The 57,671-nt window shown below is 31.6% G+C and carries 48 protein-coding genes and 1 pseudogene (2 of these 49 running past the window's edge); 12 read left to right on the top strand and 37 right to left on the bottom strand.

Going from position 1 to position 57,671, the window contains the following annotated elements; all coding sequences use genetic code 11:
- From msrB to C1I91_RS04055, 11 genes are all read right to left on the bottom strand, one after another.
- Position 1, bottom strand: a 1-nt sliver of a protein-coding gene (gene msrB / locus C1I91_RS04105; RefSeq protein ID WP_128215911.1) for a peptide-methionine (R)-S-oxide reductase MsrB. 455 nt of this gene lie to the left of the window's left edge; just 1 of its 456 coding nucleotides falls inside the window; its start codon straddles the left edge of the window (only 1 of its three bases is visible, at position 1); the stop codon falls past the left edge of the window.
- Positions 2-98: 97 nt separating this feature from the next.
- Complete coding sequence (locus C1I91_RS04100) at positions 99-1,553, bottom strand: DUF5050 domain-containing protein (protein WP_128211380.1); 1,455 nt, start codon at positions 1,551-1,553, stop codon at positions 99-101.
- Between the two features lie 327 nt (positions 1,554-1,880).
- Positions 1,881-3,230, bottom strand: coding sequence for a phosphoglucosamine mutase (glmM, locus tag C1I91_RS04095; RefSeq protein WP_128211378.1), 1,350 nt, complete (start codon positions 3,228-3,230; stop codon positions 1,881-1,883).
- Positions 3,231-3,553: 323 nt separating this feature from the next.
- Positions 3,554-3,808, bottom strand: a complete 255-nt coding sequence (locus C1I91_RS04090; protein WP_128211377.1) for a hypothetical protein — start codon at positions 3,806-3,808, stop codon at positions 3,554-3,556.
- 188 nt (positions 3,809-3,996) lie between these two features.
- Positions 3,997-5,295 (bottom strand): MFS transporter, encoded by a 1,299-nt coding sequence (locus C1I91_RS04085; RefSeq protein WP_164880431.1) that lies wholly within the window; start codon positions 5,293-5,295, stop codon positions 3,997-3,999.
- A gap of 11 nt (positions 5,296-5,306) precedes the next feature.
- Positions 5,307-5,753, bottom strand: coding sequence for an SHOCT-like domain-containing protein (locus C1I91_RS04080; protein WP_128211373.1), 447 nt, complete (start codon positions 5,751-5,753; stop codon positions 5,307-5,309).
- A gap of 28 nt (positions 5,754-5,781) precedes the next feature.
- Complete coding sequence (locus C1I91_RS04075) at positions 5,782-6,144, bottom strand: DUF2089 domain-containing protein (RefSeq protein WP_128211371.1); 363 nt, start codon at positions 6,142-6,144, stop codon at positions 5,782-5,784.
- Positions 6,145-6,327: 183 nt separating this feature from the next.
- Positions 6,328-7,119, bottom strand: coding sequence for a polymer-forming cytoskeletal protein (locus C1I91_RS04070; protein ID WP_238475919.1), 792 nt, complete (start codon positions 7,117-7,119; stop codon positions 6,328-6,330).
- Between the two features lie 20 nt (positions 7,120-7,139).
- Entirely contained in the window at positions 7,140-7,886 is a 747-nt protein-coding gene (locus tag C1I91_RS04065; RefSeq protein WP_128211370.1) for a polymer-forming cytoskeletal protein, read from the bottom strand.
- A gap of 9 nt (positions 7,887-7,895) precedes the next feature.
- Positions 7,896-8,513 (bottom strand): DUF4004 family protein, encoded by a 618-nt coding sequence (locus C1I91_RS04060; protein WP_128211368.1) that lies wholly within the window; start codon positions 8,511-8,513, stop codon positions 7,896-7,898.
- Between the two features lie 152 nt (positions 8,514-8,665).
- Complete coding sequence (locus C1I91_RS04055) at positions 8,666-8,971, bottom strand: YerC/YecD family TrpR-related protein (protein ID WP_128211366.1); 306 nt, start codon at positions 8,969-8,971, stop codon at positions 8,666-8,668.
- 149 nt (positions 8,972-9,120) lie between these two features.
- On the opposite strand from C1I91_RS04055, the gene C1I91_RS04050 reads away from it, so the two are divergent.
- Together C1I91_RS04050 and C1I91_RS04045 are read left to right on the top strand one after the other, a co-directional pair.
- On the top strand, positions 9,121-9,909 hold the full coding sequence (locus C1I91_RS04050) for an amino acid ABC transporter substrate-binding protein (protein WP_164880430.1): 789 nt from the start codon (positions 9,121-9,123) through the stop codon (positions 9,907-9,909).
- Positions 9,910-9,938: 29 nt separating this feature from the next.
- Complete coding sequence (locus C1I91_RS04045; protein ID WP_128211362.1) at positions 9,939-10,592, top strand: amino acid ABC transporter permease; 654 nt, start codon at positions 9,939-9,941, stop codon at positions 10,590-10,592.
- Positions 10,593-10,673: 81 nt separating this feature from the next.
- Here C1I91_RS04045 and C1I91_RS04040 read toward each other — a convergent pair.
- Positions 10,674-10,961: pseudogene (locus tag C1I91_RS04040) on the bottom strand (phenylpyruvate tautomerase MIF-related protein); the annotation flags it as partial.
- Positions 10,962-11,023: 62 nt separating this feature from the next.
- Here C1I91_RS04040 and C1I91_RS04035 point away from each other — a divergent pair.
- The 4 genes from C1I91_RS04035 to C1I91_RS04020 all read left to right on the top strand — a co-directional run bounded on the left by C1I91_RS04035 (position 11,024) and on the right by C1I91_RS04020 (position 13,294).
- Positions 11,024-11,563 (top strand): helix-turn-helix domain-containing protein, encoded by a 540-nt coding sequence (locus tag C1I91_RS04035; protein WP_128211358.1) that lies wholly within the window; start codon positions 11,024-11,026, stop codon positions 11,561-11,563.
- Positions 11,526-12,101 carry a transposase gene (locus C1I91_RS04030; RefSeq protein WP_128211354.1) on the top strand — a complete coding sequence of 192 codons (576 nt, stop codon included), beginning with the start codon at positions 11,526-11,528 and terminating at the stop codon, positions 12,099-12,101. The genes C1I91_RS04035 and C1I91_RS04030 overlap by 38 nt, the downstream gene beginning before the upstream one ends.
- A gap of 114 nt (positions 12,102-12,215) precedes the next feature.
- The gene (locus C1I91_RS04025) at positions 12,216-12,734 is read left to right on the top strand and encodes a helix-turn-helix domain-containing protein (protein WP_128211356.1); all 519 of its coding nucleotides are present in this window, start codon (positions 12,216-12,218) and stop codon (positions 12,732-12,734) included.
- On the top strand, positions 12,719-13,294 hold the full coding sequence (locus C1I91_RS04020) for a transposase (RefSeq protein WP_128211354.1): 576 nt from the start codon (positions 12,719-12,721) through the stop codon (positions 13,292-13,294). Before C1I91_RS04025 ends, C1I91_RS04020 begins: the two co-directional genes overlap by 16 nt.
- Positions 13,295-13,898: 604 nt before the next feature.
- Here the strand turns inward: C1I91_RS04020 and C1I91_RS04015 are convergent.
- The 7 genes from C1I91_RS04015 to cdaA all read right to left on the bottom strand — a co-directional run bounded on the left by C1I91_RS04015 (position 13,899) and on the right by cdaA (position 22,299).
- The gene (locus C1I91_RS04015) at positions 13,899-14,732 is read right to left on the bottom strand and encodes an AIM24 family protein (protein WP_128211353.1); all 834 of its coding nucleotides are present in this window, start codon (positions 14,730-14,732) and stop codon (positions 13,899-13,901) included.
- Positions 14,733-15,044: 312 nt separating this feature from the next.
- Positions 15,045-16,115, bottom strand: coding sequence for a butyrate kinase (buk, locus tag C1I91_RS04010; protein ID WP_128211351.1), 1,071 nt, complete (start codon positions 16,113-16,115; stop codon positions 15,045-15,047).
- Between the two features lie 75 nt (positions 16,116-16,190).
- Positions 16,191-17,096 (bottom strand): phosphate butyryltransferase, encoded by a 906-nt coding sequence (ptb, locus tag C1I91_RS04005; RefSeq protein WP_128211349.1) that lies wholly within the window; start codon positions 17,094-17,096, stop codon positions 16,191-16,193.
- 545 nt (positions 17,097-17,641) lie between these two features.
- A complete protein-coding gene (locus C1I91_RS04000; protein ID WP_128211347.1) occupies positions 17,642-18,313 on the bottom strand; it encodes a nitrite/sulfite reductase domain-containing protein in 672 nt (223 codons plus the stop codon).
- Positions 18,314-18,332: 19 nt separating this feature from the next.
- Complete coding sequence (locus tag C1I91_RS03995) at positions 18,333-19,937, bottom strand: NAD(P)/FAD-dependent oxidoreductase (RefSeq protein ID WP_128211345.1); 1,605 nt, start codon at positions 19,935-19,937, stop codon at positions 18,333-18,335.
- Positions 19,938-20,272: 335 nt separating this feature from the next.
- A complete protein-coding gene (locus C1I91_RS03990) occupies positions 20,273-21,493 on the bottom strand; it encodes a CdaR family protein (protein WP_128211343.1) in 1,221 nt (406 codons plus the stop codon).
- Complete coding sequence (gene cdaA, locus C1I91_RS03985) at positions 21,463-22,299, bottom strand: diadenylate cyclase CdaA (RefSeq protein WP_420808464.1); 837 nt, start codon at positions 22,297-22,299, stop codon at positions 21,463-21,465. Before cdaA ends, C1I91_RS03990 begins: the two co-directional genes overlap by 31 nt.
- Positions 22,300-22,534: 235 nt before the next feature.
- Between cdaA and C1I91_RS03980 the strand changes: the two genes are divergently transcribed.
- Positions 22,535-23,494, top strand: coding sequence for a hypothetical protein (locus tag C1I91_RS03980; RefSeq protein WP_128211340.1), 960 nt, complete (start codon positions 22,535-22,537; stop codon positions 23,492-23,494).
- A 66-nt stretch (positions 23,495-23,560) separates the two neighbouring features.
- Positions 23,561-24,181 carry a cell wall hydrolase gene (locus C1I91_RS03975; RefSeq protein WP_238475918.1) on the top strand — a complete coding sequence of 207 codons (621 nt, stop codon included), beginning with the start codon at positions 23,561-23,563 and terminating at the stop codon, positions 24,179-24,181.
- 18 nt (positions 24,182-24,199) lie between these two features.
- On the opposite strand, the gene C1I91_RS03970 is transcribed toward C1I91_RS03975, so the two are convergent.
- The 8 genes from C1I91_RS03970 to ptsP form a co-directional block, all read right to left on the bottom strand.
- The gene (locus tag C1I91_RS03970) at positions 24,200-25,057 is read right to left on the bottom strand and encodes an NAD(P)/FAD-dependent oxidoreductase (RefSeq protein WP_128211338.1); all 858 of its coding nucleotides are present in this window, start codon (positions 25,055-25,057) and stop codon (positions 24,200-24,202) included.
- A gap of 20 nt (positions 25,058-25,077) precedes the next feature.
- Entirely contained in the window at positions 25,078-25,398 is a 321-nt protein-coding gene (gene trxA / locus C1I91_RS03965) for a thioredoxin (RefSeq protein ID WP_128211336.1), read from the bottom strand.
- An 84-nt stretch (positions 25,399-25,482) separates the two neighbouring features.
- Positions 25,483-26,658, bottom strand: a complete 1,176-nt coding sequence (gene iadA, locus C1I91_RS03960) for a beta-aspartyl-peptidase (RefSeq protein ID WP_128211334.1) — start codon at positions 26,656-26,658, stop codon at positions 25,483-25,485.
- A gap of 15 nt (positions 26,659-26,673) precedes the next feature.
- Positions 26,674-28,005: a tetratricopeptide repeat protein gene (locus tag C1I91_RS03955; protein ID WP_128211333.1), complete on the bottom strand. Its 1,332-nt coding sequence runs from the start codon at positions 28,003-28,005 to the stop codon at positions 26,674-26,676.
- Positions 28,006-28,266: 261 nt separating this feature from the next.
- Positions 28,267-29,706 carry a DUF4652 domain-containing protein gene (locus C1I91_RS03950; protein ID WP_128211332.1) on the bottom strand — a complete coding sequence of 480 codons (1,440 nt, stop codon included), beginning with the start codon at positions 29,704-29,706 and terminating at the stop codon, positions 28,267-28,269.
- Positions 29,693-30,277 carry an RNA polymerase sigma factor gene (locus tag C1I91_RS03945; protein ID WP_164880429.1) on the bottom strand — a complete coding sequence of 195 codons (585 nt, stop codon included), beginning with the start codon at positions 30,275-30,277 and terminating at the stop codon, positions 29,693-29,695. The genes C1I91_RS03950 and C1I91_RS03945 overlap by 14 nt, the downstream gene beginning before the upstream one ends.
- 320 nt (positions 30,278-30,597) lie before the next feature.
- Positions 30,598-31,758, bottom strand: a complete 1,161-nt coding sequence (locus C1I91_RS03940) for an MFS transporter (RefSeq protein ID WP_128211330.1) — start codon at positions 31,756-31,758, stop codon at positions 30,598-30,600.
- Positions 31,759-32,190: 432 nt separating this feature from the next.
- Positions 32,191-33,804, bottom strand: a complete 1,614-nt coding sequence (gene ptsP, locus C1I91_RS03935) for a phosphoenolpyruvate--protein phosphotransferase (RefSeq protein ID WP_128211329.1) — start codon at positions 33,802-33,804, stop codon at positions 32,191-32,193.
- Positions 33,805-34,235: 431 nt separating this feature from the next.
- On the opposite strand from ptsP, the gene C1I91_RS03930 reads away from it, so the two are divergent.
- Positions 34,236-36,242, top strand: a complete 2,007-nt coding sequence (locus tag C1I91_RS03930; protein ID WP_128211328.1) for a sigma 54-interacting transcriptional regulator — start codon at positions 34,236-34,238, stop codon at positions 36,240-36,242.
- An 87-nt stretch (positions 36,243-36,329) separates the two neighbouring features.
- Here C1I91_RS03930 and C1I91_RS03925 read toward each other — a convergent pair whose 3' ends face one another.
- The 8 genes from C1I91_RS03925 to ribD all read right to left on the bottom strand — a co-directional run bounded on the left by C1I91_RS03925 (position 36,330) and on the right by ribD (position 49,503).
- Entirely contained in the window at positions 36,330-37,775 is a 1,446-nt protein-coding gene (locus C1I91_RS03925) for a DEAD/DEAH box helicase (protein WP_128211327.1), read from the bottom strand.
- Between the two features lie 208 nt (positions 37,776-37,983).
- The gene (locus C1I91_RS03920) at positions 37,984-41,367 is read right to left on the bottom strand and encodes an ATP-binding protein (protein ID WP_128211326.1); all 3,384 of its coding nucleotides are present in this window, start codon (positions 41,365-41,367) and stop codon (positions 37,984-37,986) included.
- A 334-nt stretch (positions 41,368-41,701) separates the two neighbouring features.
- Positions 41,702-41,869: a zinc-ribbon domain-containing protein gene (locus C1I91_RS03915; protein WP_128211325.1), complete on the bottom strand. Its 168-nt coding sequence runs from the start codon at positions 41,867-41,869 to the stop codon at positions 41,702-41,704.
- A gap of 205 nt (positions 41,870-42,074) precedes the next feature.
- Positions 42,075-43,838, bottom strand: coding sequence for a cellulose biosynthesis cyclic di-GMP-binding regulatory protein BcsB (locus C1I91_RS03910; protein WP_128211324.1), 1,764 nt, complete (start codon positions 43,836-43,838; stop codon positions 42,075-42,077).
- A gap of 2 nt (positions 43,839-43,840) precedes the next feature.
- Positions 43,841-46,483 (bottom strand): glycan biosynthesis hexose transferase WsfD, encoded by a 2,643-nt coding sequence (gene wsfD, locus C1I91_RS03905; protein ID WP_128211323.1) that lies wholly within the window; start codon positions 46,481-46,483, stop codon positions 43,841-43,843.
- A gap of 359 nt (positions 46,484-46,842) precedes the next feature.
- Complete coding sequence (locus C1I91_RS27995; protein WP_160679153.1) at positions 46,843-46,992, bottom strand: hypothetical protein; 150 nt, start codon at positions 46,990-46,992, stop codon at positions 46,843-46,845.
- A 122-nt stretch (positions 46,993-47,114) separates the two neighbouring features.
- A complete protein-coding gene (ribA, locus tag C1I91_RS03900) occupies positions 47,115-48,302 on the bottom strand; it encodes a GTP cyclohydrolase II (protein WP_128211322.1) in 1,188 nt (395 codons plus the stop codon).
- A 109-nt stretch (positions 48,303-48,411) separates the two neighbouring features.
- Positions 48,412-49,503, bottom strand: a complete 1,092-nt coding sequence (ribD, locus tag C1I91_RS03895) for a bifunctional diaminohydroxyphosphoribosylaminopyrimidine deaminase/5-amino-6-(5-phosphoribosylamino)uracil reductase RibD (RefSeq protein WP_128211321.1) — start codon at positions 49,501-49,503, stop codon at positions 48,412-48,414.
- A 917-nt stretch (positions 49,504-50,420) separates the two neighbouring features.
- Between ribD and C1I91_RS03890 the strand changes: the two genes are divergently transcribed.
- The 3 genes from C1I91_RS03890 (at position 50,421) to C1I91_RS03880 (ending at position 55,216) form a co-directional block, all read left to right on the top strand.
- On the top strand, positions 50,421-52,079 hold the full coding sequence (locus C1I91_RS03890) for a BclA C-terminal domain-containing protein (protein ID WP_128211320.1): 1,659 nt from the start codon (positions 50,421-50,423) through the stop codon (positions 52,077-52,079).
- A gap of 217 nt (positions 52,080-52,296) precedes the next feature.
- Positions 52,297-53,352: a glycosyltransferase gene (locus tag C1I91_RS03885; protein ID WP_128215908.1), complete on the top strand. Its 1,056-nt coding sequence runs from the start codon at positions 52,297-52,299 to the stop codon at positions 53,350-53,352.
- A 448-nt stretch (positions 53,353-53,800) separates the two neighbouring features.
- Complete coding sequence (locus tag C1I91_RS03880) at positions 53,801-55,216, top strand: aspartate ammonia-lyase (RefSeq protein ID WP_128211319.1); 1,416 nt, start codon at positions 53,801-53,803, stop codon at positions 55,214-55,216.
- Positions 55,217-55,316: 100 nt separating this feature from the next.
- Here C1I91_RS03880 and C1I91_RS03875 read toward each other — a convergent pair whose 3' ends face one another.
- Both C1I91_RS03875 and C1I91_RS03870 read right to left on the bottom strand, forming a co-directional pair.
- Positions 55,317-56,351 (bottom strand): ribonucleotide-diphosphate reductase subunit beta, encoded by a 1,035-nt coding sequence (locus C1I91_RS03875; protein WP_128211318.1) that lies wholly within the window; start codon positions 56,349-56,351, stop codon positions 55,317-55,319.
- Between the two features lie 41 nt (positions 56,352-56,392).
- Positions 56,393-57,671: the 3' portion of a ribonucleoside-diphosphate reductase subunit alpha gene (locus tag C1I91_RS03870; protein WP_128211317.1), read on the bottom strand. 953 nt of this gene lie beyond the right edge of the window; 1,279 of the gene's 2,232 nt are visible here — the last part of the coding sequence; its start codon lies off the right edge, out of view; the stop codon is at positions 56,393-56,395.

Genomic DNA, 57,671 nt, shown 5'->3' with positions numbered 1-57,671 from the left:
TTGGCAAAGCTCATCCCTCCAATTAATTAAGTGAGTTTCGTAGTGTCTAAATTGATAGCAAGTATAATCTACATCCTAACCATACCTTCACTAACAGTTTATTTAGTTTTCAAATCTAGAAGCTTGATGTAATTTGTACTTGTATCTCTGTAGGTTAGATAACCATCGCATAAGTTTATGTCTGTTGCATCTTTTATGTCTAATAACTTCTTCTTAGAAGAACTTACTTCATCAATCACATATATTCCATCATTATTTGAAAAATATATCTTATTATTTAATATATTAGCACATAAAATATTTTTCTCAATAAGCTTATCTTCCTTAGTACTGATATCCTTCTTATGAAGTTCACCACTGTGATTGCTAAAGTAATTATAGTTTATATCTTTGTCATTTAACATAAAACTATACTCATATTTTTCAGTAGTTTGTATATACTTGGCCAACATCTTATCTCGAGGATTAGTAATTGATATTTCTCCAGTATTTAAATTTCTAGATTTCAAATACTCATGGTCTATATCTGCACTCTTATCATTAGCTATATCATATTCAAAATATTTATCCGTTGAGCTATCTGGATAGTATTCCTTGTAGAATACCTTCTTGTTATTTACATCTAATATATCTGAATATTTTCCCTGAGATATAACTTTATATCCCGCTCCATTAGTATCCATTCTAAATACTTCAGTGTTATAATCGGAATTTATATAACCAGTTAGCTTAGTTCCTAGCAAACCGTCATCAATTAACCTCAGATTATAAAAAGTTGTAATTAAATTATTTTCATTCTTTATATCTGTAAGCTTTTTCTTTTCCGTTCCATCTATATTCATCTTATAAATGTTATTATTGTCTTCACCATTTACAAAATAAATTGAACTATCTTTTCGAACCATATTTGACTTATTATTTATATTACCTTCAGTATTGCCAGTAAATTTTATTATATCTAGCTTACACTCTACAGGTTTATTTATAAGTTCTAGATTTCCTCCTAATATATAAGTCCCTGCAATATCTGTAGATAGAGGTTTAGCAAACCACTTTACATCTAACTCAACTTCCTTATTATCAGATGTATGAGCTTTTATTTTGCTCGGCATAACCAAACTTTGGCCTTCGTAAATATTAATACTCTCTTGATTAAACTTTAAAGAATTTATTACATCATCTAATTGTAATTTTAAGGACTCTTCACCTTTAAACTTAGAAATACTATCATTAAGTAATTTAATTGCTCCTATGATGTCATTCTTGCCTTCCAAAGCTTTAGCCTTTAAAACTATAGCTTTGCTATCCTTATCAGATGTTTTTAGAATTTTATCACAATAATTTATTGCAGCATCATAGTTTTTTGAGTTAACAGTAATCTCTGCCCTTTTTATGTAGTAAAAAGTTGTTATTTTACTTAAGTTTATAAGTATTGAAGCAGCCAATACCAATAATAAAAGTGCAGTGACTAACAAAAACTTAGAGTTTTTAAGAATTGTTTTTCTTTTTGTTTTTTCCGTTTCAGCCTCATTTATTGATTCTTTTCTCTTCATTAAGCACCCTCCAAAAAAGCTTTCATTTTATTATACTTTTATTATGTGGTTTATATTACTAAATAAAAGATCTCACTGAGGCAGCCTTCTTCATTAGACTTTTTTTGCGCATCTTTCTGTCCTAATGTATATGAGGAAAATCTGTCAGACGACAAAAAAGATGCCCATCCCTATGAACATCTTTCTATAACCTTATATTTACTTACTGGCTATGTTTAATAATATTGCTAAAATTACGTGATCATGAAGGAGATGCTATATCAGCGAGCTATTAGCGTAAGCATCGGATGACTGACCACTTAATTTCAACTAGGTACTTTAACGAGCCTACTTATTTGCTTTTTGCTCTATTAGCTTAGCTAAATCATGAGCTAACTTATCTATTTCCTCTTGATTTTCTCCTTCAAGCATAACTCTTACTAAAGGTTCTGTACCAGAAGGTCTTATAAGAACTCTTCCTACTCCATGAAGAGCTTCTTCAATTTTTCTGATTTCATTTCTTATCTCTTCATCTTCTTCATGTATGTTCTTCATTTCATTTGGAACTTCAGCATTTGCAAGTACTTGTGGTAATTCATGCATTATAGATGCTAATTCACTTAATGATTTTCCACTCTTTTTAATTATTGACGCCATTTGAAGTGCAGTAACTAAGCCGTCACCTGTAGTATTGAAATCTAAGAATATTATATGTCCTGATTGTTCTCCACCAAGTACATATCCGTCCTTAACCATCTCTTCAAGTACGTATCTGTCTCCAACCTTAGTCTCTATGATTTTTATACCTTCCTTTTCACAAGCAATCTTTAGTCCTAAGTTACTCATAACTGTCACAACTAGTGTATCGTCTTTTAATCTTCCTATTTCTTTAAGATGCTTTGCACAAAGGGTCATGGCATAGTCTCCATTGATAAGCTTACCCTTTTCATCAACTGCAAGACATCTATCTGCATCTCCATCAAAGGCAAAACCTACATCACAACCCTTTTTAACAACATAATCCATAAGTTCCTCAGGATGAGTTGATCCACAATTTTCATTTATATTAGTTCCATCTGGATTGTCATTTATGATAAAAACGTCTGCGCCAAGATCTCTAAAGGCTTGAACTGCTGCAGAGTAACAAGCTCCATTTGCACAGTCTAATGCAACTTTCAATCCATCTAAATCAAAGGCAATTGTATTTTTAGCAAACTCTATATAATCTTCTAAAGCTCCAACTTCTCTTCTCTTTCTTCCAACAGCTTCTCCAGTAGGACTTGGAACACCTTCAAAGTTACTTTCTATTATTCTTTGTATTTCATCCTCAAGTTCATCCTGAAGCTTATATCCTCTATTATCAAAAAACTTAATTCCATTGTACTCTACTGGATTATGGGATGCTGATATCATTATTCCAGCATCAGCTCCATACTCTCTTGTTAGATAAGCTATTGCTGGAGTTGGTACTACGCCTACTGCTACTGCTTCTGCTCCAACTGACAATATACCTGCAACTAAAGCTGATTCAAGCATATCACAGGATATTCTTGTATCTTTGCCTACTAAGATCTTTGGCTTATGTGTTCCTTCTGTTAATACATAAGCGCCAGCTCTTCCTAGATTATAAGCTGTAAGTGCAGTAAGCTCAGTATTCGCTATACCTCTAACTCCATCAGTTCCAAACATTCTTCCCATATAATATATACCTCACTTTTGCATTTTTACTTTTTGTATATATGACTAACTATAAACAAAACCTCATAAAATCCTTAAAGTTTATATTATAGTAAATAGCCTCTAGTGTATATTATATGAAGGTTAATCTAATTAAGCAACAACGAAGAAATTACGATACTATTAAAATTCACACAAATTTCGTCACATTACTTACATTTATCCCTTTAATATCCAGATAAGCCTCTTTCTCTACATTTTCCTTCAACCTTCATAAATATAAAGTATCCTAAAGAGATAAAAATAATCATAAAAAAATAGGCACCTTAAGGCACCTATGCATGTTAGATCGTTATCTTAACATGGTCTCCATCACTATCCTGAACGTCCACTATTGTCAGTCCCTTATAGTTTTTATTTAATTCCTTTAATGCCATATCCATTAGCTTTGGATTACAATACTTTAAAGCCTCTTCATCTATATAGTCTTTCGAGTGCCTTAATCCAAACATTCCAGTTTTAATAAAAAATCTGCAAACTCCCATGGGAACTCTTATATTTAATCCCTTGCCGTTTTTTTCTCTTACACTTATTTTCATTACCCTTCCCCCAATCTGAATTTTTCTAGCTATTTAAGCATTGAAAAGAACATAAGCCTAATATTTATTCCGAAAATTCTTCTATATTATAAAAAGATATAAAAAATACGAATTTTCTATGAAGTTATATATACACATATCATTTATTAGCTAGTAAATGCATACTCATTAATCAGTAATTACGATTATTACATTATATCTTCTAAGGTTTCATGCTCAGGATCATAATTAATAACCTTTTTTGCAGATTTCATAAAGGCGAAAAATGCTATAAATATAATAGTTGCACTAAAGCTTCCAACTATAACTTGTTTTGAACCTAATATTCCTCCTAGAACCCCTCCGACTATCATGCCTATAGGTGAAAGTGCTTGAGTACAAGTTCCCATCAATGCAAAAACCTTTCCTCTCATCTCTTGAGGAACTATTAACTGAGTAGTTGTATTCAGTAAAGTATTTAATATAGCATTCAATAAACCAGCTATATATAACAATATACAAATAGCATATATATTCTCAGTTATAGGTGCAGCAACCATAGCACCCATACTAACAATTCCACTTAATACGAATATATTAAACTTTTTCTTTGGAGCAATTTTTACTACAGACAGAAACATCATTCCGCATATCATGCCTAGAGTAAATATCCCCATAGCAATACCGTACTTTTTTGCATCTAAGCCTGGAGTAGAATTAAAATAAGGCATGATTAGTACTATTCCTACCTGGGAAAAAAAATTGATAACACAAGCCAGGACAATTATATTTCTTAATCCAGAAAACTTTACTGAAAAGCTTAGTCCATCTATAAAATCTTCTTTAAAATTAGCTTTTTCTTTTTTGTGAATAACCTTAGGAACTTTTAAGAATAACTCCATAAATCCGGAGAAAAGATATGAAAATCCATTTAATATGAACATAATAGGAGCTCCAAGAATTGCAAATATAGCCCCCCCTGACATAGTACCTACGAGGTTTGCTCCTGTTGTAGACATTTGATAACTAGAATTTGCTTGTAGTAGTCTTGATTTTGGAACTATATCAGGCATCACAGAGCTTATACTTGGGCCAAAGAAAGCTGAACATATACCAAGTAGTATACCTGCCAACATTACCATCCATACTGCGCCAGCTCCCTTATATATAGCAACTCCAACTAATATAATTGCTGCACCTCTTATAAAATCCGAAAGTAAAATTATAACCTTTCTATTTGCTCTATCGATTAATACTCCAGCAAAGGGTGATATTATAATCCTCGGAATCATTGTAATGGCCATTATGGTTCCCATAAGTGCTGAAGATCCTGTAACTGCTAAAACCCAAAAGCCTAAAGCTATTTCGTATATTGCATCTCCAAAGCAAGAAACGAGCTGTCCTTGCCAAAGTAGAAAGAAGTTTTTATTCCATAGTTTTTCTACTCTATCTAAAGAGTTTTCTTCTGTAGTTTCGGAACTTTGTATTTCTCTTACTTCTTCGCTCATCATTACTTCCCCTATTCAATTATTACTAGAACTTTATCTCCATCATGACTTTCTATATCTACTAATTTACCCGATATATCGTTCATTATGGCACTCTTAAGCATTTCCATATCTATCTTAGTGTCAATTCCTTCAGCCCTTATTGGAATGCTACCTGTTGCCTCTATCACCTTTTTCACAAAACTCATCGGTAACTGCACATTTACTCTATCGCCATCATGCGAATCCACTTTTACATACAGCATCTTCTCATCAAAAGATTTACATTGGTTGTTAACATAAGGATTCAATTCTTCAGAATTAATAACTTTACTTTCAGCTGTTACTTCTTCCACATCAAATTTCTCTTCACTATCTAAGCTGTTATTTTTTAAAGCGTCGATTAGCATAGCCCCTTTTTCAGCATCAATCTTTCCATCTTCTATCATTTTCAAGACTCTTAGAACTTCCTCTTGCATAAATAATCTTCCCCTTTTATTTATTATTTTAGTTATTTCTTCTTAAAAGACTTGCCGCTTCTTCTGCAGATATTTCTCCTCTTTCAAGTTTATCTAAAATCTCATCATTCTTTTGTTTTTCATTATCTTCTTTTAACCCAAGTTCGTTAATCACTTCATCTAGCTTAGCTCTTACTGTTGGGTAAGATATCCCAAGCTCCTTTTCAACATCCTTAATGTTCCCTCTGCATTTTAGAAATACTTCAACAAATGCAAGCTGCTCCTTTGATAAAGATTCAAACTTTGAAAAACTAAATTCATTTTCTATAGTTGTATTACATTTTGCACATTTAAGCTTAGTTACTCTTAGCAATCCTCCGCATATAGGGCACTTACTTATAGCTTTATACATATAAGGCAACTCCTTCCAATGCTTATTATAGCAAGTAGATTATCTTTTGTAAATGATTATCCTTACTTTTTTTAATAAATAAATTAATTATTTTAATTTAATCATTATATTTTATTAATATAGTTAATTTCCATATTTAATATATTAACTATTTCATTAACTACAATCATTGATTAGAATAAACTATATCTTAATTTGATTCTTAACAACAGCACCATCCAATATATTTATTTCTCCACTATACTCTACGGTATCGATCTCGCATCTTTCCCCAATAGTTATGTTATTTCCTCTTACTATCTTTGCTCTTGTTGCCTCCAAATAGATATTATCTCCCTCTATAGAATCGCATACTACTCTGCTTCTGTTAAGAGATATGAACTTAATAAAGCTAGCTAAAAAGAAATCATTACTTCTAAGTCTTATTTCAATTTCTTTGCCACCAATTTCTTGAGTTTTACACTCTCCTGCAGGGTTTATTTCTATTTTTTCTGCGTTTAGCATCTCTCCTATATTAAACTCTCCAGAACATCTAAAATATTCAGCCTCACAGTTACCGCCTATTTTTATACCTCCAGACACGGAAATCTGTTCACCTTTTAAGTTACCACCAATCCTTGAGCCCCCGGAGATTTTTAAACTCTTAACAAATATATCTCCACCTATATTTGAATCTCCACTTATTCTTACATCTTCACTATCAATATTGCCATTTACTGATGAAGATCCAGACACCACAAATGATGAACCTTTTACATTTCCTCTTATAGTGGTTTCTCCGCTTACCTTACATTCATAACATTCTATATTCCCTTCTACTGTAGATGATCCTGAACATTTAAAATCAACACAATCTATATCTCCAGTTATCTTTCCAGACCCGCTTATTTTTACTGAATTGAATTTTCCACCTCCAGTTTTACCAGACCCTGATATCTTTAAATCTGATCTATCTTCGAAATACATTCTTTCCATCTCTAATTTCCTCCTTAAATTTATAATTTTATTTGTTCTAGAACCTTGCTACTTGGATCAACTGAAAGACTATTCTTATATTCAACTCTTTGAATAGTGCACTTCTTACCTATAACAACATCATTTCCTCTTATTATTCTAGCCTCAGTTCCCTCCAGGTAAATCTCATCGCCCTCTATCACATTGCAATTTAACTCATTAACAGAGGTATTAAACAAGGCTTTAGTTATCTTAGATAAAAATCCAATGCCAAAGGGTGCTAGTTTTACATTTATAATCTTACCGCCAATTTCAGGTATTTCAGAACGACCAGCAATATCAATAGATACTTTTTCACTGTTTAGAAGCCCTCCAATAGTAATAGCTCCAGAGCATATAAAATCTTCAGCTTCACAGTCTCCAATTATCTTTGCTGCACCTTGTATATCAATAATTTCTCCTATAAAATTTCCGCCTACTTTGAAGCTTCCTTCAATCTTACTATCCTTACTATGTAGGTTTCCTTCTATTTTACCTGCACCTCTAATCTCACAAAAATCAGCTTCTACATTTCCTAGACACTTAGTAGCCCCACTTACGTTATACGAAACTGTTTTTACATTTCCTTCGAATTTAGCTGCACCTGAAGCTTCAAATTCAACACATTCAATATCTCCATTAATTTTTGAAGCTCCATTAACTTCTACCCTGTTATATTTTCCTCCTCCTGACTTACCAGCTCCTGAAATCTCCAAATCTCCTCTATCACTATAAAATTCTCTATTCATAATACCCTCCTATATCAAGTTACTTATCACTTTTTCAGTAAAACTATTTATATTTATTCTCTCTAATATCTTTCCATCCCCTAAAACAACATTTCCTGCTTCAGCTAGAATACCTATTCCTACACCAAGCCTTCTTATAAAGACCAATTCATAGTCTTTATTTTTTATATTAATATAATTATCTATCAACCCTTTAATTGTGAAGTTTATTTCATCTATATTTAAATTTCCTTGATCTAATAACTTATTATATAAAGATAAATATACTATTTCATCAGAGCTAATTTCCTCCTTTAACCTAAAGCTGTTTTTAAACATATCTACAACATACTGCGTAACAATGTTTCTTTCCACTAATTCTTGAATAGAAAAGTTAGCTTTCACTGTTGTTCCCTGAAATCTCTCCGCCAAGTCATCTAACGAAACATCATCCTTCATCTGCAAGATTACATTGATTCTATCTAGTATTCTATCCCTTGGAAAATAGGTTTCTTGTCCTGTAAAAGATGATTTTTTAATGAACCACTCTTCTGGAATTAGATTTTTTCTCTTCCATCTATATAATTGACCATAGGATATTCCTGTCAGTTCTAATAATTCTTTTTTTGATATCAAGTTTTCTTCCATTTTAATCCCTCCATGGATTTAGTATAACAAAACATTGTTACGTTGGCAATACCTATTTAAAAAATTAATAAAAGCCACTATCTCCTTTAGATAGTGGCTTTTATCCTATATTATCGCTATTATATGTAATTAAGCTATAAAACATTGTTTTATTATTTTTCTATTAAACCTAATCTTTCTAAAACTATATTATAACCATCGCTTCCATAGTTTAAGCATCTATTTACCCTACTTATAGTAGCAGTACTAGCTCCTGTTTCATTTGCTATCTCTGTGTATGTTTTTTTACCCTTAAGCATAGCAGCTACTTGTAGCCTTTGCACTAAAGCCTTTATCTCATTTATAGTAGCTACATCTTCAAAAAACCTATAGCATTCTTCTATATTTTCCAGACTTAATATGGCTTTAAAAAAATAGTCAATATCTTCACTTTTTAGCTTTGATTCATAATTGCTCATGTAATCACCTCACATCAGTATTTTAACATCTTACAACCAACATTGCTATATCTTTTAGTAATTGGTAATATTTTTACTTATTTATCACTTTACAACTTTATTATATTAAAGTATAATGAACTCATAAGTTACTTAGGAGGATGTTTTATATGAATAAGTTTATGAAAAGATTATTAACAATTGTTTCTATAGCGACAATATCAGTTTCATTAGTAAGTTGTGGACAGGCAAAGAAAGATTCAGCTTCTTCTAACACTATAATAGTAGGATTAGACGATTCCTTTCCACCAATGGGCTTTAAGAATAGTAAGGGTGATCTTCAAGGTTTCGATATAGATATGGCAAAAGAAATATCAAAGCGTCTAAACAAAGAAATAAAGTTCATGCCATACAACTGGGATGGTATAATACCAGGTTTAAAACAGAAAAAGTTTGATGTAATAATCTCTGCAATGAGCGTAACAGCTGAGAGAGAAAAAGAAATAGCTTTCTCTACCCCGTATTTAAATGAGAGACAAGTTGTTGTAGTAAAGAAAGATAATACATCTATCCCATCACCTGATGATCTAAAAGGGAAAATAGTAGGTGTTCAAAAAGGAAGTACAAGCGAAGATGCAATAAAAGATACAAAGTCAACTTACAAAGACACAAAATTATATGATGAAAACATCGCAGCCCTTCAAGATTTAAAAATTGGTCGTATAGATGCAGTAGTTGTAGATGAATTAGTAGCAAGATATTATATAAAAGAAAAAGCTGACACATATAAAGTTTTAGACAAAGCAGTAACTACTGAACCTATTGCTATAGGTCTTAGAAAAGAAGATAGTGACCTTAAAAATAGTTTTGATAAGATAATAAAAGATATGCAACAGGATGGAACTCTTGCTAAAATATCAAAAACTTGGTTTGGTGAAGATATCACATCTTCAAAATAATTTATATCAATTACAGAGAGGTTGTTTTTATGAAAGGCGAAATTATTGCAAAATACCTTCCAATCTTATTTGAAGGTTGCTTGATGACAATAGAACTTACAGTTATATCAATATTATGCGGATTAGTATTAGCATTCATTGTTGTTTTAATGAAACTTTCTAACAACAAGATCTTCAAATCCATAGGAACCTTCTATACTTGGTTCTTTAGAGGGATACCATTGATGATTTTACTGTTTATAATCTACTTTGGTCTTCCAGAGATTAATATTACTCTTACTTCCTTTGAAGCCGCTATACTAGGGTTAAGCATAAACATATCAGCTTATGTAGCAGAAGCAATAAGAGGTGCTATGCTTTCAGTAAATAAAAATCAATGGGAAGCAGCTCAAACTGAGGGCTTAAACTACATCCAAACAGTATTTTATATAATACTTCCTCAAAGTTTTGGAAGAATGCTTCCCGCAGTTGCAAATGAGTTTATAGCCTTGCTTAAGGATACAGCTTTAGTTTCAACTATTGCAATGACAGATTTAATGAGCAATGCACAACACATGGCAAATGAATCTTTTAGACCCTTAGAGATCTTCTTCATGGCATCAATAATGTACCTAACCATGACAACCTTCTTCACCTCATCTTTTAGATTTATAGAAAAGAAGTTTGCTTTAGCAGATATATAATGAATATAGGAGTAAATAAAACTTTAAATCAAGTTTTATTTACTCCTATCACTTTTTAAACGCCTGTTTCTTATATGTTAACTAAAAATTTGCTCCATTCCAGCCCCAATTATTAACTTCCTCATACTTTACATAAATACAATCAGGGTTAATAGAAAGTTCCTTTGCATATAGAGCGCATAGAGCCTTAGTAAATTTATTAAGTGCATCCTTAGTAGCTCCTCCAAATATCTTCACCTCTACGAAAGCACCATACTGCAACCTTCTACCCTTGAAATATAAAGTTTGATTTTCCTCAAAGCCTACCATCAACCAATCTTCACTTTTTCCTGGAATTACTTCTATAGGGTTCCCAGCCCTAAGTTTAAGTTATTCTGAATAACCACATTTCTTTGTCAAATACTAAATGTACGGAGAAAGGTGGTTAGATCATGGGTAGAAAACATTTTAAAATAGAGTCATTACACGGAGAAACAATTGAAAATCTGATTGAGCTAAAAAATACTATAGAATCTAAGTATAGTAGAGTGTTTTTAACTGTAATAATAATGAGATATTTTAATAAAAGCACTCCAGATATCATGGCTTTCACTGGGTTGAGCAACCCTACAATCGTAAAATATATTGTTGATTGGAATAGTTCTGGACTGAAAGCCATAGTAGATCATCGTGGCGGATCTGTTAGTAAATTAGAACCTAGTATAATCGATGACATAGTATATGTTGTTAATAATAAAACTCCTATAGATTTTCAGTTTACCGCGCATACATGGACATGTGCCCTTTTATCATATTATGTTGAGCAAACATATGGAATAAGAGTGTGTCAAGAAACCATAAGGCAAGTTTTACTTTCCAAAGGTATATCCTATAAACGCGCTCAACCTAAGCCAACAAAAGCAGATATTAAGGAACAAGAGGAGTTTAAAAAAAATGCCAAATCTACTGAGTACTTTAGAGTCTTCATCTGATACAGTGGTTTATGCACTAGACGAGACTGGCGTCAGCGTAGAGTCAGATAATCGTCAATTTTGGAGCCCTATTGGCCATCCCCCTGTTCTTGAAAAAAACGGTTCTCACGACGGTGTTAATATTATTGGCTCAACTTCAATTTTAAATGATTTCCATACTGTTAATGATATCTACCCATCAAATAAATCAATAACATCAGAAGAAGTAAAATCTCACATTAGCCATTTGCTTAACTTAAATGAAGGTAAAAAGGTAGTCGTATTTATGGATAATGCTAAAAACCATACAAGCAACTCTATGAAAAAATTTTACTTTGAAAATAGAGCTCGATTAAAGATAATAAATCTTCCCAAATATTCTCCAATGATGAATCCGCAGGAGCATATATGGCGTAACTTGAAGGCAAAACTGTTTAGACCATCTGTAAGATCTTCTATTTATGAACTTATTTCAGATATTAAAAATATCTTTACCGAACTTAATGTTAAGAAAGATGAAATTTATTCGCTAGCATATGCTAGAAACTACCTTGTATAACTTAAGTTTTCAGCTGGGAACCCTATATAGGGTTCCCAGCCCTAAGTTTAAGTTATTCTGAATAACCATATTTCTTTGTCAAATACTAAATGTACGGAGAAAGGTGGTTAGATCATGGGTAGAAAACATTTTAAAATAGAGTCATTACACGGAGAAACAATTGAAAATCTGATTGAGCTAAAAAATACTATAGAATCTAAGTATAGTAGAGTGTTTTTAACTGTAATAATAATGAGATATTTTAATAAAAGCACTCCAGATATCATGGCTTTCACTGGGTTGAGCAACCCTACAATCGTAAAATATATTGTTGATTGGAATAGTTCTGGACTGAAAGCCATAGTAGATCATCGTGGCGGATCTGTTAGTAAATTAGAACCTAGTATAATCGATGACATAGTATATGTTGTTAATAATAAAACTCCTATAGATTTTCAGTTTACCGCGCATACATGGACATGTGCCCTTTTATCATATTATGTTGAGCAAACATATGGAATAAGAGTGTGTCAAGAAACCATAAGGCAAGTTTTACTTTCCAAAGGTATATCCTATAAACGCGCTCAACCTAAGCCAACAAAAGCAGATATTAAGGAACAAGAGGAGTTTAAAAAAAAATGCCAAATCTACTGAGTACTTTAGAGTCTTCATCTGATACAGTGGTTTATGCACTAGACGAGACTGGCGTCAGCGTAGAGTCAGATAATCGTCAATTTTGGAGCCCTATTGGCCATCCCCCTGTTCTTGAAAAAAACGGTTCTCACGACGGTGTTAATATTATTGGCTCAACTTCAATTTTAAATGATTTCCATACTGTTAATGATATCTACCCATCAAATAAATCAATAACATCAGAAGAAGTAAAATCTCACATTAGCCATTTGCTTAACTTAAATGAAGGTAAAAAGGTAGTCGTATTTATGGATAATGCTAAAAACCATACAAGCAACTCTATGAAAAAATTTTACTTTGAAAATAGAGCTCGATTAAAGATAATAAATCTTCCCAAATATTCTCCAATGATGAATCCGCAGGAGCATATATGGCGTAACTTGAAGGCAAAACTGTTTAGACCATCTGTAAGATCTTCTATTTATGAACTTATTTCAGATATTAAAAATATCTTTACCGAACTTAATGTTAAGAAAGATGAAATTTATTCGCTAGCATATGCTAGAAACTACCTTGTATAACTTAAGTTTTCAGCTGGGAACCCTATATAAGCTTTCCAAGCTCGCTCTTTAACTTTTCTTCTTTTTCCTCTGTTAAACTTACTGTCACCTTTGAATTAATGAATGGCATCTTTATTCCTCCTTATTTGTATTTATTGTTGGAACGGTTAATCAACAATAAAAAAACGCCTTACAGTTTAGACTTATATAGAAAAAATGCAGGAAACTACCTGCATTTGGCCACTTCTATTATTTTTCGTTCTTCTTCATCTCTTCTTTTTTAAATTGTTCGCTCTTTACAGTAACATAAACTCCAACAATAACAAAAGCAGCTAGGAACGCAACAACAACACCAGTCATAAGATCCATTAGGCTCACCTCCTTAAGTTTAAAAAATGAGCTAAAGCTTTATATCTAAACCCCTTCTCATTATACATAAAAATGCCATAATACTTCTATTCTATCACAAAACTCAGCATCATTGAATCTTCTAATTTAAACCTTCAATTATAAAACCATATATTCTGAAAATATACTATTTTAGCTCTGTTAAATTAACATGTTTATATTAAACATAGACATTATTTTAGCAAACTTTAGACCATTATATTTAGTGCATTACTATTTACTGCTCATTATTGTGATTTCCTGTAGGATTTGTCATACTGCTTAAGCTAGTACTTTGAAGTTTATCATATATGACTTTAGTAGGAACTAACCAAACCTCACCAGTGCCTCTATATACATTAAGAAAACCTTCACCACTAGTAGTGGAGCCTATTATTGACTTTGCAGACTTTTCTACAGTGAACTCGATTCCTCCTGTTCTTAATATGGCAAAGTTACCATCTACCTTTAATGTATCATTTGATAGTCTGCACTTAAATATCTCATTTTCTGGAACAGGTATTTCTAAGGCAACAACTCCACTACCGCTTATCTTAGTCTGAAAAACCCCTTCATTGCCCAAAAGCATTGATGATATAGACTTTTGCATCGAAGCCCCAACCTCTACAGAATCTTCACAGGCATAAAACAATCCATCATCAACTATTACTTCCTCGTCATCTAACTCTAATAATGCATAGTGCCCAAAGGAAGGTTCTAAAAATATTTCGCCAGAGCCTATATACCTAGGCTTAAATAAAGTTTCTCCAGTAAGCTTGCTATTTATAAGCTTCTTACCAAAGCCAAGAACTCCACCGACCTTATTCTCTAACTCTATACTTCCCTTCATATAGCTCAGTGCACCTGATTCTAACTTTACAGCACTATCCTCTAGAATTATTCTTATCTGCTTAAGTTTAATTCCTGCATCCTTCATGAATTTAAACTTAACAGCAGAATCTATATCGTTTCCACCATTTAGCTCATCGAACTCAAGTATTTGAAATATTGAGTCTCCCTGCATTTCAGATAACTTTGTAAGCTTATTAGTTATATTTAGTGATGTTCTCATATGACACCCCCGTAAATTTATAATGCATAAATTATTTAAAATTTAAATTTATATATAGCAGTAGCACTTATTAGTAAAATTTATATTTTTAAATCTAATTAATATATCTCTATCTATAATTTATCAAGTTAAAGTATATTTATTCTAACACTATAATCAATTAATAACATAATACCATAAAATATAAACAATATATAGACAAAATAGGCAAATAATTACCTATGGTATTTATATAGGCTAAAAAAAATTATACATGGTAAAAGTTTTTGTTGAAACCTTGTCCCATGTATAATCTCAATATTTTAATTCTTCTTACTTATATTCTTTTGCTGTTTCTTCTCCATTTAAAACTCTTATAGTTCCTTGAGTAAGAGCTAGAAGTTCATCTTCTCCTGGATAAACTACAACTGGAGCAATCCAGTCTACATTGCTTGTTATAGCTGCAGTAACTTTTGGGCCATAAGCTATACCACCAGTTAATACTATGGCTTCAACCTTGCCTTTTAAAACAACTGAGAACTCACCTATAGCTTTTGATACTTGATAAATAAATGAATCAAAAACTAATTGAGCTTCTTTATTGCCTTCTTCAGCAAGCTTTAACACATCTCTAGCATCATTTGTATTTAGATAAGCAACAAATCCACCTTTACCAACTATCTTCTTGTAAACTTCGTCTTCAGTGTATTTACCACTAAAGCACATTTTTATAAGATCTCCAGAAGGTACTCCTCCTGATCTTTCAGGTGAGAATGGTCCATCTCCATCAAGAGCATTGTTTACGTCAACAACCTGACCATTCTTATGAGCTCCTACAGAAACTCCTCCACCCATATGAACAACTATTATGTTTACATCTTCGTATGCTTTTCCGTGCTCTTTAGCATATCTCTTTGCTACAGCTTTTTGATTTAAAGCATGGAACTTACTCTTTCTTGGAAGTTCTGGAACTCCAGAAAGTCTAGCTACAGCCTCAAGCTCATCAACAACAACTGGATCAACTATAAATGCTTTCTTTCCTATTTCCTTAGCAATTTCGTTTGCTATTATTCCACCAAGGTTTGAAGCATGTTGTCCTTGAACTCCAACCTTTAGATCTTCTAGCATAGCTTCATTTACTTCATAAGTTCCACCTGCCATAGGTTTAAGCATTCCACCTCTACCTACTACAGCATCTAAAGTAGTTACATCAAAGTTCTTTTCCTTTAAAACGCTAAGTATAACATCTTTTCTGAATTGAAATTGATCATAAATTGTAGCATATGCATCTATTTCTTCTGCAGAATGTCTAAGTGTCTCTACTATTACTGGATTTTCATCTTCGTAAACACCTATTTTAGTTGAAGTTGAACCTGGGTTTATTATTAGTATTTTATAAGCCATGTTTTCTCCTCCTTGAAGAATTATTCTATAGAAACCAATCAAATAAATTATACCATCTATGTGGATTTAATTACACTATTTAGTATTAGCTACCAATGCTGCTAAAGCTATTGAATTTACTTTAGTTTCAAAGCTGTCTGCTCTAGAAGTTAGTATAACTGGAGCAGAAGTTCCAACTAAAATACCACCATTTCTAGATTTTGCTGTCATAGTTAAGCATTTGTACATAACATTTGCAGTTTCTATGTTTGGTAATAAGAAAATATCTGCTTTTCCAGCAACTGGTCCCTTAACATTCTTATGATGTGCTGCTTCTTCTGATAAAGCATTATCGAAAGCAAGAGGTCCATCAACTATACAACCCTTTATTTGTCCTCTATCATTCATTTTTGAAAGTAATGAAGCATCTATAGTAGCAGGCATATCAGGATTTACAACTTCTACAGCACAAATTGGAGCTACTTTTGGAAGTTCTAATCCACAAGCATGTGCAACTTTAACTGAGTTATTTAATATATCAATCTTTGCTTTTAAATCAGGATATGTATTAAAAGCAGCGTCAGTTACATATATCAATCTGTCTATTCCTTCTACCTCAAACACAGCTACATGGGACATTAGCTTTCCTGTTCTTAATCCTACTTCCTTATTAAGAACACTTCTTAGGAAAGTAGCAGTATCTACTAATCCTTTCATAACCATATCAGCTTTTCCCTTTGATACTAGCTCTACAGCATAAAGTGCAGCTTTTTTAGGATCTGGTTCATTAATAAGATCATATTCAGTTAAATCCATACCTATTTTTTCTGCAAGTTCTCTTATCTTAACTTGATCACCAACTAATATAGCATCAGCTATTCCTCTTTCTTTAGCTGCTTTAACTGCTTCAAGTACAGGCTCATCTTGAGCAACTGCAACAGATACCTTTTTCTTTGATACTTCTTTTAGCTTTGAAAGTAATTCATCAAAATTTTTACTCATTTATACTGCACCTCTTCTTAATTTTTTAATTTATTACAACTCCCTAATTCAACTTTCAAGATACATATGCTTAAACCGCTCATGACTATAAAAGATGTTTAGACAAGTGCAACTCTAAATTGGATTTAGGAATCTTTAGTTACTTCTTGTTAATTTTATAACAAATTTATTTATAAAAATAATATACTTATAAGAAATAACTATACTATTTTATACTAATATTTCTAAAATATAAAATAATTATATCATTTCTAGTCTGTATATAAATAATTATTATATAAAATTTACAACTTCATATAGCCTGTTAAAATTCAGTATATATGCACTTACTAATTATTATACATCTACTAAGATTAATATTTAAATTACAATTAACAACATAAATACATATTAGACTAATATAAAATTGTCTTTAACAACATTTTAACAAAAAAAACTTATAAAATAGAAGTTTTCTGAAAATTTATAGAAATTTTTTTATATTTTTATAGTTTCCTAGATAAAATAAAAATCACCAATGAACTACTCATCAGTGATTTTCTATTTTATTTATTATATACCTGACTTAGACCTTCCTTGAAGATTTCTATGCTAATTCTCTCTATAAAGTCTGACATTTTTTCACCAAACTCAGCCTTAGTGTTGTAGAACTCATATACAGCCTCAACCATATTATAAGCCTCATCCTCAGAAAGTTTTTCTGCTATTATATGTGGTAGTTTAGGATAAAATCCAGAACTGCCGCCTACAGCTATAAGATATCCTTCCTTGTCACCTATAACAGCAATGTCTTTAGAATAAGCACTAGTACAAGAATTTCTACAACCAACAACAGCTATTTTTGTTCTGTTAGGTGCTGCAGCGGCGTAAAATCTTTTTTCAAGCTTCATACCAAGTTTTAATGAATTTTGCTTAGCTCTCTTGCAAAAGGATGCTGGGCACATTTCAACATTTTTTACAGAGTAAGGCGATACTACTCCTGGCTCCATACCAAGTTCTTCCCATGCTTTCTCCACATCTTCGGCTTTTAATCCTAGTATAGCTATTCTTTGCCCAGAGGTTATTTTTATAACTCCGTTATACTTCCTTGCAACTTCTGCAAACTTAACAAGATCTTCCGGTTTTATAAAACCTCCTGGAATTCTAGGCGTAATACCATAGGTTCTATTATCATTTCTTACTTTTTGAAGCGTCGCATATTTAGGTTGTTGTATCATTATTATTCCCCCATATAACTTAATTGTTTAGTGGACAAAAATTCTTTATTATATTTTCAGCAACCTTTAAGCCATCAACAGCAGCTGAAACTATGCCTCCAGCAAATCCAGCACCTTCTCCTGCAGGATACATGCCCTTTAAGGAAATACTCTCTAAATTTTCATTTCTCTCTATTCTTACAGGAGCAGAGGTTCTCGTTTCTATGCCGATCATAACTGCACTGTCATCAGCAAACCCCTTTATCTTCTTATCGAAATTAACAAGTCCTTCCTTAAGAGCTTCTGTTACATATAAAGGAAGACAATCTTTAAGTTCTCTAAAATTATATCCAGGCGTATATGAAGGACTTACTTTTCCAAGCCTTGTACTTTTTTTGTCTCTTAAAAAATCCCCCACCAATTGTACTGGAGCTATGTAGTTACCTCCACCAACCTTATAGGCTAACTCTTCATAATGCCTTTGAAATTCCATTCCAGCTAAAGGGGATGTTCCCTCAAAGTCCTTAGGACCAACAGTTACAACAACCGCTGAGTTAGCATTCTCTTTATCTCTTGCATGGTAGCTCATTCCGTTAACCACCAACCTATTTTCTTCTGAAGCTGCAGCCACAACCTCGCCTCCTGGACACATACAGAAGGAATATATAGACCTATCTAATCTATCACTTGTATGGGTAAGCCTATACTCTGCCGCTCTTAATCTCGGATGGCCTGCAAACTTACCATATTGATTGATATCTATCAAACTTTGTGGATGCTCTACTCTCACCCCTATAGCAAAAGGTTTTTGATTCATAATTATCCCTTCTCTGCACATCATCTCATAAGTATCTCTAGAACTATGCCCTATTGCTATTATAAGATTGTCACAAGGAATTTCATTTCCATTGACTATGATAGACTTAACCGAACCATCCTTATGTATTATTCTTTCAAGCTTAGATGAAAAATGAACCTCTCCACCAAAAGCTCTAATTTGTTCTCTTATATTTTTAACTACTGTCTTAAGTATATCTGTTCCCACATGAGGCTTACCCATATATGCTATTTCTTCAGGTGCACCAGCTTTTATGAGTTCACTTAAAATAAAGTCACATCTTCTATCCTTAATTCTTGTTGTTAGCTTTCCATCTGAAAAAGCTCCTGCCCCACCTTCTCCAAACTGAACATTGGATTCTTTATTTAATTCCCCTGTACTCCAAAATCTTTCCACAGTAGCTGTTCTTTCATCCACAGCTTCTCCTCTTTCAAACACTAGTGGTCTATAACCACTCTTAGCTAAAAGCAACGCTGCAAATAAACCCGCTGGTCCCATACCTATAACCACCGGTCTATTAGTCATAGGCTTGCTTCCAGGCTTTACTTCTTCTATAAAAACACTATCATCTATCTTAACGTCTTTATCATTGGCTCTACTAACTATTAACGCTTCATTTTTGTGTTCAAGTTCTAGGCAATAATTAAACTTTATGATATCTCTTTTCCTAGCATCTATTGATTCTTTTATTATTTTCAAATTAGGAATTTCGCTTTTTGAAATTTTTAATTTTTTCGCCACTTTGTTTTTTATTAAAGATAAATCGTCATCTATATCAAGCACTATATTATTTATTCTTATAGTCATAATTTTACCTCCATTAATCTAAGGTCTTTGAGTACTAATTTTAGCAAAGGATTAAGAGAATATCAACTGGCAGATTTTAATGAATAAAGAACTAACTTTCATCATAATTTAATCCTTATATTCATATATCCCCACAAGTATATGCTCTGTATAAAGTATATAAATAATAAAAACTAACCGAGGTACTGTTCTTCGGTTAGTTTTTATCTAACATTATATTTATTTAAGTTTAAATCATCAAAGTCTAGAACCTTACATTCTTTTCTCAAAATTATTTAACCAGTGGTTGAATACCAATTTATAATTTCAACACTGTACTTTAAAAGCATCTTAATTTACTGCTGTTTCTTTGTAAGTGTAGCCTTCACCTTATCACTGCTTTGAGATACAACCTTAATCTTATCATTACTATTTGATAATACTATAGGAATAGTATTATCCCCTTCTTTTGCACCAGCTAAGTCTACCTCTGCCTTAATGCTGTCAGGCTTAAAAGCATTTATGTCGTCTTCTAATCCGCTTATCTTAACGGTTATTTTCTGAGGATCTATAACTGTTTGTAGTGTATCTGTAGGATTCTTAGTAGTGATAGGAACTTCCACATCTTTAGTTATGTATTTGCCTAAAGTAAATCTAACCTTTACCTTATTTAAGTTACTAGCAACTCTAACACTTTGAGGAACACTTAAGTTAACACTTACTTCTTTCGAATCATTTATAGTAGATAAGTCGATTGCCTCAGTATCTATTTTGTTAATTCCACTAAGAACTGTCTCATCACCTACAAGTTCAACTTTGTCGGTGGTTGATCCAAAATCTTTCATTATATATCCTGAAGGAAGATTTCCTTTGGTTACAACATTTACTGGTACTAATTTCCCCTTCTTAACCGGTATAGTTACTTCCGCATTGGTAGGCGATATCTTCACTTCTTCAACAGCCTTTCCAGAATCATTTACAGCCTTTATAGGAAGGTTAAGTACTGTATCAGTATCTATGTCCTTAACATCACTGCTTACTAATAGGTTTTTTATACTATTTACATATTCTCCAGGACCTGCTATTACAGCACTACTTGGCTTTAGCTCTGGTGCATCAGCATAGTTACCAGACTTTGTAGTCACTTTAATTTCCTGCTTTATAGGAATGCTTTTCTCAACATAATCGTCTACTTTTATAGTTACAAGCAAAAAACTATTGTTCTTTATATTTATATTAGATGGATAATTTACTATATCCACTCTTATTCTATTTTCTCCCTTTTTAAGAGCATAAGCGGATAAATCTACAGTCACTTTGAACTGTGATGTGGTTACCTTGTATACTTCACTACTAGGTCCTTCTAGATTTAAAGACACATAAAAATCTTGATGTGGAGATAAAGCTAGCTTAGCTTCTTTTAGAGCATCTGCATTAATAAGTTCCACAGGCACTTTATCCAGCTTATACTCTCTAGTAGGGTTTTGTACATTTGAGACATAAAGCCAAAGTCCGAAGGAGACAATAAGGCATACAATTCTTATAACTATTTCTGCCTTTTTATCTTTGTTATCCATACTTTCACCTTCTCCCCTAAAGTCTTTACCCTCTTTTCTCTTCTATTTATCATAATACGCATTAGTATACTCTTTAGCTTATCTTTATCATAATTTCGTGTTAATCTCCCATTTACAGCTAAGGATATAGTTCCAGTCTCCTCTGAAACTATTATTATAAGTGCGTCTGAAGTCTCTGAAAGACCTATTCCTGCTCTATGTCTAGTTCCAAGCTTTTTATTTATTGATGTATTACTGCTTAGAGGGAGAACACACCCTGCTGCTACAATTCTGTCATTTCTAATTATTGTAGCGCCATCGTGTAAAGGGGTGTTTACTACAAAAATATTTTCAAGAAGTGCAGAGGAAACCTTAGCATCCAATTCTGTACCATTACTAATAACCTCTCCAAGTCCCGTACTTTGTTCTATTGCAATAAGCGCTCCAGTTGCTGTTTCTGCTAGATTGGCAACTGCATTGACCAATTCTGTTATAACTTCCTCAAGGGCCTCATCGTCCTGCATAACGTGCAGATCGTCAAAGGCACTTCTACCAATATGCTCTAGAGCTCTTCTTATCTCTGGCTGAAATATTATTATAATTGTCAAAACACCAATTGTTATAGTTTTGCTTAGTATAAAGTAAAGCATATCTAATCTTAAAAGATAACTTATTGGTAGTAATGCAACTATTAACGCTATGCCCTTTAACAATTGCTCTGCTCTTGTTTCCTTTATCAACATATATCCCTTAAAGAAAATATAAGAAACCACTAGGATATCCAAAACGGACCATATTGATATATTCTTTATAGTATTAATAATCATATTTAAAACTTCTTGCAACTCTGTCACCCCTAATATCCTAATCTATTAAAATTATACACTATTTATAACCCTCATATATATACAATCGTAATAAAATTTGTATTTTTTACTATTTTCACAATAGTAATATTTAAAAAATTTTGGAATATATCTAAATTAAAGATTTAATAATACTACTTATCTATAACTCTGTATTTCAAAAAATATTCATATGAAAAAAAAGGGAGGTACTTAAATGTTTGAAATACTAAAAAAATACAAGAAACAATTAATCATTTCTACTGCAATAATTTTAATAGTTGCTGCATCTGCTTACTTTTTAATAGGTAATTTTTTACACCCAGACCATAAACAATTAGTAAGCATAGGATCAAACATAATAGCTATAAATGATAACTTAAAAAATCCTATAAACTCATCTTCTCTAGATACTGAATTAGCAAAAACTATTCTTACAGATAATTTGTCCAAGCTATTAACCGAAAAGAATAGTCTTGAAAAAATAAAACCTTCAGATAAGTATAAGAACACATATGATAATCTAGCTTTAGGTCTAAATAACAATATGAAACTATTTGAGCAAACCTTGAATATATTGAAAAATCCATCTTCAAAAGATATACAAGCCTCACTTCAAAACTTGAGCAAGTACGAAGGGGATTGTACTAACTATTACAAAAAGTGTACAGATGGAGGAGTGAACATAAATTTAACTACAAGTTTTACAAACTTCTTTTCTAATGTATCAAATTACGTAAATCAATTAGTAAAATTAAATAGAGACTCTGATATAAAGACTAGCCAAAAAAACGAATTTTTAATCGCATTTGATAATTGTTTGAAAAATTTTTCTCCTTTAAAAGAAAACCTAACCGCAGCAGTAAATAGAGCCTTAGAAGAAAACCGCTCTCTCAGTGGTGTAAGCAGTGATGTAGAAAACAAACTAGTTGAACTAGAGAAATTAAAGACCTCACTTTACGAAATTTCAGTTCCATCAGACGGAGTTGAATGTTTTTCAGACTTCCAAGCAACTCTAAAACTATACGATGTATATATAGCTTCACTAGATGAAGCTCTTAAATCAAAAGACAATCAATTGGAAAAGCTTAAAGATGCTTTTTCTAAATATGATGATATGAATTCTTCCTATGAGAAATTTACTAAAAGCTATGATAGTTATAAATCTAGAAATTAAATATGTATGAAAAATATGCCTTTGGATACAATATGCTGAGAGGGTAAAAACCAAAGGAGGTTTTTTATGAATAAACTTAAATGCTGTGTTTTCTTCTTATTCATATTTTTAATTTTTGACAGCGTTAATGTATTCGCACAAGAAATAATAAATTATTCTCCTATAAACGAAGGCCCTAAGATAATTACAACCCAGAATATGAGCGAAAATAATATAAAGTTTTATGGAAGAGGAATGACAAATGAATCAAGCGAATTATATCATGAAAAAGAAGCAGTAGTTGAAGTTTTTAACTATCAGAACCGCCATTTATACTTAACGGACAATGACATATATCTAATGTCTCAAGTGGTCTTTGCGGAAAGTCACGGCGAACCCTACGAAGGAAAAGTTGCCGTTGCATCAGTAATACTCAATAGAGTTACAAATCCAAGTTTTCCAAACTCTATTGAGAAAGTCATAAAACAGAAAAATGCATTTTCATGCGTAAAAGATGGTGCAATTCATGTTACTCCAGACGCTGAGTGCCGCTCTGCTGTTATTGATGCAATTAAAGGTAATGATCCCACTAGTGATGCATTATTTTTTTATAACCCTCAAACATCAACATGTAGTTGGATGAAGCAAATTGATAAAAAGAATATGAAAACCATCGGAAAACACGTATTTTTCCAGACGAAAAAATAAGAGATGTTTTAACATCTCTTATTTTTTTGAATCAAGATATGAAACTGCAGTAAGAGCAGCGATTTGGCCTTCACCAGCTGCCTTTATATATTGATAGGGTTTACCAACACAGTCTCCTGCAGCAAAACATCCTTCTATATTAGTCTTCATTAACCTGTCAACTGATATGTGACCTTCCTTAACTTCTAATCCGGGTACTAATTGAGACGGTGAAATACTATCCTTTAGAACAAAAACACCATCTGTAACCAATTCACAGTCTTCTAAGATAACTTTCTCTACCTTAGCTTCTCCAACTATCTCAATAGGTTTCTTATTTATTACTTCTATACCATCTTGTACTTTATACTCACCTTTATACATAGGTATATAGTATACTTTAGAAGCTAATTCATTAACATAGTTAGCTTCTTCTTCAGCGTCCTTATTGTACCCAATTATGGTTACAATTTTGTTTTTATAAAGAGGAGCATCACAAGTGGCACAGTATCCTACTCCTTTGCCTAATAGCTTTTCTTCTCCAGCTAGTGGCTTAGTATATTCTACTCCAGTAGCAAGAATAAGAGCACTGGCTTCATACATCTTGTCATTTACCATTAGAGCGAAGTAATCTCCCATAGCATATACGTTATTTACTTTCTCCTCTGTAATAGTTATATCCATTGATTCTAAATGCTTCTTAAACTCATCTTTTAATTCACTGCCTGTTAAATTATAAAAACCTAGGTAGTTATTTATTTTCGGTGCTTTAGCCAATTTATAGCTTAGTTCCTTTGTTCCAAATAAGATTATATTCTTATTTCTAACCTTAGAATTTATTGCGGCAGAAAGGCCAGCAGCACCTGTACCTATAATTGCAACATCATATCTATCCAATTTTATATCTCCTTTGATGTTTAGGCCTGTAATCCTCTATTTATTAAATCTAACAACTCACTTTTAGGTCTAAATCCAGTGACTTTATTAACCATTTCTCCGTTTTTAAAGAGCATGATTGTCGGTATACTTGCTATCTCATACTTATCTGCTAAGTTTGGATTGTTATCTACATCGACCTTAGCGAAGGTAACATTGCTCATTTCTTCTGAAAGTTGCTCTAATATAGGTGCAACCATCTTACAAGGTCCGCACCAAGTAGCCCAAAAATCAACTAATACTAATTGTTCACTTTCTAAAACAACTTCATTAAAATCATTTTCTTCCACATGCTTAACCATAAAAGACTTCCTCCTAATGATACCCCTAATAGGTATTTATAACTATATTATATATTCTAATTATAAAAAGTCAAACATACACATTTATTTTTCAAAAGTACCCTTTACCAGTATATTTTTATCCTGCATTAAAACCTTACCCTTAGCTATGACCGTATCTACTTCTAGTTTATCTCTATCTAGTAAGACCAAGTCTGCATCTTTACCAGCTTCTACTCTTCCTTTATAAGGAAGTTTCAATATATCTGCCACATTAGAGGTTATTACCTTTATAGCTCTTTCCATTGGCACCTTTTCTTCTATTACTGCATTTCTTACTTCATTGTAAAGAGAAGAAACTAAACACATCCCTACTTCCGTAGTTCGTGTCTCATCGTTGAATAATGGTAAACTGCCGTTACCATCAGAAGAAAAAGTTATATGGTCATCTGGCACACCCTGATCTAATGCTATCTTTAAGCCTTTACTTGGACTAACCTCTCCTGCAGCCATATTTTTAGGATCAAAGCTTGTTGTTAAGTCAATGAAACCGCCTTTTTGTACATATCTTATACCATCCTTAAATAGTTCACCATTTCTGTTCACATGTGTAGGAAGAAGTTGGTGAGGATGTATCTCTGTTTGCTCTATGAGTTTAAAAAGATAATCTAGCTTTCTTGTGCCATCTCCTAGATGGATGTTTACCACTCCAGCTTTTCCAGATAGCAAGCCTCCAACTCTAGCTTCAGCAACTACATTTGCGAACTGATCATAGGTAGGTTGGGAGCTTCTATGATCAGAGATTGCCACCTCTCCTACTCCTATTACCTTATCTAAAAGCATCAAGTCACCCTTAATATTTTGAGTAACCGTCTTTACAGGAATTTGATATGATCCAGTATAACAATAGGTTGTTATACCCTCTTCCTCTAATGCATGTGCCTTAGCTAGTAGTGACACCATATTTCTACATACATCATCTGTTCCCACACAACCAACTAATGTAGTTATTCCAGCTTTAACAATTTCACTAAAAGGAAGTTCAGGTGTTCTGGTTTTAAAGCCGCCTTCTCCACCACCTCCCATTATATGAACGTGGCAATCCATAAATCCTGGTACCAGCACCTTACCATTACCATCTATTACTGCTATATTTACAAAATCTGTAGGGATAGTTATACTATCGTATACACCTTCTATCTTATCACCTACCATGACCACATCTTTAATACCTAAATGCTTAGGGGAATATACATCAACGTTCTTTATAACAGTAATCATATGTTTCCTCCTATTCTACTGCGAATTTAATATAGCTTTTATGGTTGTATTATAATAAATAGATTTACTATAATCCTTTTGTATCTTTTGTGCATATTGCTTAGCTTTGGCCTTGTCAGTATTAGAATTTATCGTTGCAAGCTTATATAAAACCTGATCAGTATAGTTTCCTCCATAGTAATTATTGATATACTGATCATAGTATCCTAGAGCTTTCTCATAATCTCCTAGATTTTCAGTAGTTGTAGCAAGTCTATAAATAACATGCTGATCTAAGTAATTATCCTTTGAGAAGGTAACAGCTTTTTCAAATTCTACTTTAGCTTTGACAAAATCCTTAGAGTTAAAGTACTTGCTTCCTGTATCATAAAAACTTTGTACTCCGCTATTTTTCAGCATATCTTCTCCGCTATTGTAAGTAACTACATCGTTAACTCCAAGCTTTGCTCTATCAAAAGAAGTTATTATCGTATATAATTTATTAAAATCTTTAGCATCTATAGCCGCCTTAACTTCATCCACTGGAAACTTTTTTTCCTCTACTTTGGTATTATTCTGTTGCTTGTCAGTATTATTTTGTTTAGTTGTATTTTGATTATTATTAGTATCGGCGGTATTTTTATTTTTGCTTGTATCTGTAGTATTTTTATTTGTACTTAAATTATTCTTATCAGAAATAGGAATACTACTTTTGTCCTTTTGTTGCTTTGAAGCCAAATAATTTGTTGTCACCTTTGATACATATCTCGTAACAGGCTTATAGAATAAATATGATACAAGACTTACAACGCATATTACTGCTATTCCTATAACTAATTTATAATTTATTTCTGGTTTATGTTCTTCAGAAAACTCTTTTATAACCTTAAGATTATCTAAGGCTACCTTATTATTCTTATCTATTCCTCTAACTATATCTACACAAGACTTAGCATTTTCATATTCCCCTCTTTTTATAAAGCAAAAAGCTATGGCATTATTTACATTAAGTTTATTAAAATCACTTTCGCTACAAATTTTTAATTTCTTTTCAGCTTCATTTATATACATGCCTTTTATATCCTTCAAGGCATCTTCATATAATATAGCTCTACTCCAGTCTTTTTCAATATCTTTTAGATAACTCTTAGATATACTATCATTATTAAAATCTTTATTTATCTTCCAAGTTGACTCCGCAGCCTTTAAATCACCTTTAATATATAGAAGCAGCCCTTTTAGATTTAGCGCAGAGGTGTTTTTAAGGTTCTCAGAAATAAGAACCTCACATATTGCAAGTGCCTTATCGATCTCTCCATTTTGAAATAAATGTATAGCTTTATCGTATCGTTTTTTCCAATCCTTCATAGATTTCCTTCCCTATGCATATAATAAATTCTTATATACTATATTCATCTAATATTTGTATTTTTATATCTTTTTATTTTCATTTTATAGGTTTAATATAAACTTAATTATATCATCAAAGATTTAAGTAATGAAATATATTCCATCACTCACACTAATAGTTGTTTCGAACTAAATCACTTTATCTTTAGTTATTTTGTGTATATTGCAGAAAAAAATCACTAATGACGGGTTTTCATTAGTGATTTTTTTGAACTTACTCTAATTTTTTATATCAGCGTAGCCTTGAGGTAATGTGAACACATAGTATATCTTCCAATGGTCCTCTGGCTTCTCCTTGCCTAAAATTATCTTTTGATATAGATGCTGATTTTTATCATCGCTTTCAAACTCCACCCCATAAACCTTGACACTATCTAATCCAGATTTCTTAAGATATTTATCATACTCTTCATCCTCTATGTTTATAAGAAAGCTTACATGAGTTTTTCCTCTAACTAGACTATCTTTTGAATTTTTTAAGTCATCAAATTTAACCCTATCGCTCAATATATTATCTTTATTTATATTTCCTTCACTATTAATAAGTGAATTGTAATCTCTTATAATCTTGCTATCTTCATTTTTCTGACTAGAATCTAGCATTTTTTTATTGTCTTGAATTTTAACCCCTAAAGTTTTGTTACTAACAGTATATGACTTAAAATGATAATCTGTATAATGAATTATAGATAATTCTAATTTTTCATTGCTATATTTAACACTATTTATTTGTTCAGAAGGAACATTAACCCCATATACTAAAACACTTATTCCAGTTTTCATGTTTAGAGCATATAAATTACCACCTTTAATCTCATCACTATAACCTGCACCTACAATAAAGAGAAGAATATCATCAGCAACCCACTCAACATATTTAGGAGAATCCGTAAAACCATCATCGACTATGGATGTATTGTAGTATTTTGTTGTTTTATTCATATTATCATTAATAGCAATGGCTCCATCTCCTAATTCTCGACCATCACTACCTCTACCAATTATATAAGCTGAATATCTTTTACTAGGGGAAACTTTTTCTTTCGACTTACCATAATGCAATAGTTTATTAACAGCTTCTTGATCCAATATTTTAAAATTAACTTCCTTATATCTGCTGTCTTCACTAAATAGCTGATCATTAATGTGATCTATACTAAGATTTATATTGTCTGCGTAGGATATATCTTTGCTAGAGTTTATTTTACTTGAATCTTCAACTGCAATACTATTCAAACCTTTTCCTTTATTATTAATATCTTTATCATTAGAAACCGACTTACCAATTTGATTTTCGGCCCTTAATCCCACTATATAATTCCTCATAAAGGGTATCATTATAAGAATTAATAAAAAAGATGCCGCCATTACATAGAGTTTTTTATTCTTTATAAAATGATACTTCACGTTACTTTTATAACCCTTTTTATATTTATCTTTATCTATAGAATTAATAATCTCATTTTTTGAGCTTTTAAAATCTATTTTTTCAAAACTTAATGCTTTAGATAGTAGTTCTTCTATCTCTTTTTCTTCTTCATATATTTTTCTACACTGTACACACTGATTTATATGTTTATCCATAGAAGCTTTTATGTCCTTTTGTAGTTGGCCTTCTAAATACAAATCTAATTTCTTCTTAAAACTATAACAATTCATTAGATATACCTCCCTGCTCAAAGGTTTTACAATAGTTTATAGACTTTTTAAATTTTTCTCTAAGTCTATAATATTTTCTCTTAACGGTGGATTCACTAATTGATAGAATCTGCGAGATATCAAAAAAAGTTCTTTCTCCGCTATACCTTAGCAATATAATCTGTCGATCTAACTCTTCTAAGGATTCTATAAAGGTTTCTACTTCCTTTTTTAAATCACTATACTCAAGCTGCTCCTCAGGTGAAGCTTCGCTTGAACTTAAATTGTTAGCTTCTTCTATATTGGATTCATATATCTTTTTATACTTCCTCATAAAATCAATAGCTTTGTTCTTACTTATTTGAAGCAACCAGTTAGAAAATTTATACCTCTTATCATATAAGTAAAGCTTATTATATGCAGTAATAAAAGTTTCCTGTGCAATATCTTCTGATGCCTCCTTATCTTTGGTTATAGAATATACAAACCTTAGTACGATTAGCTCATATTTATTAACTAAAGCATTAAAGCTATCTATATCCCCTCTAAGTACATTAGTAACTAGCTCTATATCCTCATTCAAAATACTCACCCCGGTTAAAGTAATTATAAGATTAGGTAAAAAGCAATGATACTTATATAAGTAATGCATTTCAACCTATATACGGATACCATATCCATTTAGTTCGCTGTGAAAAATAAAAATTTCGCTGAAGCACTTTCTTCAGTGTATTTACTAAGTTTAGCTATCAATAATTTTTATATTCTCCTAGACAGTAAAAAAGAGAGTTATATAAAAATTCTATTTCTTCATGATTAAACCTCTTAAGCTTTTAACATATCAGTTAGCTTTTAGGATTATCATAAAAAAGTTAGAACTTAAAACATACTCTCTAAACTGTAGACTTATTTCTAAGCAGTATATCTATATTTTATTTTTTCATCTTTATCATATAACTTCGCATAAATCAGTATAAATATCAATACTACAATCGAAGCTACTGCTGCACTAAAAGGTATTACCTTAAGTGTAAATTTATTTATAAGCATTCCAGCAATGATAGAGAACCCTCCACCTAGTACAGAACTAACAGCTCCTATTACACTATAGGCTGTATTCTGTTGCTCTAAAGGAACTGCTTCACTGGTCATATACTTACTTACAATTTCAAAAATAGCATATGTTATTACCTGTGTAAAAGATAATAAAAGTAGATGGATATACGAGGTTGCAAAATACATGAATATAAACCTTATAGTATAAGCTGTCATAGCAAATATAAGCAGCGAACTTTTCCTCCTATTTCTCATAAGCTTCTGCGCTCCAAAGTACACTGGTGCCTCTACAAGTGCAGCTATAAAGGCTGATAAGCCTACATGTGCAGTGGTTCCACCTAAATCTAACATAAGAAGAGAACTAAAGGAAATTATATTCATTACTAGAGCGTAAACTGAGGAAATAATCATTATCAATATAAACTCTTTATTTTTAAGAAGTATAAAGGGACTCACCTTTTTACTGCTTTTCTCTATTTTAATGTCCTTTATACTTCTAGTCCTCATAAGAGTTATCAACATAAAAAACGCATAAAAGAAAAACATGTTGTTAAGCCCTATAACCTCAAATATCTTTCCAGCTATTAAAGATGTAAATGCAAATCCTAAAGCAGCAAAAGCTCTTATTCCTCCAAACTGCCTTCTGGTTTCTTCTGAACTATTAATAGCCCAAGTTGTCATAAGCATAACTACTGGTGCCTGTATAAAAGCTAGAATTGCTATTGCAATAATTAATAAATTTCCGCCTAAATAACTTACAATCATCGATATTCCTAACAAGATAATAAGCATAGGAATCATAAACTTCTTTATAGTTCCTTTAAGATCACAAAGATATCCTAATATAAGCTGCCCGCCTGTCCCCGCTATGATATTAATTGCATTGACTATTCCTACCTGCACATTATCTAGCCCCTTGGATTTCAAGTATACTAAGATAAACAAGTTATATATACAGCTCCAAATATTTATCCAAACTTGAACTTCTTTAAACTTCACAACCTCACTTCTTGCCATTGCACCATATCCTCCCCTCAATGTTTAATCCTCTTTTATAACCAACTATTGTCCGTACAAATCTCTTACTATACTACTATCCTATTATACAAATGTAAATCAATTTTCATTGAAAGAAAATTATTCAGAGAAGTATCAAATTTGAGTCCTTCTAATTTATTAAATATACTAAAATTTATTACAGTTAATTACATATATATTCTATATATACAGGTCTGTAAACAGTAAAAAATAAAGCTTCTGCATTACGCAAAAGCTTTATTTTAAGTATTTGTATTTAGGGATAAGGGTTATTTTCTATAAAACTCATCAAGCTTAATTTTCATATCCTTTTTATAGGGTTTAAAAAGGACACTATATAAAAGTCTTAGGGTTAACTATTATCTTATAAGCTTGATGTGTATTTGAATTAACATTTAGGGTTTTTAATTATTATTGTTCCATTATTATTTTCTTAGCATTTAGTATTGAACTTGCACTCATTGAGAATTCATCTAAACCGTATTCTACAAGTGTTGGTATAGCTGTTTCATCGCCAGCCATTTCTCCACACATACCAACCCATTTTCCGTGTTTATGAGCACCTTCTATTGTCATCTTTATAAGTCTTAACACTGATGGATGCATTGGATTGTAAAGATATGATACCTTTTCACTCATTCTGTCTGCAGCCAATGTGTATTGGATTAAGTCATTTGTTCCTATTGAGAAGAAATCTACATACTTAGCTAGCTCATCTGCAAAAACTGCAGCTGCAGGTATCTCAACCATGATACCCCATTGAGTTGTCTCTGAGTATTCTTTTCCTTCTGCTTTTAATTCTGCCTTACATTCATCAACTACTTCTTTAGCTTGAAGGAATTCTTCTAAGCCAGATATCATCGGGAACATTACACATAAGTTTCCATATATTGAAGCTCTTAATAATGCTCTTAACTGAACCTTAAATATCTCTTTTCTATCTAAACAAAGTCTTATAGCTCTATAACCTAAGAATGGGTTCATTTCTTCAGGTAGTGGAAGATATGGAAGTGTTTTATCTCCTCCGATATCTAGAGTTCTTATAACGACTTGCTTTCCTTCCATCTTTTCAAGAACATACTTATAGCTTTCGAATTGTTCTTCTTCAGTTGGAGCACTATCTCTATCCATGTATAAGAATTCAGTTCTGAATAGACCTACACCATCTCCACCATTAGCTAAAACTTGATGTACATCTTCAGGCTTACCTATGTTACCACAAACTTCTACTCTCTTGCCTGACTTAGTAGTTGTCTTAACAGATATAAGTTTCTTTAACTCTTCTTGTTCTGCTATAAACTTCTCTCTCTTAGTCTTATATTCTTCTATTACAGATGCTTCTGGATTAACTATTATAGTTCCTTCAATACCGTCAACTATAACTATATCTCCATTTTTTACTGATGTAGTTATATCTTTTAATCCTACAACAGCAGGAATCTCAAGGGTTCTTGCCATAATTGCAGAGTGTGATGTTCTACCACCTATGTTAGTTAAGAAAGCAACAACCTTACTTCTATCAAGTTGAGCTGTATCTGATGGAGTTAAATCATGAGCTACAACTATAGTATTTTCTTCTGTTATTTCAAAACTATCAACCTTACCAGCAACATTAGCTATTATTCTCTTTGAAACGTCCTTTATATCAGCCGCTCTTTCTCTCATGTAAGCATCTTCCATTGATTCGAAGATCATAACAAATGTATTAGTTACATCAGCAACAGCCTTCATAGCATTTGAGCTATTGTTTTCTATTTCAAGCTCCATAGCTCCTGTAAACTCTGGGTCATCCAAAAGTGTTATATGAGCTTCAAAAACAGCAGCTTTTTCTTCTCCCATTGATTCAGCAGCTTTTGCTTTTATCTTTTCTAATTGTTCCTTAGCTGAAACTAATGCTCTTTGAAGTAATTCCTTTTCTGCTTGTATATCGCTTATCTTTACGTCATTTATCACGATTTCTTCATGCTCTTGTATAAATACTTTACCTATTGCATAACCCTTTGATGCTGCAATACCTTTTTTCATTATGTTATTCCTCCTTATAAATAAAACAATAAACTATTATTTATATTTCTAGATAAATTAATCTCAAACAATAAACATTTCAATTGTTCATTTTCAACCTCTAATATTTAAAGCAATTATCGTGCCAACTTATTTAAATCGACATATCTTTAACATTTTTCTCAAATTAAAACCATAAAATGCAAAAAAAATTGTAATAACTCTCTTTAAAAGAAGAATTTTTCTTCAATATGTATTGTAACTAATAATTATTTTTCTTATTCTCTTCAAAAAAATTATTGATTCCTGATACTTTTTATCAACCTACTTTGCTATCTACTAATATATTCTATTACAAAGCCTTGATTTATATGATATAATCAAGGTTATTACTTTTTATCAACTAAATTTATAGGTTGATAAATTTTATCAAGTTTCAAGGAGGATGATTTATGTACTCAAAAGAAATCTTTATAAAAGACCCAAATGGGTTACATACCCGTTTTGCAGCAATGATAGTGAATAAAGCATCACAAATAAAGTCAAAATTTAATATTAATCTATATATAAAGAAAAGCGAGTATACTGATTGGCTTGGTATAAGCATGCTTGCGTTATTATCCTTAAGAGTCCATTCCAATGAAACAATACTAATTGGATGCAAAGAGGAAACCTTAAGCGGAATAAATGCAGTACAAGAATTGCTTAATTATATAGAAACCCATATAAATCAAGGCTCAACCTTAATGAATTCTATAGATGCTTTTATAGAAGAAAGTAAGATAGCTAATGATCAAATACTAGAAAATGTTCCTATTGGAATTATCGTTATAGATTTAAACTATAATATAATAAGTATAAATGATTATGCCTTAAATATAATCGATCACAAATACGAAGAAGTTATAGGAAAAAATGTAAATAACATAATTCCTACAAGCGAGCTGCCTCAAATAATAGAGAGAAAGATAAAGCAATTCGGTCAGATACAACACATAAACAATAAGATTACAATGGTAAATCGAAGCCCTATATTTACTAATGATACTGTGATAGGCGCAGTGGGAGTTTTTCAAGATGTCTCAGATCTTGTTGGAATGAAAGAGTTAAATGAAAAATTCAGCAAGATATTGGAAGCCTCTCATGATATGATCTGTTTTGTTGATGAGTACGGTAAGGTAAGCTATATAAATCCAGCCTATAAGGAACATCTTCCTGAGGCATCTCAAAATGTTATAGGAAAAGATATCTTCACCTTGTCTCCAAACGGATATAGAGTAAAAGCCTTTACTGAAAGAAAGAAAGTAGAAAACGTAATTCATAATAAAGAAAATGTTGAGATAATAACAACTCTAGATCCTATTTTTATAGATGGAGAGTTTAAGGGGATTATATCTACTTCTAAGCCAATAAATGAAATTAAAGAACTAATGGGTAAGTTAAAACGCTCTGAAGATGAATTAAACTACTATAAAGAGGAGTTAAATAAGCACGCCTCTTTACAATCCTCTTTTAAAGATATAATAGGTTCCTCTGGTACTTTAAAAGATATACTCCATATATGCGAGATGGCTTCTAAAAGCACTTCTACAGTGTTAATAAGAGGAGAAAGTGGTACAGGAAAGGAGCTTATTGCAAAAGCTATACATAATAATAGCGACAGAAAAGATAAACCCTTTGTTCGAGTTAACTGTGCTGCAATACCAGAAAATTTACTAGAAAGCGAACTTTTTGGCTATGAGAAAGGCGCCTTTACAGGTGCTGTAAAAAGTAAACCTGGTAAATTTGCAATAGCTGATGAAGGTACCATATTCTTAGATGAAATAGGAGATATGCCTATTTCTATGCAGGTTAAGCTATTAAGAGTTCTTCAAGAAAGAGAAATTGAAAGCTTAGGAGGACTTAGGCCCCAAAAAATAGATGTTAGAGTAATAGCAGCTACCAATAGAAATCTTGAAGAAATGATAAAAGATAATGGGTTTAGAGAAGACTTATACTACAGACTCAATGTTCTTCCTATCAATCTTCCTCCATTGAAAGAAAGGAAAGAAGACATAGGGCTTTTAGTTGAACACTTTATAACCAAACTAAATGAAAAACTAAATAAGAATATTAAAGGTATAAGTAAGGAGTGCATACTTCTGCTTCAGGATTACTCCTGGCCTGGAAACATAAGAGAATTAGAAAATATAATTGAGCGAGCTATGAATTTATGTACAGATGAGTACATTAGAGAAGTCGATCTTCCGTCCTTTTTAAAGAAGTCTACTACTAATACCAAGAGCGTTATAAATCTAGATAGTGATGAGATCTTGCCTTTTGAAGAATATGAAAAACAAATCATAAGAGCTGCTATGGAGAAATACAAGAGTTTCAATAAGGCCGGGAAAGCATTAGGACTAACCCATAGAACGGTCTCATTAAAGTGCCAAAAGTACAATATAGTAGTTAATGACTAATAGTAGTAAAAAACCATGCATAGATATTAATCTTTATCTATGCATGGTTTTTTTACTTTATGAAACCTTAAACTATCCTCATCTATGCTATTTTTTTGCTCTTTGAGCCTTAACAGCCTTACCTTTTATGTTCGATGTATTTAACCCTTCTAATACTGTATTCCCTTTTCCGTTAAGTATATCTATATAAGAGAATCCATCTTGAATGTCTATAATTCCTATATCATCACTGCTAATTCCCTCTATATTAAGAATAGCTCCAACTATATCTCCAGGTCTTATCTTCTTCTTCTTTCCTGCATTTATATATATCTTATATATTTGTTTATTTAGCTCACTGCTTTTATCCTTTTTTAATACTGGCTTAGAATTAAGCTTTTCTAAAAAAGCTTTTTTCATATTGAAAACTAAGTCTTTGCTAGGCATCTCTTCCTTAGAAATACTAAATCCTAGATACTCTTCAATCTGTAGCAAGAATCTATTATCAAAGCTATTCACAAAGGTTATTGCCTTACCTTGCTTGCCAGCACGGCCAGTCCTTCCTATTCGATGCACATAACTTTCCTTTTCCATTGGTATATCATAGTTTATTATATGAGTTACATCTTGGACATCTATACCTCTAGCTGCCACATCAGTAGCCACTAAAAGTCTAAAATACCCTCTTTTAAAACTATTAATAACCTCTAATCTTTCTGCTTGCATCATGCCTCCATGAAGTTTACTGCACGGAAATCCTTGAGCTTTAAGCTTTTCACTGACTTCATCAACATTTTCTTTGGTACTACAGAATATTATTGAACTATCTACATTTTCTGTTATCAATATATCTTTTAATAAATTAAACTTATAGTCATATCCTACTTTGTAGCAAACATGTTTGATTCTCTCTGTAGTTATTCTTTCAGGATTAATTTCAATCTTTATAGGATCCTTCATATACTTTCTACACAACACATCTATCTGTTCAGATATAGTTGCTGAAAAAAGCATAGTAACTCTGTCCTTAGGAAGCTTTTTCATAACTTGCTCCACCTGATCTATAAATCCCATATTTAGCATTTCATCGGCTTCATCTATAATAAAATATTTTACTTTATCTAATACGATCGTCCCTCTATCTATATGATCCAAGGTTCTTCCTGGAGTTCCAACTACTACATGTGTCCTCTGCTTGAGATCCCTTGCTTGATCACTAAAGGGCTGCTTTCCAAATACTGCAACAGCCTTAACCTTTTTTAGTCTTCCTATGTTTGATATTTCTTCTTTTACCTGAACGCAGAGTTCTCTAGTGGGAGTCAATATTAAAGCTTGCGGACTCCTCTCCTCTATATCAACTGTCTCGCATAAAGGAATCCCAAAGGAAGCAGTCTTTCCACTTCCAGTTTGAGCCTTTACTATTATATCACTATTCTCTAGCGCCTTAGGTATTACCTGCTGCTGAACCTTAGAAGGATTTCTGTACCCCAACTTGTGTAACGCCTCTACTAGTTCTCCACTAATTCCTAATTCTTCAAAACTAAAATTACTCATATATTTTAACCTCATTATTTCTTATTTATAAAGATGTATCATATTAATATTAGCTATATATCGTTGCTAATAACTTACAATCAGCATAACTATAATAACATTAAAACAATACAACCTAAAACTTTATATTATAATATCTCCAACTTAGGTATTATAGATACCAGTGTTTTTTTGCAAATATTATGCTAACCTTTAGTTACAAATTTAATTATAAATATATATCAGAAAACTCAATAGATAAGCTCTTATCATATTTTAACTTTGAGTCTTCTCTAATCTGCTTATAAGCAATAGAGTTTTCATCAACCTCTAATACTTTTGCTGGCATAACTATTATAAATTCACTTCCAACATTTACTTCACTTACAACTCTTATGTTGCCACCATGCATTTCAACCAAAGACTTCACTAGAGAAAGGCCTATTCCACTACCTTCATTCTGCCTAGTGATAGATTTATCGACTTGGGCAAAACGTTCAAATATATATTCTGTCATTTCTTTTGGAATCCCTATACCTGTGTCTTTTATAGAAATCTCTATACAATCATCTTTGTCATATATATTCACAAATATACTTCCATTTTCTCTAGTAAACTTAACTGCATTTGAAAGAAGATTCAAGATTATTCTCTCAATCTTTTCTTCATCAAAAGCCATTATTTTTTCTTCAACATCTGTATCAAATATTATGCTTATATTCTTAGTGTTTACATATTCGGTTACAGACTGGCATATATCCTCTATTACATAAACTATATTATCATTTTTAAGCTGCAGATTTAAATAACCTCCATCTATCTTAGTACTGTCGATAAGATTGTTTATAAGCCTTAGAAGCCTTAAGGAATTTTGATTCATTATACTAAGATAATACTTTATCTTTTCATCTCCTAAGGTTTTATCTTTATCTAAGGAATTTAATAGCTGTATTGTGCTAGAAATAACGTTTAATGGTGTCTTTAGCTCATGAGATATATTGGTAAAGAACTCGGTCTTGATTTTATCATACTCCATAAGAGCTTCTACCTTCTTACTCTGCTCCTCATTCTGCTCATTTAGCGACTCAACTTCTTTGTTAGCAGCCAGTACTTGATCAGAAAGATTTACTGTTTCCTTAACCTTACTCTTGAGCATTAATAGTGTTGTTATTCTAGCAAGTAGCTCATTCTTGTCAAAAGGCTTGGTCAGATAATCGTTAGCTCCACACTGGAAGGAAGTAATTATGCTCTCTATTCTTCTATCAGCAGTCATTATAAGTATAGGAAGTTCAAAGATATTTTTCTTCTTTCTTATCCTTTCACAAACTTCGTACCCCAACAAATCTGGCATCATCATATCTAGAATTACAAGATCTATATCTTCATTTTCTTCAATTACTTGCAACGCTTCTTTTCCTGTAGACGCAATAAGAATAGAAGAAGGAATTTCAGTCAAGTAATTTTCTAATACCTTTAAATTCACATATTCATCATCGACTATTAAAATCTTATATGAATATACTCTAGAGACTGAGTCTTTATTATTAAGCTCACCTATTTCACTCTGATCTGAAGATTGTTTTTCGTTATTCAATTCATTTTTAATTATATTTTCATCACAACCTTCAGTAAGGCAGATTTCTTCTTCATCGATAATATATTCAATTAATTGTTCTTCCGAGCATAAAGGAATAGTGAAGGTAAACTTACTGCCACTTCCATAGTTAGACTCAACTTCTATTCTCCCACCATGTAACTCAACAAGTTTCTTGGTTATATACAAACCTATTCCAGTACCTCCATAGTTTAAAGATACCCCATCAACTTGTTTATATATTTCAAATATATCATTAATCTTATCACTGGGTATACCTATCCCTTGATCCTCCACAGAAATACTTATATATCCTTTTTCAACTTTATAAGCTATTACTATATTACCTTTGTGAGTAAACTTAATACTATTGGACAGCAAATTATACAATACCTGTTGAATACGATCCTCGTCTGCCAGTATATACGGAACAGAGTTATCAACTAAATTTATTATATTTATATCTTTACTTTTTACTGATATCTCTAAGAATCTTATAACCATGTCCACTATCCTGCTAATGTTAATTGGCTTGATACAAAGCCCAATATTATCGTTCTTCAGTCTAGAAAACACCATCATATCATCCACTAAATTGGATAATCTCTTGGCACTTAAATTTATCAGTTTTATATTTTCATCATCATCATGGCTCAACGCATTATTATTTATCAAACTTTGAGATAGCCCAATTATCCCATTAAGTGGAGTCTTAAGTTCATGTGAAGTAACAGCCAAAAAGTCATCTCTTAATTTATTTATAGACTTAAGCTTTTCACTAGCTACCTCCAAGCTGTTGAAGGCTTCAGACTGTCTTCCAGCTAACACATAGTAATTAGCTATTATAAAAATAAGAGTTCCTATAGGAGCTAAAGAGGTAGTTATTATTATACTGTATTCATATAATATATCATTTACTCTTGATATAAATAACGCAAACAAACCTACTAAGGCTATGTAATCAGCTTTTCCACTTATCATATACATACTATATATTTTGTACATCATATATAATAGCATCACTAATGCAAAACCTTCGAATGGAAGTATATATTCTAAGTAATATTTAATAGGACTCAAAACAACTATGAGCGTATATAGAATTCCAGATCCTACAGCTATCCTTACTAAATTTCTATTGAGTATCTCTCCATAACACTTATTTATGAATAGTATTATAAAAGGAATATAAATATAAAAAGTAAGAACCATCACTTTTACCGACACTTGATAATTAAAGTTTGGAAACACCATTATGAAAAAACGTTCTCCTATGAACATGGTTCTAAGAGCAACCAATAAGCAAACAAGAGAAAAGTACAGTGGTGCCTTATCCTTAGTTCTTCTGGCAAAAACTCCCAAATTATATAAAGCTGCTATAAAGGTACTTCCTAAAATGAACAAATCAAAAGCTAGTTTTTTGTCTCTATAGCTGCTTACTTTATCCTGATCTCCCATAACTATATTATCTATAAACCCAAGCTTACTATAATAATTACTTACTTGAAGCGTTATGTAAAATTCACCGTTGCCAGAACTTAGGGTTCCAACCTTAGGTAAAAGCTGTGGGATCATGCTCTGCTTACTATCTCCCACAGTTCCATTTGACATCACTAGATTGTTATTAACCCAAAGCTTGTATGCACTTTGTATGTAATCAATCTTAAGAGAATAAAGTTCCTCTGGTCTATCTGCTAAAACCTTTAATCTATATGTTCCATATCCTTGAGTAGCAAATATACCTGGTATATAAGAATATTGCTTATTATCAAGTGCTACCTTACCAAATTCTTGTGGTTCAATCAATCTTCCACTATAGAATTCCCACTGCCCACTTAGATTTAGCAATCCATCTTTTTGAAAGTTCCAATTTCTCAGATCAATTACACCTAACTTTGCCTGTGGTAAACTACTACTCTTGCCTATGTTTATACTATTCATAATTAAGGAACCGAATAATAATATTATTATAAAGAGCATAATTGACACTCTTAACTTTGGAGATTTAAAACACTTCATTTTTAACCCCTCTATGTATATTTTATTAAACCAAATATATAGTTATCGATTAGTTTTTAAGTTTATATAGTTCTAATTGATTTTACCAGAAAAAGCCTACTTAACATAATGGAAATTAAGTCCAATTGTTTATTTACATATCTGCCTTCTCTGAAAGTATATAAAGAAGTTCTGACAGGCGAATAAGATTTCTTTTTTACTGTTAAAATAAATTGCTGTTATAACCCATTTAAATTGCTAGATTTAGCTAGAAAAAATTATATATTTCCTTCTGACAGTAAAAAAGCTATCTAAAAGAAGTAATTCTCTTAGATAGCCTATATTCAGTCAATTATTATCTTCTGAATCCTCTGTTATTGTTTTGTTGCTTTCTTGCTCTTCTGCATTCTGGACATCTTTGTGGTTCGTTTTCGAATCCTTTTTCTTTGTAGAATGCTTGTTCTCCTTCTGTGAAAACAAATTCTTTTGAACAATCTTTGCAAACTAAATTCTTATCTGCCATTTGAACATTTCTCCTTTTTATTCATATATTAAGATTTAAAAATAGGATTAGTATATGCCTAAAAAGGTATGTTCAATCATATTAATTAAATCTTTACGTTGTATTAAAATTTATCACAACGAATTCAGTATAACACACATAAAAGTATTTAGCAAGAACTTTATTAAACATTTTATTCCATTTTATCCACATCATATGAAATAAATCATCTTCTTTTTACTTTCTTACTTATGGAACTTAATAATACTATTATAAATAAAACTATAAGAAGCATTATAGAATATATTATTAACTTTTTAGGTTTGTTATCCAACTTTTTAAACTGACTACTTATTGGCTCAGCCATTTCTTGTTTAAACCTAAAGTTTTTCAAGTTTCCATACTTATCTATCACTACTCCATCGCCTGATATTCTCTTAGAAAACCTTTCTGAAGATAAATATTCTATAGATTTTCTCAATGTATCACTATTAGGTGAGGTCAATATTAATGCTGCATTTTTTTTGTTAAATGGAGATTTATCAAATTGAAAAAAAGCTGTATTATTTGCGTAGCCATCGTAAAAACATAGCTTTTCATTTTCCAAAAGCTTTGTATAATCAGTTTTATATTTAAACCATAGTTTTTCATTTAGATCTCTTATTATATTATTATTTTTAGCAGTGCCGTATATTATTAAATTCATATTCTTATGTTCATCATTAAAATTGTTGCAATTGATAACTTTAAGGGTTGATGATTCATCAAGTACACTACTTCCTAAGTATGAAACCATATAACACAAACTGTTTAATTCATCTTCATTTAAATAAGCAGGTAATATCAACGCAGTATTATTGAACTTATTATCTATAATAAATGGTTTAGGATAATTTTCAAACCTATAGCTAGAATATCTCTTCTTATCATCACGTTCTTTTGATTTTTCTTCTATTACAGGTGAATTAGCTCTCTTATCAGTGATTAAACTTGTATTTTGGTCAACTATAAAGATATTTGACTTCATGCTATCTACTATTTTTTTATTCATAAGTACCTTTATAGCCTTCGTCTTTAAGCTGTCATCATCTGAAACAATTATAAGAGCGCTATGGATATCCTTATTTTTCTTAGATCGGACCTTTACTTTTTCAATCACAGCAGTTTTACTATAGTCTATATTCTTAGGATTTATATAATCAGCTTTTATTTCAGAAGGAAGATTTGAGTACCTACCTATATATATTATGTCTTTACTTTCATTATCTAACTCTGGCGTATACCTGTTTAGACTTATTCTAAACTCTTCATTTAAGCTCAGCCTTCTTAAGTAGGAGGATAGTACCAAAGCACCTTCCAATTCTTCATCTGTATAGTTTTTTGGTATAAGAAGATTACACTTAGAATATTTATTCTCACTTATCCTAAGAAATGGATATGGAAATTGGTCTATATTATTTGTTACTTCTTTATCCTTAAACTGAACTAATATATTAGATTTATCAGATATATTTATAACTTCGTAGCCTAGTAATTTATCTTCACTTATAATTTTAACGGAAATCCTATTCGCACCTTCTCGGATTAAACTATTAGGTATTTGTACCTTAGTCTTCTGATTACTAGTATTAGGATCATAATTCAAATTATTCGAGTAGAACTCTTTCCCATTAGCTAATAACGATATTCCTATATTCTTTTTTATGCTCATTTGCAAATCTGCTTCTAGCTTTTGAATATCCCACCACTTGTTAACCACAATATCAGTATTACAAATAAGTGTATCATTTAATATCTCAATTTTATTATTTATATAAAATCTTTTTAAATTATTAGCCCATGGTTCCAAATTAATTTTAGAATAATCTTTAATTTTATTTTCCGTAGCATTAACTTTAACAGACCGTATGGGTAAACTCAACAACATAAAAAGCACAAGAACATATTGGACAAATAAATTTATTTTTTTTTGAAAACAACCTTGGTTCATTACTATTCCCCCACAGACCTAGAATATTGTAGATTACCATTTAGATAGATCTTATGATCACTACCTCTTATCTCATCATCTTTTAATCTAATTCTAAGATTTACGTCCCTTAAGTCACTAAAATCTATCCCTCCCCTGCTTAAAGAAAAAATATTTTCTTTGAGTTCCACCAAACTTATATCAGAATTTATAGTTATTCCTATTGGACTGATTTGATTTATCGGATCCTTAATAAAATCTTCTATATCCACTTTTTCTATTGCTGTTTCATAGGGATTTAAACTTAACATATTAAAGTCTATAATGTTATCTTTTTTATCTTTCTCAATTAATATTGAGTTTGATAATTTTAGCATTGAACCATAATCATCTTTATAAATCCATCTATCTGGAATACTAACAGCCACTGGATATACCTTATATTTCAAGTAATTAGAAAAAGCCATTTGAGTTTTTTCAATAACCTCTTCTCCTTTAGGATCAGATATATAAAAAATAGGTGAATGTAATACCACTGCTCCCCCTTTATTTTGCGCATAAATCAAAGAATCCGTAAATTTCTTCATAGAAATAAAATCTATATTTTCGTAAATCGGCATTACCTCACATATAAAGGGAATGTTTTTAGTACTTAAAAAATCCACTTTCTCCTTAAATTCATTTAAATTGATAAATGGATATATCTTCTCCAACACAAGATATCTTTTATTACCCCTGCTTTTATCTTGATCTAACTCTTTTAGAATAGTACTTTTGCTTAAATAATCATCTATATCCAGATTAAAAATCGCTATGTTCATAGTTTTAATGGGATTATCATTTTTCAATTTATTTATCTTCTTCTGATTATTAGATAACCATACAACTTTTCCTTTATAGTTTCCTAATTTGTACAAGGTATTTTCAACTATCCCACTATCCTCATTGTCCAGTACAATTATCTTACTGTAACTATCCACATCTCCTAATTCACATGGCAGTCTTCTAATGCTTATATCCGAATTATTAGCTTCCATTGCAAGCTTCACTAAACAATTTAGATTACTATAGTCAGATGAAAAATGCTTATAGGAATCATATAAAATCATTACCTTTCTCTCAGCCGCATTACATTGATTATATGGGAAAAATATAGTTAAGATACTCATAACAATTATTAATTTAAACTTATTAATCCTTCCTTGCTTACCTTTAATCTTCTCTCTATTCTGTATATGATTAAATATTCGTATACAAGAAAAGTATAGCAGCATGTCAAAACTTAGATTAAACATAAATAGATGCTTACTTAAGTCAGCATCCCCAGCCCCTAAGATTGATACGAACACCTGCGAAATTCCTATGAGAAAAACAGCAAGAAAGACCTCTTCAATCAATTGATGTTTTACATCTTTTGTTCTTAGATAATAAATATAATCCTTAATAGAAAAGAAAAAGTAGCTTACTATAACAATCATTGTAAAAAATATATTATGTGGAAGATATCTTGACTTAATATAGCTATAAATAGTAAAAAATGAGGCTTTCTGTCCAAAGGCTTTTCCTTCTATCTTTTCATAGTTTCCCATTGCCGTTGGTCTTATACTGTATCCATTTTCTGAAGCAATACTAAGCATTTTCCCTAGCGCTGCAGGGTTCTTTAAGTAATATTTTATTATTGATCCAAAAGAATACTTAGAATAAAATTCCTTCATCAATTTGTCATCTTCAGGTTGTATTACTGGTATAGGATTGTAAAAAGTATTACCAGCAAGCATCGCATATTGAGGATTAATGTTAAACTCTTTTAAGATCTCTTCTGGTCCAGGCTCATCTATCAATACCCCTCTAGTCATAGAATGATATCTGTTTATATAATCAAAGGGGCCTACTATAGAAAAGTAAAAAATCGCAGAGCATATAACAAATAAAGCTATAAGAAATTTCAAGGCATGTTTTAATGACTTAGAGCTTTCAGTTATTATAAGTCTAAAAAGTATAAGAGAATATATTATTCCTACTGGTGCAAGCTGCTGTTTTGATCCAATAAATATTAAAGAGACAACTGAAAATATCAGAAGATATGAAACTTTAATCTTATCAAAAGAGTACATGTATATAAGCAAACCTATGCTCAATAGGAAAAAACTAAAATTCACAGCCTCTCCATAAAAGGAATTAAAGTACGCTATATACCCGGTATCGCAAAATATCAGAACAAAAAGTATTACAGCAAAAAACTTATACCTCTTTAAACTCATCTCTTTCAGGAAAGACTTTAATATAAAGTAAGCAGCAAAATCAGTAACAACTATATATATAAGAGCTAAAAATCTTATATCAAAAATCTCTCTGCTATTTAAAAGCTTATTTAGAATTATAGCAACTTGTATCATTAATGAATGTGTTGATAAAATCATAAATCCAGTCTCATTAAAGTACTTATAAATGCCATATTGCTTATTAAAGTATCCAAAAAATGTATCATTACTACAATTAGAAATATGATACAAACCATTAGGACCTATTATTCTGTAAAAATCTCCATTATCCGCCATTCCTATTAATGGTCTTATGAATAAGGTAATTGAACATATTAATGATATTGAGAGCAATGCTATTATTATAAGAGTTAAGTCGTTTAAATTAAGCTTTATTTTTCTCATTTTGACCTCGATTTTAATTGCTTTTTTTCAACTAATATTATTCCTCTTAATGTAAAATACATTCATACCAATAAAACCCTAACTTAACCATATCTCTATAGCAATAACCTAGCTCATCTGGAAACTGACTTATAGGGAACCAACTTCAACTATTAATTTATACATGCCACAAAGTCACTAGAAGCCTATATTTTATAACAAATATAAATTAAGTTTTTATAAAGGTTCCCTATAGACTAACTGGTGTTTATACTAAAAGAAAAGGACCTAGCACAAATCATAATTATGCTAAATCCTAATTTTATAAATTAATCATAAATGGTATATGCTCTAAGCCTCATATCATCTAACCAATATATCTATTTTTTATTTTTAGTATCATTTTTTAATGCATTAGAATATTCTTCACTTCTATATTCCTCTGAAGCATTTTCACCTAGTTGATCGTTAAAGTGCTCAACATCTCTTTTGCTGTTATTTTTTTGAGAATTATTATTATTGTTTGGCATATTAAATCTCTCCTCTCTGAAAATAAGATTTCCTATTTAGTATTATCATTTATCCTTTTAAATAGTCAGCTTTTCTTATTTTTTAAGAAGAAATTTCTGCTTTTTCGACATAGTAATTACTTTTAGAACAGATGTCCCATTTTCTCTTTCTTTGTCTTAAAGTACTTCTCATTATGAAGATTTGTATCCATTATTAAAGGAACTCTTTCAACTACTTCTATTCCATGTCCTTTTATACCAACTATCTTTTTAGGATTGTTTGTCATAAGTCTTATCTTTCTTACATTTAACTCTCTAAGTATTTGAGCTCCTATTCCATAATCCCTCATATCAGCTGGAAATCCTAAGGCTATATTTGCTTCTTCTGTGTCTAGACCTTCTTCTTGAAGCTTATATGCCTTTATTTTGTTTATGAGTCCTATACCTCTGCCTTCTTGTCTAAGATAGAGCAATACTCCTTTTCCTTCTTTCTCTATGGTATTAAGTGCAGCAGCTAATTGCTCACCACAGTCACATTTTAATGAGTGAAATGCATCTCCAGTAAGGCATTCTGAATGGACTCTTACTAAGACTTCATCCTCTTCACTTATATCTCCCTTAACCAAGGCTACATGATGCTCTCCATTTAGTTTATTGACAAATCCCACCATTCTAAAATCTCCATATGCTGTAGGCAAGTTTGCTTCTGCTTCTTTAGTCACATAGCATTCGCTTTCTCTTCTATAAGCTATAATATCCTCAATAGATACAATCTTTAAATTATTTTCTTCTGCTAATCTCTTTATATCAGTTAACTTTGCAATAGATCCATCTTCATTTAGTATTTGTGTTATAACAGCAGATGGATACAATCCTGAAAGCTTTGCTAAATCAACAGCACCTTCAACATTTGCTGCTTTTTTTAATACTCCACCTGTTGCAGCTTTACATGGAAATATATTTCCTGGAATTCTAAAGTTTTGTCTTGTTTCACCGGATTGTATAAGTTTTTTTACTGTTACAGCTCTTTCTTCTGCAGATGCACCATTGGTAGTACTTTCGTGATCTAAAGAAATTGAGAACTCATTTCTATTACTAACTCCGCTTCCATCAACTAATTTAGGCAGATTTAACTCTTCAAACCTGTTTTCTTCAAGTGCAGCATAGATAATACCAGCTCCATGCTTAGTCATAAAGTTTATACTTTCTTTAGTTATTAACTCTGACAGTGCCACCAACACTCCATTATTCTCTTCATTTTCATCATCTACCAGTACAACAATACTTCCATTTTTAATTTCCTCTAGTGTTTCGCTAATTTTAGAAAACATAATATCCTCCTTTAAAGTTATTTAAACTTCATCCTAATTTTATTAAACCCATTCAAATAAATATAATATGCTATTATTTTACTACAGATTTCCATAAAGTCTATTTGATTTATTCAGCTATATATCCCTTGAAGATTACATCATCTCCAACTATCTCATGACTTACTTTTTTTAGTCTTATAGCATCATTCATCTTTTCAATTCCCAGTCCACCAACTGGAGTTACCGCATTTTGTCCACCAATTATCTTTGGAGCTATTGCAACATACACCTTATTTACAATTCCGCTTTCAAAAGCTGATGCCAATAAAGAACTGCCTCCTTCTATATATAATGAATCTATATTTTTTTCTCCAAGCAGCTTTACTATTTCTTTAAAAGGTAACTTGCCATCAACTTCTTCTATTTTTAATATCTCTGCTCCAGTACTTATTATTTCTTTTTCTTTTTTTTCATCTATTTTAGTTGATGCTACAATTAACGTTTTAACATTATCATCAACCTTTAGAACATTGGAGTCTAACGGAATATCACCGTACTTAGAAACTATTACTCTTAATGGATTTGATATAGTAATCCCTTTTAGTCTAGTTGTAAGCAATGGATTATCTACCTTAACCGTATTCTCTCCTACCATTATAGCTGCTACTCTCTGACGTAAATAATGAACAAACTCTAAGCTTTTCTCACTACTTATCCACTTTGAATCACCTGTTCTACTTGCAAGCTTTCCATCTAAGGTCATAGCCCATTTTGTAAATACATAAGGTGTTCCTTTATTTACATAGTGTGTATAGATTTCATTTAGTTCCTCACACTTTTCTTTTAGTATGTTATATACAACCTCTATACCCAAATGAGATAAAATTTTCCTCATCTGTCCCTTAAATCCGCTTTTAGGGTTCTCCATACCTAAATATATCTTCTTAATACCGCTATTTAATATGAAATCTATATAACTCTTGTCTTCAATTGATAATTCTGGCTCTATATTTATAAATAGTTCCCCGTCTTTAGTACTTTCAACTGAATTTTTTATAGCATCTATTTCAGCTTTTTCACAGCCGTAAGCTTTATAATATCCTTGTCCTATAATTCTACCTTCTTTAACTACTATAGCTCCTACAAGTGGATCAGGATTTACAAATCCACTCCCACCATTAGCTATCTCTATGGCCATATCCATATATACTTCATTCATAAAAAACACCTCTATGATTTCTAACTTTTCAAATTTTAATATAAAATATTTTACTCAACATCTTATCTTATTAATTTCGTAATAAAAAATCAGATTAATATAATTTTATTATATCCATATAGCTAATCATTATTTATAATTTCAAATATTTACTTTATTATGTATAAATTTATCATAGCTAATATTTATCGTCAATATTAATTAATAATAATTATCGTTTATTTTATAATTTAACTTCCCTCTGCATAAAAAAAGTCGCTGAAGCGAACTACTTAAGTGAGCTTTTTTGCACATCTGCTTTTTCCGAACCTATGTAAAGAAATTTTATCATGCGACATAATTTCACTTTTTACTGTTTCCCTTAAATAGTAGTTCTAACCCATTGATATTTCTAGGTTTAAATAATAACAATCTTATAATTGGTCTAAATAGTAAAAAAGCTCATTGTAATAAGTTATTAGAAAACTAAATAACTTATTACAATGAGCTAAAAACAGCTATCCTTGGTAAAAACTTATTATTATAAATTAAGCTTTAATTAATCAATGCAAAAACAATTCCTACTATACAAATTATTATTACAACAACATCAAAAATAACACTTAGATTGTTTATACTATTCTTTTCATCCCTATAAGAGTTCATATTGATTCCCCTTTTTCCAATAACTAAGCTACAAATATTATGATATAGGATTAAAGTTAATTTAAGCTTACGATAATCTTAAGTTTATCTTAAATTACGAAATAGTACACTTTGTATTTATTAAAAATCGCACCTCATGAAATAACTGTAAATAAAAACTTTATATTGAATATAATATATCTCATCAATTTATTTATGTACATTTATAGTATCTAACACATATTATATCTAGACTATAACTATAGTTAATTTGATATAAAGGAGAGGATTATGTGTCCACAATAAAGATTAATCCCTCTCAGGATACTTTCATAAGTAGTGGTGCTCCTAATGATATAAATTGCTATTCTTCAATTCTTTACACTGGTTCAATAATAAATGATAGCTTTTGCTATAACAACTTTAGGATCCTAATTAAGTTCGATATATATAGCATGATACCTAAGGGAAAAATACTAAAGGAAGCAAAATTAAATCTCTTTGTTTTTAAAAAACAGTCAATCGATGCTCAGCTTTCACCTCAAATAGTAAGAATTTATTCCAATCTAAGTGATTTTTCTCAATGCTTAACTAATTGGAATAACGCTCCAAATGTAAAACCAACAAATTATTATACTACTGTGACAGATTTTAATATAAATAACTTTATAAGCATTGATATAACCAACTTAGTGAAAAACTGGTATTATAACTTAATACCCAACTATGGAATTACACTTGTAGGAATTGAACACAACTACCAGTCTATAATAGGTTTTAGATCTTCCAAATATCAGTTTGTTGATAGAAGACCTACCTTGATCATAACCTATGAAGATAGCGTTCCAACTGGATGTACCTGCATAACCGGAGCTACAGGAGCTACCGGGTCTACTGGCCCAACCGGTGCTACTGGATTAACAGGATCCATCTCAATTACAGGCGCTACAGGACCTACCGGTGCTACTGGCATTACAGGTCCTACTGGGGACACTGGTCCTATGGGCCTTACCGGTGCTACTGGTATCACAGGTCCTACCGGTACTACTGGTATCACAGGTCTTACTGGGGATGCTGGCCATATCGGTCCTACCGGTGCTACTGGTATCACAGGTCCTACTGGGGATGTTGGCCCTATGGGTCCTACCGGTGCTACTGGTATCACAGGTCCTACTGGGGATGCTGGTCCTATGGGTCCTACTGGTGCTACTGGTATCACAGGACCTACTGGGGATGCTGGCCATATCGGTCCTACCGGTGCTACTGGTATCACAGGTCCTACTGGGGATGTTGGCCCTATGGGTCCTACCGGTGCTACTGGTATTACGGGTCCTACTGGGGATGCTGGCCCTATCGGTCCTACCGGTGCTACTGGTATTACTGGTCCTACTGGGGATGCTGGCCCTATCGGCCCTACTGGCGCTACGGGTATCACAGGTCCTACTGGAGATGTTGGTCCTATCGGCCCTACTGGCGTTACTGGTACCACAGGTCCTACTGGTGCTACTGGTATCACAGGTGCTACTGGAGCTAATGGCGCATCGACCACAGCTAATTCAGCTTTTGCCGCAAACACTACAGGAGCCTCGATTGCTGTACTATTAGGAGGTACGTCTATAAGCCTACCGAACAGCCAAAATATTGGTCCAGGAATTAGTATAGATGCCTCTAACACAGTCTTTACTGTAAGCAATGCTGGAACTTACTATATTTCTTATCACATTAATCTCACAGCAGCTTTAGGTGTTAGTTCTAGACTCTTAATAAATTCAGTTTCAAATACAGCCTCAGTAGTAGATCCAAGTATCTCACTATCTAGTTTCAACAACTCAATAATAGTAGATTTGAATGCTAATTCAACCATTATACTACAACTATATGGAGTATTAGGAACTGCTACGCTGATAGGTGGTGGAGCTGGAGCAGTTCTTTCTATAATACGTTTAAGATAAGTCAGATTAATTTTAAAAATAGCTGAAGCGAGTTTCTTCAGCTATTTTTTCTCATACGACTTTTCTAACCATATGTGAAAAAATTTTGGCAGCCTATGTATTTAGTTCTCAGTAAGAAGTGGTACATCTTTAAATACTAAAACATAATATATTAATTATTGTGTAATGTAGAAATGAGGTTGGTATATTGAGTAATAATATAAGTATAAGTTTATGTATGATAGTTCGTGATGAAGAATTGACTATAGCAAGATGCCTAAATTGCATAAAAGATATAGTAGATGAAATCATAGTAGTAGACACAGGTTCTACTGATAAAACAAAAGATATCTTAAAAAATTATACTAACAATATATATGATTTTAAGTGGATTGATGATTTCTCAGCTGCAAGGAACTATGCTTTTAGTAAAGCGACAAAAGATTATATTTTATGGTTGGATGCAGATGACGTTTTCCTACCAGATGACATTGATAAATTAAAGCTACTAAAGCAAAATTTAAATACTGATGTAGATTCAGTGACTATGAGATACAATATTGGAATTGACGAATACGGAAATCATGCTTCTTCCTATAGACGGAATAGACTTGTTAAACGAGCTAAAAACTTTGTATGGAGAGGCTTCATTCATGAATACTTGGAGGTATATGGTAACATAATCAATAGTGATATATCTGTAACGCATCAAAAAGTTAAAGCGACACCTAATAGAAATATAGAAATTTATGAAGCCAAATTAAAAGAGGGTTTTAAACTCATACCTAGAGATATACTATACTATGCTCATGAACTTTACGATCATGGCAGATTTGAAGAAGCTCTTACCAACTACAATAATTTTTTAGATAGTGGCCTAGGTTGGTATGAAGATAATATAAGAGTTTGTGGAAACATTTCAGATTACTACCAATCAATAAGCAATTTTGAAAAATCTAGAGAATATTCATTTAAAAGCTTTCAATACGATCTGCCTAGAGCAGAAGCTTGCTGTAGAATAGGCTTTTCTTACCTGTGCGAAAATAAAATAGAGCAAGCAATATTTTGGTATGAGTTAGCTACTGAGCTAAAAAAGCCTGAAAATAGTCTCGGTTTCTTTAATGATGCCTCTTGGACTTGGCTACCTCATCTTCAGTTATGTGTTTGTTATGATAGAATCGGAGACCATATTACAGCTTTTAAGCATAACGAAATAGCCTACAGCTATGCTCCTAATGATTCAAAAATCTTATACAACAAAAACTACTTTCATTCTATTGGCATAAACTCATAATACTATAATTGCCTCTAACTCCATCTGTAATACCTTATAAAAATAAACTCTCCATTTATCATAATTCAATAAACAGCATTAACTTAGAATATTTCTATAAATCAATTTATATAGTGCAATAATTTTACATTAAATATATTATATTACCATATATAACCGATACCATTAATATATTTATTATTAATATTAGATTAATTTTAACTTTTTATTAATGAAATCGTATCAAAAATATTATATACATTTTATCACTTATATGTGTCAATTGACAAATTTGTAGGCAAAAGAATATGATAATGTATGTAGAACAAAGGTGTTTTCGCTGTTGTAGCGAAGACACCTTTTTTATTTTTAAAAAAATCTTTGGCCAAAGGTTTTAATAGATATTCATACTTTATTATCAAAGGATTCATCTTATAAAAATTTATAATGAATAGTGAGGGTTAATATTATGAAATATAGAATTGAAAAAGATTTAATTGGCTCTAAAGAAATTGATGATTCTAAGTATTACGGAATAAATACTGTACGTGCTCTTGAAAACTTTAATTTATGTAATAAAACGATTAATATAGATTTTGTGAGAGAAATTGCTCTTGTAAAAAAAGCTGCAGCAATAACCAATATGAAGTTAGGGAACCTAGAAGAAAAAAAGGCAGAAGCTATAATTAAGGCTAGTGAAGAAGTAATAGAAGGAAATTTTGATGATCAATTTAAAATAAGTGCCTTCCAAGGTGGTGCTGGTACTTCAACAAATATGAATGTAAATGAAGTTATTGCTAATAGAGCTATTGAGCTTATGGGTGGTAATAAAGGTGATTACTCTATCATTCATCCTTTAAATGATGTTAATATGTCACAATCTACAAACGATGTATGTCCAACTGCTCTTAGAATAGCTACAATAAAAAAAGTTAAGACAGTTATTAAAGAACTACAAAAGCTTAAAGAAGCTTTCAATGAAAAAGAAGACCAATTTTCAGAAATATATCGTCTTGGAAGAACTCAGCTAATGGATGCAGTTCCAATGACTGTAGGTCAAGGATTTGGAGCATATTCAAAGGTATTAGAAAGAGATCTATATAGAATCCGTAAGACTGAAGAAAATTTAAAAGATATAAATTTAGGTGGAACAGCTATAGGTACTGGCTTAAATGCAACAGATAGATATATCTTTATTGTAGCTGATACCTTAAGACATCTAACTAAGCTTGATATAAACAGAGCAAATTCATTAGTAGATGGTACTCAAAACACTGATTCCTTTGTAGAAGTATCAAGTGCCTTAAAAACCTGTGCAGCTAATCTTATAAAAATATCTAACGACCTTAGAATTTTAAATTCTGGTCCTAGAGGTGGATTTGGAGAAATAGCTCTTCCAGCTCGTCAAGCAGGGTCATCCATAATGCCTGGCAAGGTAAACCCTGTAATTCCTGAAATGATAGGCCAAATCTCAATGAGAATTATTGCAAATGATACTGCAATAACACTAGCCTCCTCTTCAGGACAGCTTGAATTGAATGCCTTTATTCCACTTATAGCAGAGAGCTTACTAGAGTCTCTTGATCTCCTAGAAAAAGCATCAGTACTCTTCAGAGAAAAGTGTGTAGATGGTATTTTAGTAAACGAAGCTCGCTGCCTTGAAAATCTTGAAAAATCAACAGCTCTAGTTACTGCATTAGTTCCACATATAGGATATGACAGAGCCTGTGAGCTTGCAAAAAAAGCTCTTAAAGAAGATAAATCAATGAGAGAAATTCTTTATGCTGAAGGTTTATATTCAAAGGAGCAAGTAGATTTTATGTTGGATCCATCTCAGCTAATTAAACCTGCAAGCTTTGAAGGAGAAGTACGAGTGGTTTCATAACTATTAAGCAAAACTTTAGGAGTAGTCAATGACCACTCCTAAAGTTTTATTTTTATATAATTTTTAATGAAAGCTTCAAAAATATACTTTATTATTTATTTTATAAGTCGTCTACTAAAGCACCAGCCTTAGCATATGCAGTAGATTTAGCTTCAAAGAAATCTGTTTTAACTGAGTTTGCATCAGCATAAATATCTACCCAAGTAGCAGGGTTCTTATCATACCCTTCAAATAAAGGCTCAAAACCTATATCCTTAAGTCTTATATTTCCTAAGTACTTTATGTAATCATTTATCATCTTCTTATTTAGGCCTTGAATTCCATCAGATATTACGTAATGTCCCCAAGCTATTTCATTCTCTACTCCAGTTCTAACCATCTCTCTTAATTCATCTGCTAACTTCTCAGTAAACATCTGTGGCTCTTCTCTTTGCAATTCTCTAATTATATTTCTAAATAGCCAAAGATGTGTATTTTCATCCCTATTTATATATCTTATCTCCTGTGCTGATCCAGGCATCTTTCCATTTCTCTCTAAGTTATAGAAAAACATAAAACCAGAATAGAAGTAGATTCCCTCAAGAATATAATTAGCCATTATTGTTTTTAAGAAGGTTTCTTCATTTGGATCTTCAACAAAGTTATTATATAAATCTCCTATAAATTTATTTCTTTCAAGAAGTATTTTATCATCCTTCCATTGAAATAATATTTCATTTCTCTTCTCTGGTGGACATATTGTATCCAGCATATAACTATAACTTTGAGAGTGAACAGCTTCTTGAAAAGCTTGTATAGTTAAGCATAGATTTACTTCACTAGCTGTAATATAGTTATTTATATTTCCAAGGTTCGCTGTTTGTATAGAATCCAAGAAAATTAAGAAGGACAATATCTTATCATATGCTACCCTTTCCTCTGCAGTTAGCTTAGGGTAATCCTTAAGATCTTGCGCTAAATTAATTTCTTCAGGTATCCAGAAATTATTCATAGCCTGCCTATACCAATCTGATACCCAAGTATATTTCATATTATTAAAGTCATTAAGATTTGTAGTATTCCCATTGACCATTTTTTTCTTTGATATTTCTGTATCTCCATTTTCATTAAATAGAGGCTTTTTGCTAATTGCCATATAAAATCCCTCCTTAAGGATGCATATTAGAATATTTTATACTACGCAGAACAACTTTCACAATCACTTACAGTTAAGGACTTTGACCTCACATAGTATATACTTTTAACCCCAGATTTACACGCTTCTATATATAAGTTCATTATTTGTCTCATGGTGTAATTTGTAGTTATATAAAGATTGAAGGATTGACCTTGATCTATATGCCTTTGTCTTATTCCATTTATCTTTACACACCAAGCTTGATCTATATTGTAAGCTGAATTGTAGTACCAATAATTTTCTTCAGAAAGGTCAGGAGCAATCTTTGGAGTTATACTTCCTTTTTTCTCTTCCATCCAGAATCTAGCCATAACTGGATCAATTCCCTCTGACGTACCTGCAAGAGTGGCTGTAGATCCATTTGGTGCAACAGCCAATAGATAGCCATTCCTCATACCATATTGCTTTATCTCTTCAGCTAGCTCCATCCATTGGTTTGATTCATAGTTTCTGATCTTGAAGTAATCGCCATTATGCCAGTCAGAACCTTCAAAGTGAGGATATGCTCCTTTTTCCTTAGCTATCTTCATAGAAGCTTTTATAGCATAGTAGTTAATCTTTTCATAAACCTTATCTGCAAATTCTGCATGATAGTCACTAGTCCAGGATATCTTATTGTTAGCTAGCATATGATGATATCCACTAGTTCCAAGACCTACCGCTCTATATTTTTTATTTGTAATCTCAGCAAAAGGCACTGAATAGTAATTTAAATCAATAACATTGTCCATAGCTCTTATTTGAGTTTCCACTATATACTCAAGCTCTTCATCATTATTTACATCAACATTTCCTAGAACTACTGATGATAGATTACATACTACAAAATCTCCAGCTTTAGTTCTTTCTATAACAATTTTATCTCCATTTTCGTCTAGTATCTCATCCTGTTGTATATCCATAGCGCTCATATTTTGCATTATCTCAGTACATAAATTTGAGGAATAAATCATTCCCTTATGCTTATTAGGATTCATTCTATTGGCAGCATCCCTGTAGAAGGCAAATGGAGTTCCTGTCTCTGCGGCACTCTTTATTATAAGTCTGACAATATCCTTTACGCACATAACTTTCTTTTCAATTCTTTCATCATCTACACATTGCCAGTATCTTTCTTCCCACTCTTCTCCATAGAAATCTTCAAGCGAATATCCCTTAACTGTCCTGATTTCATGTGGACACATTAAGTACCAATTGCTGTCGATATTTTCTTCTGCAAGCTTCCAGAAAAGATCTGGGTAGCAGATACCTGGAAATACATCATGAGCTTTCTTTCTA

It is taken from the genome of Clostridium manihotivorum (assembly GCF_004015185.1).
GTDB classification, from domain to species: Bacteria; Bacillota; Clostridia; order Clostridiales; family Clostridiaceae; genus Clostridium_AR; species Clostridium_AR manihotivorum.
This window is presented reverse-complemented; position numbering and strand designations above follow the sequence as displayed.

Excerpts from the sequence above, each read along its gene's own strand:
- C1I91_RS04100 (WP_128211380.1), bottom strand. The coding sequence starts at position 1,553 with ATGAAGAGAAAAGAATCAATAAATGAGGCTGAAACGGAAAAAACAAAA.
- glmM (WP_128211378.1), bottom strand. The coding sequence starts at position 3,230 with ATGGGAAGAATGTTTGGAACTGATGGAGTTAGAGGTATAGCGAATACT.
- C1I91_RS04090 (WP_128211377.1), bottom strand. The coding sequence starts at position 3,808 with ATGAAAATAAGTGTAAGAGAAAAAAACGGCAAGGGATTAAATATAAGA.
- C1I91_RS04085 (WP_164880431.1), bottom strand. The coding sequence starts at position 5,295 with ATGAGCGAAGAAGTAAGAGAAATACAAAGTTCCGAAACTACAGAAGAA.
- C1I91_RS04080 (WP_128211373.1), bottom strand. The coding sequence starts at position 5,753 with ATGCAAGAGGAAGTTCTAAGAGTCTTGAAAATGATAGAAGATGGAAAG.
- C1I91_RS04075 (WP_128211371.1), bottom strand. The coding sequence starts at position 6,144 with ATGTATAAAGCTATAAGTAAGTGCCCTATATGCGGAGGATTGCTAAGA.
- C1I91_RS04070 (WP_238475919.1), bottom strand. The coding sequence starts at position 7,119 with ATGGAAAGAATGTATTTCGAAGATAGATCAGATTTAAAGATATCAGGG.
- C1I91_RS04065 (WP_128211370.1), bottom strand. The coding sequence starts at position 7,886 with ATGAATAGAGAATTTTATAGTGATAGAGGAGATTTGGAGATTTCAGGA.
- C1I91_RS04060 (WP_128211368.1), bottom strand. The coding sequence starts at position 8,513 with ATGGAAGAAAACTTGATATCAAAAAAAGAATTATTAGAACTGACAGGA.
- C1I91_RS04055 (WP_128211366.1), bottom strand. The coding sequence starts at position 8,971 with ATGAGCAATTATGAATCAAAGCTAAAAAGTGAAGATATTGACTATTTT.
- C1I91_RS04050 (WP_164880430.1), top strand. The coding sequence starts at position 9,121 with ATGAATAAGTTTATGAAAAGATTATTAACAATTGTTTCTATAGCGACA.
- C1I91_RS04045 (WP_128211362.1), top strand. The coding sequence starts at position 9,939 with ATGAAAGGCGAAATTATTGCAAAATACCTTCCAATCTTATTTGAAGGT.
- C1I91_RS04035 (WP_128211358.1), top strand. The coding sequence starts at position 11,024 with ATGGGTAGAAAACATTTTAAAATAGAGTCATTACACGGAGAAACAATT.
- C1I91_RS04030 (WP_128211354.1), top strand. The coding sequence starts at position 11,526 with ATGCCAAATCTACTGAGTACTTTAGAGTCTTCATCTGATACAGTGGTT.
- C1I91_RS04025 (WP_128211356.1), top strand. The coding sequence starts at position 12,216 with ATGGGTAGAAAACATTTTAAAATAGAGTCATTACACGGAGAAACAATT.
- C1I91_RS04020 (WP_128211354.1), top strand. The coding sequence starts at position 12,719 with ATGCCAAATCTACTGAGTACTTTAGAGTCTTCATCTGATACAGTGGTT.
- C1I91_RS04015 (WP_128211353.1), bottom strand. The coding sequence starts at position 14,732 with ATGAGAACATCACTAAATATAACTAATAAGCTTACAAAGTTATCTGAA.
- buk (WP_128211351.1), bottom strand. The coding sequence starts at position 16,115 with ATGGCTTATAAAATACTAATAATAAACCCAGGTTCAACTTCAACTAAA.
- ptb (WP_128211349.1), bottom strand. The coding sequence starts at position 17,096 with ATGAGTAAAAATTTTGATGAATTACTTTCAAAGCTAAAAGAAGTATCA.
- C1I91_RS04000 (WP_128211347.1), bottom strand. The coding sequence starts at position 18,313 with ATGATACAACAACCTAAATATGCGACGCTTCAAAAAGTAAGAAATGAT.
- C1I91_RS03995 (WP_128211345.1), bottom strand. The coding sequence starts at position 19,937 with ATGACTATAAGAATAAATAATATAGTGCTTGATATAGATGACGATTTA.
- C1I91_RS03990 (WP_128211343.1), bottom strand. The coding sequence starts at position 21,493 with ATGGATAACAAAGATAAAAAGGCAGAAATAGTTATAAGAATTGTATGC.
- cdaA (WP_420808464.1), bottom strand. The coding sequence starts at position 22,299 with ATGATTATTAATACTATAAAGAATATATCAATATGGTCCGTTTTGGAT.
- C1I91_RS03980 (WP_128211340.1), top strand. The coding sequence starts at position 22,535 with ATGTTTGAAATACTAAAAAAATACAAGAAACAATTAATCATTTCTACT.
- C1I91_RS03975 (WP_238475918.1), top strand. The coding sequence starts at position 23,561 with ATGAATAAACTTAAATGCTGTGTTTTCTTCTTATTCATATTTTTAATT.
- trxA (WP_128211336.1), bottom strand. The coding sequence starts at position 25,398 with ATGGTTAAGCATGTGGAAGAAAATGATTTTAATGAAGTTGTTTTAGAA.
- iadA (WP_128211334.1), bottom strand. The coding sequence starts at position 26,658 with ATGATTACTGTTATAAAGAACGTTGATGTATATTCCCCTAAGCATTTA.
- C1I91_RS03955 (WP_128211333.1), bottom strand. The coding sequence starts at position 28,005 with ATGAAGGATTGGAAAAAACGATACGATAAAGCTATACATTTATTTCAA.
- C1I91_RS03950 (WP_128211332.1), bottom strand. The coding sequence starts at position 29,706 with ATGAATTGTTATAGTTTTAAGAAGAAATTAGATTTGTATTTAGAAGGC.
- C1I91_RS03940 (WP_128211330.1), bottom strand. The coding sequence starts at position 31,758 with ATGGCAAGAAGTGAGGTTGTGAAGTTTAAAGAAGTTCAAGTTTGGATA.
- ptsP (WP_128211329.1), bottom strand. The coding sequence starts at position 33,804 with ATGAAAAAAGGTATTGCAGCATCAAAGGGTTATGCAATAGGTAAAGTA.
- C1I91_RS03930 (WP_128211328.1), top strand. The coding sequence starts at position 34,236 with ATGTACTCAAAAGAAATCTTTATAAAAGACCCAAATGGGTTACATACC.
- C1I91_RS03925 (WP_128211327.1), bottom strand. The coding sequence starts at position 37,775 with ATGAGTAATTTTAGTTTTGAAGAATTAGGAATTAGTGGAGAACTAGTA.
- C1I91_RS03920 (WP_128211326.1), bottom strand. The coding sequence starts at position 41,367 with ATGAAGTGTTTTAAATCTCCAAAGTTAAGAGTGTCAATTATGCTCTTT.
- C1I91_RS03915 (WP_128211325.1), bottom strand. The coding sequence starts at position 41,869 with ATGGCAGATAAGAATTTAGTTTGCAAAGATTGTTCAAAAGAATTTGTT.
- C1I91_RS03910 (WP_128211324.1), bottom strand. The coding sequence starts at position 43,838 with ATGAACCAAGGTTGTTTTCAAAAAAAAATAAATTTATTTGTCCAATAT.
- wsfD (WP_128211323.1), bottom strand. The coding sequence starts at position 46,483 with ATGAGAAAAATAAAGCTTAATTTAAACGACTTAACTCTTATAATAATA.
- C1I91_RS27995 (WP_160679153.1), bottom strand. The coding sequence starts at position 46,992 with ATGCCAAACAATAATAATAATTCTCAAAAAAATAACAGCAAAAGAGAT.
- ribA (WP_128211322.1), bottom strand. The coding sequence starts at position 48,302 with ATGTTTTCTAAAATTAGCGAAACACTAGAGGAAATTAAAAATGGAAGT.
- ribD (WP_128211321.1), bottom strand. The coding sequence starts at position 49,503 with ATGAATGAAGTATATATGGATATGGCCATAGAGATAGCTAATGGTGGG.
- C1I91_RS03885 (WP_128215908.1), top strand. The coding sequence starts at position 52,297 with ATGATAGTTCGTGATGAAGAATTGACTATAGCAAGATGCCTAAATTGC.
- C1I91_RS03880 (WP_128211319.1), top strand. The coding sequence starts at position 53,801 with ATGAAATATAGAATTGAAAAAGATTTAATTGGCTCTAAAGAAATTGAT.
- C1I91_RS03875 (WP_128211318.1), bottom strand. The coding sequence starts at position 56,351 with ATGGCAATTAGCAAAAAGCCTCTATTTAATGAAAATGGAGATACAGAA.